At 53.6% G+C, this 57671-nt stretch carries 51 protein-coding genes and 1 riboswitch (1 of these 52 running past the window's edge); of the genes, 20 read left to right on the forward strand and 31 right to left on the reverse strand.

The genetic code is table 11. The features are described from left to right. Both NG42_RS14490 and NG42_RS14495 read left to right on the forward strand, forming a co-directional pair. The coding region (locus tag NG42_RS14490; protein ID WP_052900184.1) for an ATP-binding protein at positions 1-1678 on the forward strand (1678 nt) is incomplete at its 5' end. A gap of 264 nt (positions 1679-1942) precedes the next feature. Then, a complete protein-coding gene (locus NG42_RS14495) occupies positions 1943-2131 on the forward strand; it encodes a hypothetical protein (RefSeq protein ID WP_052900187.1) in 189 nt (62 codons plus the stop codon). A gap of 107 nt (positions 2132-2238) precedes the next feature. Here NG42_RS14495 and NG42_RS14500 read toward each other — a convergent pair whose 3' ends face one another. Next, positions 2239-2928, reverse strand: a complete 690-nt coding sequence (locus NG42_RS14500; RefSeq protein WP_052900189.1) for a LuxR C-terminal-related transcriptional regulator — start codon at positions 2926-2928, stop codon at positions 2239-2241. A 240-nt stretch (positions 2929-3168) separates the two neighbouring features. Between NG42_RS14500 and NG42_RS14505 the strand changes: the two genes are divergently transcribed. Next, entirely contained in the window at positions 3169-3444 is a 276-nt protein-coding gene (locus NG42_RS14505; protein ID WP_052900191.1) for a LysR family transcriptional regulator, read from the forward strand. Positions 3445-3448: 4 nt separating this feature from the next. Here the strand turns inward: NG42_RS14505 and NG42_RS14510 are convergent, their stop codons facing one another. From NG42_RS14510 to gspG, 12 genes are read right to left on the reverse strand one after another with little or no spacing between them, the layout of a single operon-like run. After that, a complete protein-coding gene (locus NG42_RS14510) occupies positions 3449-3946 on the reverse strand; it encodes a type II secretion system protein (RefSeq protein ID WP_156322258.1) in 498 nt (165 codons plus the stop codon). Further along, complete coding sequence (locus tag NG42_RS14515) at positions 3933-4301, reverse strand: type II secretion system protein (protein WP_052900195.1); 369 nt, start codon at positions 4299-4301, stop codon at positions 3933-3935. Before NG42_RS14515 ends, NG42_RS14510 begins: the two co-directional genes overlap by 14 nt. Continuing rightward, on the reverse strand, positions 4288-4767 hold the full coding sequence (locus NG42_RS14520) for a type II secretion system protein (protein ID WP_052900197.1): 480 nt from the start codon (positions 4765-4767) through the stop codon (positions 4288-4290). The genes NG42_RS14515 and NG42_RS14520 overlap by 14 nt, the downstream gene beginning before the upstream one ends. Further along, a complete protein-coding gene (locus NG42_RS14525; RefSeq protein WP_052900199.1) occupies positions 4764-6650 on the reverse strand; it encodes a secretin N-terminal domain-containing protein in 1887 nt (628 codons plus the stop codon). Before NG42_RS14525 ends, NG42_RS14520 begins: the two co-directional genes overlap by 4 nt. A gap of 2 nt (positions 6651-6652) precedes the next feature. Further along, positions 6653-7174 (reverse strand): hypothetical protein, encoded by a 522-nt coding sequence (locus tag NG42_RS14530; protein WP_052900201.1) that lies wholly within the window; start codon positions 7172-7174, stop codon positions 6653-6655. Then, positions 7171-7725: a hypothetical protein gene (locus tag NG42_RS14535; protein ID WP_052900203.1), complete on the reverse strand. Its 555-nt coding sequence runs from the start codon at positions 7723-7725 to the stop codon at positions 7171-7173. The genes NG42_RS14530 and NG42_RS14535 overlap by 4 nt, the downstream gene beginning before the upstream one ends. Beyond that, positions 7715-8206: a hypothetical protein gene (locus tag NG42_RS14540; protein ID WP_052900205.1), complete on the reverse strand. Its 492-nt coding sequence runs from the start codon at positions 8204-8206 to the stop codon at positions 7715-7717. Before NG42_RS14540 ends, NG42_RS14535 begins: the two co-directional genes overlap by 11 nt. Continuing rightward, positions 8199-8918 carry a hypothetical protein gene (locus tag NG42_RS14545; RefSeq protein ID WP_052900207.1) on the reverse strand — a complete coding sequence of 240 codons (720 nt, stop codon included), beginning with the start codon at positions 8916-8918 and terminating at the stop codon, positions 8199-8201. The genes NG42_RS14540 and NG42_RS14545 overlap by 8 nt, the downstream gene beginning before the upstream one ends. Next, the gene (locus NG42_RS14550) at positions 8899-10536 is read right to left on the reverse strand and encodes a GspE/PulE family protein (protein ID WP_052900208.1); all 1638 of its coding nucleotides are present in this window, start codon (positions 10534-10536) and stop codon (positions 8899-8901) included. Before NG42_RS14550 ends, NG42_RS14545 begins: the two co-directional genes overlap by 20 nt. Further along, positions 10536-11705, reverse strand: a complete 1170-nt coding sequence (locus NG42_RS14555) for a type II secretion system F family protein (RefSeq protein WP_052900209.1) — start codon at positions 11703-11705, stop codon at positions 10536-10538. Before NG42_RS14555 ends, NG42_RS14550 begins: the two co-directional genes overlap by 1 nt. A gap of 14 nt (positions 11706-11719) precedes the next feature. Next, positions 11720-12166, reverse strand: coding sequence for a transglycosylase SLT domain-containing protein (locus NG42_RS14560; protein ID WP_052900210.1), 447 nt, complete (start codon positions 12164-12166; stop codon positions 11720-11722). A 2-nt stretch (positions 12167-12168) separates the two neighbouring features. Further along, positions 12169-12633 (reverse strand): type II secretion system major pseudopilin GspG, encoded by a 465-nt coding sequence (gspG, locus tag NG42_RS14565; RefSeq protein ID WP_241488362.1) that lies wholly within the window; start codon positions 12631-12633, stop codon positions 12169-12171. A 275-nt stretch (positions 12634-12908) separates the two neighbouring features. On the opposite strand from gspG, the gene NG42_RS14570 reads away from it, so the two are divergent. From NG42_RS14570 to NG42_RS23770, 3 genes are all read left to right on the forward strand, one after another. Next, positions 12909-13670 carry a prepilin peptidase gene (locus NG42_RS14570; protein ID WP_052900211.1) on the forward strand — a complete coding sequence of 254 codons (762 nt, stop codon included), beginning with the start codon at positions 12909-12911 and terminating at the stop codon, positions 13668-13670. Positions 13671-13812: 142 nt separating this feature from the next. Further along, a complete protein-coding gene (locus tag NG42_RS14575; protein ID WP_053115869.1) occupies positions 13813-15774 on the forward strand; it encodes a glycosyl hydrolase family 18 protein in 1962 nt (653 codons plus the stop codon). A 156-nt stretch (positions 15775-15930) separates the two neighbouring features. Next, positions 15931-17721: a glycosyl hydrolase family 18 protein gene (locus NG42_RS23770; RefSeq protein ID WP_052900212.1), complete on the forward strand. Its 1791-nt coding sequence runs from the start codon at positions 15931-15933 to the stop codon at positions 17719-17721. A gap of 54 nt (positions 17722-17775) precedes the next feature. Here the strand turns inward: NG42_RS23770 and apaH are convergent, their stop codons facing one another. Genes apaH through lptD form a run of 6 tightly spaced genes read right to left on the reverse strand, consistent with a single transcriptional unit; the run spans position 17776 to position 24543 of the window. Further along, entirely contained in the window at positions 17776-18606 is an 831-nt protein-coding gene (gene apaH / locus NG42_RS14585; RefSeq protein WP_052900213.1) for a bis(5'-nucleosyl)-tetraphosphatase (symmetrical) ApaH, read from the reverse strand. A 12-nt stretch (positions 18607-18618) separates the two neighbouring features. Next, entirely contained in the window at positions 18619-18996 is a 378-nt protein-coding gene (gene apaG, locus NG42_RS14590; protein WP_052900214.1) for a Co2+/Mg2+ efflux protein ApaG, read from the reverse strand. A 3-nt stretch (positions 18997-18999) separates the two neighbouring features. Continuing rightward, positions 19000-19821, reverse strand: a complete 822-nt coding sequence (gene rsmA / locus NG42_RS14595; RefSeq protein WP_052900215.1) for a 16S rRNA (adenine(1518)-N(6)/adenine(1519)-N(6))-dimethyltransferase RsmA — start codon at positions 19819-19821, stop codon at positions 19000-19002. Further along, the gene (gene pdxA / locus NG42_RS14600) at positions 19814-20806 is read right to left on the reverse strand and encodes a 4-hydroxythreonine-4-phosphate dehydrogenase PdxA (RefSeq protein ID WP_052900217.1); all 993 of its coding nucleotides are present in this window, start codon (positions 20804-20806) and stop codon (positions 19814-19816) included. The genes rsmA and pdxA overlap by 8 nt, the downstream gene beginning before the upstream one ends. Continuing rightward, positions 20796-22091, reverse strand: coding sequence for a peptidylprolyl isomerase SurA (gene surA, locus NG42_RS14605; RefSeq protein ID WP_052900334.1), 1296 nt, complete (start codon positions 22089-22091; stop codon positions 20796-20798). The genes pdxA and surA overlap by 11 nt, the downstream gene beginning before the upstream one ends. A 52-nt stretch (positions 22092-22143) precedes the next feature. Continuing rightward, positions 22144-24543, reverse strand: a complete 2400-nt coding sequence (lptD, locus tag NG42_RS14610) for an LPS assembly protein LptD (protein ID WP_072133248.1) — start codon at positions 24541-24543, stop codon at positions 22144-22146. A gap of 148 nt (positions 24544-24691) precedes the next feature. On the opposite strand from lptD, the gene djlA reads away from it, so the two are divergent. Beyond that, positions 24692-25516: a co-chaperone DjlA gene (gene djlA / locus NG42_RS14615; RefSeq protein ID WP_052900219.1), complete on the forward strand. Its 825-nt coding sequence runs from the start codon at positions 24692-24694 to the stop codon at positions 25514-25516. Between the two features lie 83 nt (positions 25517-25599). Here the strand turns inward: djlA and rluA are convergent, their stop codons facing one another. The 3 genes from rluA to polB form a co-directional block, all read right to left on the reverse strand. Then, a complete protein-coding gene (rluA, locus tag NG42_RS14620; protein WP_052900335.1) occupies positions 25600-26253 on the reverse strand; it encodes a bifunctional tRNA pseudouridine(32) synthase/23S rRNA pseudouridine(746) synthase RluA in 654 nt (217 codons plus the stop codon). Positions 26254-26333: 80 nt separating this feature from the next. Further along, positions 26334-29240, reverse strand: a complete 2907-nt coding sequence (rapA, locus tag NG42_RS14625; protein WP_052900220.1) for an RNA polymerase-associated protein RapA — start codon at positions 29238-29240, stop codon at positions 26334-26336. A gap of 150 nt (positions 29241-29390) precedes the next feature. After that, positions 29391-31751: a DNA polymerase II gene (gene polB, locus NG42_RS14630; protein ID WP_052900221.1), complete on the reverse strand. Its 2361-nt coding sequence runs from the start codon at positions 31749-31751 to the stop codon at positions 29391-29393. A gap of 290 nt (positions 31752-32041) precedes the next feature. Between polB and NG42_RS14635 the strand changes: the two genes are divergently transcribed. The 6 genes from NG42_RS14635 to NG42_RS14660 all read left to right on the forward strand — a co-directional run bounded on the left by NG42_RS14635 (position 32042) and on the right by NG42_RS14660 (position 39728). Then, positions 32042-34171 carry a type VI secretion system Vgr family protein gene (locus NG42_RS14635; protein ID WP_052900222.1) on the forward strand — a complete coding sequence of 710 codons (2130 nt, stop codon included), beginning with the start codon at positions 32042-32044 and terminating at the stop codon, positions 34169-34171. 50 nt (positions 34172-34221) lie between these two features. After that, positions 34222-36747 carry a DUF2169 family type VI secretion system accessory protein gene (locus NG42_RS14640; RefSeq protein ID WP_052900223.1) on the forward strand — a complete coding sequence of 842 codons (2526 nt, stop codon included), beginning with the start codon at positions 34222-34224 and terminating at the stop codon, positions 36745-36747. Beyond that, positions 36744-37814: a pentapeptide repeat-containing protein gene (locus NG42_RS14645; RefSeq protein WP_052900225.1), complete on the forward strand. Its 1071-nt coding sequence runs from the start codon at positions 36744-36746 to the stop codon at positions 37812-37814. The genes NG42_RS14640 and NG42_RS14645 overlap by 4 nt, the downstream gene beginning before the upstream one ends. 15 nt (positions 37815-37829) lie before the next feature. After that, positions 37830-38438: a DUF3540 domain-containing protein gene (locus NG42_RS14650; RefSeq protein WP_052900226.1), complete on the forward strand. Its 609-nt coding sequence runs from the start codon at positions 37830-37832 to the stop codon at positions 38436-38438. A gap of 16 nt (positions 38439-38454) precedes the next feature. After that, on the forward strand, positions 38455-38847 hold the full coding sequence (locus NG42_RS14655; RefSeq protein ID WP_052900227.1) for a DUF4150 domain-containing protein: 393 nt from the start codon (positions 38455-38457) through the stop codon (positions 38845-38847). A gap of 113 nt (positions 38848-38960) precedes the next feature. Beyond that, positions 38961-39728 carry a DedA family protein gene (locus NG42_RS14660; protein WP_052900228.1) on the forward strand — a complete coding sequence of 256 codons (768 nt, stop codon included), beginning with the start codon at positions 38961-38963 and terminating at the stop codon, positions 39726-39728. 37 nt (positions 39729-39765) lie between these two features. On the opposite strand, the gene thiQ is transcribed toward NG42_RS14660, so the two are convergent. The 4 genes from thiQ to sgrR form a co-directional block, all read right to left on the reverse strand. After that, positions 39766-40467, reverse strand: a complete 702-nt coding sequence (thiQ, locus tag NG42_RS14665; RefSeq protein ID WP_052900229.1) for a thiamine ABC transporter ATP-binding protein ThiQ — start codon at positions 40465-40467, stop codon at positions 39766-39768. After that, on the reverse strand, positions 40451-42061 hold the full coding sequence (thiP, locus tag NG42_RS14670; RefSeq protein WP_052900231.1) for a thiamine/thiamine pyrophosphate ABC transporter permease ThiP: 1611 nt from the start codon (positions 42059-42061) through the stop codon (positions 40451-40453). Before thiP ends, thiQ begins: the two co-directional genes overlap by 17 nt. Beyond that, complete coding sequence (gene thiB / locus NG42_RS14675; protein WP_052900233.1) at positions 42037-43023, reverse strand: thiamine ABC transporter substrate binding subunit; 987 nt, start codon at positions 43021-43023, stop codon at positions 42037-42039. Before thiB ends, thiP begins: the two co-directional genes overlap by 25 nt. 43 nt (positions 43024-43066) lie before the next feature. Beyond that, positions 43067-43198, reverse strand: a riboswitch (TPP riboswitch). Positions 43199-43233: 35 nt separating this feature from the next. After that, on the reverse strand, positions 43234-44895 hold the full coding sequence (gene sgrR / locus NG42_RS14680; RefSeq protein WP_052900235.1) for an HTH-type transcriptional regulator SgrR: 1662 nt from the start codon (positions 44893-44895) through the stop codon (positions 43234-43236). Positions 44896-45139: 244 nt separating this feature from the next. Between sgrR and NG42_RS14685 the strand changes: the two genes are divergently transcribed. Continuing rightward, the gene (locus NG42_RS14685) at positions 45140-46318 is read left to right on the forward strand and encodes a sugar efflux transporter (protein WP_052900237.1); all 1179 of its coding nucleotides are present in this window, start codon (positions 45140-45142) and stop codon (positions 46316-46318) included. Positions 46319-46354: 36 nt separating this feature from the next. On the opposite strand, the gene leuD is transcribed toward NG42_RS14685, so the two are convergent. The 5 genes from leuD to leuL form a co-directional block, all read right to left on the reverse strand. Then, entirely contained in the window at positions 46355-46960 is a 606-nt protein-coding gene (gene leuD, locus NG42_RS14690) for a 3-isopropylmalate dehydratase small subunit (RefSeq protein ID WP_052900239.1), read from the reverse strand. 10 nt (positions 46961-46970) lie between these two features. Then, entirely contained in the window at positions 46971-48371 is a 1401-nt protein-coding gene (gene leuC, locus NG42_RS14695) for a 3-isopropylmalate dehydratase large subunit (RefSeq protein ID WP_052900241.1), read from the reverse strand. A 4-nt stretch (positions 48372-48375) separates the two neighbouring features. Then, positions 48376-49467 (reverse strand): 3-isopropylmalate dehydrogenase, encoded by a 1092-nt coding sequence (gene leuB, locus NG42_RS14700; RefSeq protein WP_052900243.1) that lies wholly within the window; start codon positions 49465-49467, stop codon positions 48376-48378. 2 nt (positions 49468-49469) lie between these two features. Then, entirely contained in the window at positions 49470-51038 is a 1569-nt protein-coding gene (gene leuA / locus NG42_RS14705; RefSeq protein ID WP_052900245.1) for a 2-isopropylmalate synthase, read from the reverse strand. A 92-nt stretch (positions 51039-51130) separates the two neighbouring features. After that, on the reverse strand, positions 51131-51214 hold the full coding sequence (leuL, locus tag NG42_RS23880; protein ID WP_156322154.1) for a leu operon leader peptide: 84 nt from the start codon (positions 51212-51214) through the stop codon (positions 51131-51133). 764 nt (positions 51215-51978) lie between these two features. On the opposite strand from leuL, the gene ilvI reads away from it, so the two are divergent. The 6 genes from ilvI to ftsL form a co-directional block, all read left to right on the forward strand. Beyond that, complete coding sequence (ilvI, locus tag NG42_RS14715) at positions 51979-53703, forward strand: acetolactate synthase 3 large subunit (RefSeq protein WP_052900249.1); 1725 nt, start codon at positions 51979-51981, stop codon at positions 53701-53703. 2 nt (positions 53704-53705) lie between these two features. After that, complete coding sequence (gene ilvN / locus NG42_RS14720) at positions 53706-54200, forward strand: acetolactate synthase small subunit (RefSeq protein WP_052900251.1); 495 nt, start codon at positions 53706-53708, stop codon at positions 54198-54200. Positions 54201-54439: 239 nt separating this feature from the next. Continuing rightward, positions 54440-55450 carry a catabolite repressor/activator gene (gene cra, locus NG42_RS14725; protein ID WP_052900253.1) on the forward strand — a complete coding sequence of 337 codons (1011 nt, stop codon included), beginning with the start codon at positions 54440-54442 and terminating at the stop codon, positions 55448-55450. 532 nt (positions 55451-55982) lie between these two features. Next, complete coding sequence (mraZ, locus tag NG42_RS14730; protein ID WP_052900255.1) at positions 55983-56441, forward strand: division/cell wall cluster transcriptional repressor MraZ; 459 nt, start codon at positions 55983-55985, stop codon at positions 56439-56441. A 2-nt stretch (positions 56442-56443) separates the two neighbouring features. Continuing rightward, complete coding sequence (gene rsmH / locus NG42_RS14735; protein ID WP_052900257.1) at positions 56444-57385, forward strand: 16S rRNA (cytosine(1402)-N(4))-methyltransferase RsmH; 942 nt, start codon at positions 56444-56446, stop codon at positions 57383-57385. Next, on the forward strand, positions 57382-57671 hold the 5' portion of the coding sequence (ftsL, locus tag NG42_RS14740) for a cell division protein FtsL (RefSeq protein ID WP_052900259.1). The gene runs 34 nt beyond the window's last position; 290 of the gene's 324 nt are visible here — the first part of the coding sequence; it begins with the start codon at positions 57382-57384; its stop codon lies beyond the right edge, outside the window. Before rsmH ends, ftsL begins: the two co-directional genes overlap by 4 nt.

Genomic DNA, 57671 nt, shown 5'->3' on the forward strand with positions numbered 1-57671 from the left:
GCGCTGTCTTTCTGGCGAGATGCCCCATTTTTCCGATCGCCGCGTGATATTGCAGGGCGAAGAGCGCGAAGGCTATCTGTGGTTTGAGGGATATCGTAATACCGAAGGCGCGATGCTGGGGGTGATGGGCGGCTGGTTTGATGTCACCGAGCGCAAAACGCTGGCGCGTGAACTTCGTCTGGCACGCGATAAAGCCGAGCAGGCCAGCTTTGAGAAATCTGAGTTTCTGGCAAGGATGAGCCACGAAATCCGTACGCCGCTGCATGCGATTATTGGCATTCTGGAACTGGCGGTAAAACAGCAGCGACAGAGTGATGATCCGTTGCATATTGCCTGGCAGGCGGCAGATTCCCTGCAGGGTATTATTGGCGATGTACTGGATTTTTCTAAAATCGAAGCGGGCAATATCGATATCACCCTTCAGCCCACCAGTCTGACGCAATTACTGGATAACTGTGCGGCGACGTTTCGTCTGCGAGCAGAAGAGAAGGGGCTGGAGCTGTTAACCGCTATCAGCATTCCGCACAGCGCGCTGCACTGGCTGGACAGTATCCGCCTGAGTCAGGTGGTCAATAACCTGTTGCTTAACGCGATAAAATTCACCGACCAGGGGCAGATACAGCTGCGAGCGGATATTCATTATCAGGCTAACCAGCCGCGCGATCGGGTGACCATTGAGATTGAGGACAGCGGCTGTGGTATTCCGCCGGATATGTATCAGGCTGTATTACAACCCTATGTCAGAGTCGAAACGGCACAGGGAGCGCCGGGTACCGGGCTGGGATTACCGATCTCGGCAAAACTGGTCGCTCTGATGGGCGGAACATTGCAGCTGCACGGCAGTGAAAGTGGCGGAGTCAGCGTGACGGTAGCGCTGTCGCTGCAAAGAGCCGCGGCAGTACCGTTACCGGAGCCTGCGCCGGTGGTTGCTGAAACCGCGGTGGAAGGGGAGTCGTTAAATATTCTGGTGGTGGACGATTTAGCGGTTAACTTACAGGTGCTGGCGTTACAGTTTGCCACTTCCGGGCATTATGTTGAGCTGGTAAGTAGCGGTAGCGAGGCTTTGCAGGAAGCGGAGCAGAACTACTATGACGTGGTGCTGACCGATTGCCAGATGCAGGGCATGGATGGCTACACCCTGACGCGTCATTTACGTCAACACCAGCAGCGTCATCAGATGCCACCCTATGCGATTGTTGGCTGTACGGCGAATGCCTTTGCCAGCGAGCGCGATCGCTGCCTCGAAGCGGGAATGGATGAGGTATTGATTAAACCGTTGTCGCAAATCGCTTTGCTGGACGGTATTGCACAAATCTGGCAGCGAATAAGCAGCACTAGCGCCACAGGCGATCAGTTTGCTGAGATACAGGCGCTGGCTCAGGCGGACTCTCAACAGGAACAAGCGTTGCTCTCCACCCTATTACAAGGAATGGAGCAGGATCTTGAGGGAATAATAAACTATCGTGATGGCGAAAATGTGTCGCAGATCGCCCATCATGCTCACCGTCTGCATGCATCATTTGCCTTATTACACTACTACCCGGGAATGCGCGTGTGCTTGCGTATAGAGAAGACGCAGCGTTTTGACCAGCAGACGATGGATGCTTTAGTCAAATACACGGCTGCCATAATCAGACTGGTTCAGCAGCGGCTGCAATATTTTCACGGCGAAAAGTAGAGATAGCGTTAAAGGAGATATATTACCGATAGTTTTTATTAAGCCGAACGCTTCTGTTTATATTGATAATCCAGGTTTTCCTTTTTTCTTAACAGGAATACTCTGGAAATGATATGTAAATTTGTATTACGCAATTTCTTAATCTACAGCAGAATTATCCTCTTGTTGACGACTGCTGATTAGCTGATGCTTAATGCGAATACATGAAGCCCAAGTCTTTTTATGCCTCTTTATTTCTCCTCTTGTATTAACGAGAACACTTCAATGAAAACTAAACTTATTGCATTAGCGGTGGTGATGTCATCGCTGTTTTCCGCTGCTGCATTCGCCGATGATGATCATCAGCACGACAGTGACGATAGCGCAGAAGTTTCAAAAAATTCTGACAAATCATCAGCAGAAAAAGCACACTCTTGTGATGGTGCAGCCGATGATGATGAGATGAATGATTAGTTTATTTAAACTGCGATAACGGAGATTACCGACGGGGGTCAATCCGATCGGTAACCTCAACTCGCGTTTTTGCACCGGTAAATTTTGACTCTTCGATAAGGTGCGCATTACAACCTGATATCAAACAGGCTGGATCGGCTTAACAGGAAATAGAGCTGACAGTCATTGTCCACGTCAAGTTTATCCATCGCTCTGAGCTTATGCGCACTCACAGTTTTAATGCTGAGGTTCATGCGTGCCGCAATCTTGGTCAGGCTCAAACCTTTGCACAGTAGCCGTAAAACCTCTAATTCTTTAGGGGTGATTTCATTGGTATTATTATGCGAGTTAAGCAAACTGCGCATCAGATCATTTTCCACATACACTTCGTTATTCAGTACGGTACTCATTACCCGTTCCAGAGTTCTGTCACAGATGTCCATACTGATATAACCTGAGATCCCGGCGGCCAGCATCATTCTTACCAGACTGGCGTGGCGGTGTGGTGACATGACCACAATCTTCAGCTTAGGATATTTATTGCGTAACCACTTCACCAGATTATAACCGTCCATTGATGCCAGTGGACTATTTTTGTTTTCATCGGTATGCAGTGAATAGCCTAATAACAGGATGTCGATATCGTTATTAGTTAACGTCGAAACCAGCTCCCCTGGTGTGGAAACATCATTAATAATGTTATAGCGGGAATACTCTTTTCCTGATGATAACTTCCTGCCAGTCATGTTATTAATCAGTGACTTAATGCCACTTCGAAACAGTTTGTGCTCATGGGCAATGGTGACGTTTAAATTCATAAAATATATCCCTGGTTTTTTTCGATAAAAAATTAAGTTGGCCGGATAGTAACCAGTAATCTTGCTTTCAGGGAGAAAATTCTTCTTGAATAAGGAAAACTCATGTTATTAGTATGATGTTGTTGCTGTGGATAATTCTGCATTTTCTGACTAGTCAGATTTTATTCTGGTAGGGGTTGCGCTTAAAATTCGTCTCGTTGTGGTTTCATAATATATTTCAAAACAATTCAGGTAAACGTGATGAGAGCGGGCTTTAAAAAAATTAATACTTTTCTAATGGTAGTCGAGACGGGCAGTTTTGAAGAAGCGGCAAAACGGCTCTATATTACTCCTTCTGCAGTATCTTTACGGTTAAGCTCACTGGAAAATGAAGTGGGCGAGAAACTGATATTACGCCGCCGCCCGTGTGTTCCGACGGCGAAAGGGGAAATATTTTATCAATATGCGCTGGCGCTGCGTGAGGTTAAACTGCAGCTGGATAACGCATTTAACAGTAAAGCGGCTGATGATAAGTAGGTTGTTACCGGCTATTGCAGGAAGCAGGTAGTGGCGCATTCAGATCATCGTCAACTTTGAATTTCCACCCGGTATAACTGCCCGCTTTTTTAAAGTCCTTATAGATTTGAGCAAATCCTTCTTTTTTAAGCGGTTTGCCTGCGCCTTTACTGTAAACTCCAGTCCAGCGCCCTTTATCATCATAAATCATTCCCCAATCGCTTTTCTGAGTGAAGGGATCCCGGTAGTGCTGTCGCAGCAAATAACGGGTGGGAGTGAAGCGCCGATCGCTAAGCAATTGCTGGAAACTAACCGGGAAACATTTATTCCCGGCGGGATTATCACGATATTGCTGTATAGCTTCACGAATCTGATCGCCGGCAAACAGCAGCTGCGCCTCGCGCTCCTGACGCCATTCCGTTTGCAGATGATCCTGGCTGCGCAGCAGCATCAGCGCCAGCACACTCAGCCAGGCCAGCAGCAGCAAATAGCTGAATCCAGCCTGATGATTACCAGCTGGCATAAGCGCTGCCATCCAGCGATTTCTTTTCGGAGCCGCTATGAACATCGATAATCTGACCATGCTCATCTTGTTTCGTCACCCAACTATTATTTTTATCGGTAATCGGATCGAGCGGAAGCTGGCGTAAATACCCCCTTTCTACCATATCCTCCAGCCTGGTCGGACTGTCGGCATTATCACGCCGAAACTGATCGATAGACAGGCGCAGGGTATTCAGATTGTGTTTCAGCACCACCTCTTTTGCCCGTTCAGTTTGCTGAAAGTAACGCGGTGCGACCAGTGTCATCAGTGTGGCGATAATCGCCATCACCACCAGCAGTTCAATCAGGGTAAAGCCCTTTTCACCATTGCGCATAAGGCACTCCGTTCAGTCCATAAGCCCGGCTGGATGAGGAGACATCGTAAACATCGATGCCGGGAGAAAAATTATCCGGCTCATTATTACTGCTGCGCACGCGCCAGGTTTCCTCGTCCTCTTTACCCTCACAATCACACATCGGATCGCGTGGCAGGCGGCGTAGAAAATAGATTTTGCGTTTATTCGGGGAGGTCTTATCAACAACCCCCTCGGTGAGTGCTTTCAGGTTTTTCGGATAGCCAGGCTCGTCGGCCTTTTTTTCAATCCGTCCTTCAATACCGGCGCGCTGGTAGTCATCCAGCGCCTGGCGTATTTGCCGCAGCGCTGACTGTAATTGCTCCTCTTTCTGCCGCTGTCCCTGTTTTTCGACCAGCGGCAGAGCGGCAGCCGCCAGCGTTGCCAGCAGACTCAGCGTCACCATCATCTCAATCAGGGTAAAACCCTGCTGCCCGCGAAGTTTCATCTTAGTGCGTCCGGCGCGTTATCAGATGCCGGATTCGGTGACGGTAATGCTGCGCCCTGTTCAGGGAAATGCGCTGGCGGCGCCAGCGGTGGAGCAATTCCGGCCTCTTTACCGAGCTGAATGCGGCCGGCGGCGCGCAGGCGCATATCCTGCTCCCCCGGTAGTTCTTCAGTTCCCACCGGAATGGCGCTGACATGGGCGCCCGGCAGGTCGATATTGCGCGCAATACGCGGTGTGATCAGCAGCACCACTTCGGTACGTTCGTTCTTCTTATCGGAGGTTCTGAACAGCGAGCCGATCAGCGGAATATCGCTTAACCACGGCAGGCCGCTTTTTTCATCTTTATTGTTCTGGCTGATCAATCCGGCCAGCATCTGGGTTTCACCATCGAGGCTGCTAAGGATGGTTTTTGCCATGCGGTTATTGGTGCTGTAATACTTCAGGCCGTCTTTGCTCTCCTGCGACTGACCGAGGCTGCTGAGCGTGAATTCCACGTCCATACTGATCTCACCGTCGAGGCTGATCTCCGGTGTAACCTGCAGTTTCAGGCCCACATCCTGATAATCCACTTTTTGATTGGTGACGCCATCATTGGTGGTATTGGTCAATACCGGCATTTTTTCGCCAATTTCGATCAGCGCTTTGGTATTGTTTTTGACATGAATACGCGGGTTAGCCAGCACTTTGGCGCTGTTGCGGACTTTACTGATGTCTATTTTGACACCGCGATTAGCCCCGATATTGATAAACATATTGTCGCGGTTAAAGCCATTTAGCGGGATATTATTGCTGGTATCGGCCGAGCCAAACGCAAGACCCACTTCGCTCGGATAGCGAATCCCCAGTTTCGTGGCATCAAGGCTGCTTATCTCCAGCACTTCCACTTCCAGTGTAACTTCCGCTTCCGGTCGATCCAGCGTCATCAGTAAGCGCTCAACCATTTCAATGTTTTCACGCGGGCTGCGCACCGTAATGGTATTGGTGCGTTCATCAACATGGATATCTTTCAGCTTAAGAATATTGCGCAGTGCAACATTGATATCTTTGGCTTTGGCGTAACCCAGGAAGAAGGTTTTCACCATAATCTCGCGATAGAGTTTTTCTTTGTTCTGACCGGCCGGATAAATCAGCATGGTATTGCTGTTCAACACTTTTTTGCGCAGTTGATTGGAGATCAGCATTAAGTTGATCGCATCTTCTGCGGTGGTGTTATTGGCGATAATGCTGGTGGTGATACTGCGTGACACATCATTATCAAAAATAAAGTTTACGCCGGTAACTTTTGAAATCGTCCCGAAGATCTCCATCAGATTATGCGAGCGAAAGTTAAGTGACACCGGCTTTTGCAATTCCGCGCTCATTCTTTGTGATGGCAGCGTGCTGGAAGAGAGTTTACGCAGCAGATGATCGCGCAGTGCGGTGCCTTGTGGCCAGCCGGGCTCTTCTTCCAGCACTTTCTGAATTTTTTCCAGTGCGGCTTGCGGATTCTCCGCCGCCAGCTTGCTGGCCTGTTGATACAGCATATCCAGAGAGCGATAGTTACTGATGCGACGCAGCCCCTGCTGAGCGCGCAGATTGCCGGGTTGATACTCCAGCGCGGTACGCCACAGGCGTGACGCTTCCTGGTAATTGTTCTCGCTGACGGCGCGTTCGGCCTGTTTGATATACAGTTCGACCAGCTGGTTACTTTCCCGTTGCTCACGGCTTTTCAGCGACAGATCGTCAGGATCGGCCTGACGTTGCTCTTTGATCTTATCCAGCGATTGGGTCAGCTGTTGCTGCTGATTGAGCACCGTGGCAGCATCTTGATTGTGAGTTTTTGAAGCGCAGCCTGCCAGCAGCAGCAACCCGATGACCACAGTGAGATTTTTTTTAATAAACATAATCAGAATTCTGGTTTGGATTTCATGTCATCCAGCGGCAAACGCTGGTCGTTTTGTAGCGGTAGCCAACGGAATGTCAGCGCATCAGCCGCGATTTCAGTGAGTTGCCAGTTATTATCCAGTTTGTCTCCGGGGCGGATGCTCTCTCTTAATTTGCACTGACGGCAGACGATCCAGCTTTCCTTGCCGTTGGTCAGCACCAGCAAGCGCTGGTTATTGTTCCACCAGGCACCGACTACCTTAAAAGGAAGCTGCGGTGCAGGGGGTTGTCTTGCCACCGGTGGTGCGGCGGGCTCGGGTACGCGCGCTGGCTTAACCGGTTCTCCCTGAAAGGGAAACAGATTTTCAGACGGGTTGCCGGGTGTGGCTGGCTGCGCGGGTGCTGCCGCTGCATGGCTCACCTCTGCGCTTTGGCGCACCGGTAACAGATTTTCTTCTTCCGGCTCGTCGCCATTCAGGGCGCTCCACAGACTGAGCACCGCGGTCAGCACCAGCATCACCTGTAAGTAACGCGGCAGTTTCATCGGCTTTCTCCGGTCAGCGTGACGCGCAGCGACATCGTCAGTTGTGTGCTGGCAGGAGAAGTACGCGCCATCGCCAGTGATTCGAACTGTAACGGCAGCGTGCCCGACATCTCACGTAATGCGGCTTGCAAACGCAGGTAGTCGCCGGTTAACGGAATATCCAAAATGAGTTGTTCACTCTGAGCATCGTTATCGTCCGAGACCAGCTGATAACGACTCTCCCGTGCTTCGAGACCGTTTTTTTTCAGGATGGCGAACAGCGCCTTGACCTGCTGATACTCTGTCACGCTCAGGGCGCTCAGCGCTTGCTCTTCCTCCGGCATGCTGATTGGCAGCGGCACCGCCAGCTGTTGATGAATCGATTGCAGGCGCAGGCTATTTGCCTGCAATTCCGGACGCAGCTGGGCGCATAAATACGTCAGCAGTACCAGCCACAATCCGGCGATTAACAACGGCAGCGGGCCGAGCATTTCATAACTCTGACAGGCCCACCAACGCAGTCGCGGCAGCAGCACTTTCATTGAGGGCAGAGCGCCAGTATTAAGACGCATGGGAATACTCCAGATTTAGCGTGGCGCGTATCTTCCATGGCTCGCTCAGGCTGGTTTCGGTCTGATGATGTTCCAGGCCGACTCTGGCACTGGTGTCTTGTAAGCGCGAGACAAAATCCAGCAGCGCATCCAGCGAATGAGCGACCACTTCCACTCGCACCCGCTGTTGGTTCGCATCCAGCTCCAGTGACAGCAAAGCGATATCGCTGCTCCACGCTTTGCCAATCAGCGCCAGCCCGGCCAGTTTTTCTGGTTCCTGCTGCTGCGGCTGGCTGGCGAAAGCCCGTTGCCTGGTGAGGATGGTCTCTGCCGCCTGACGATGTGCCTGCAATTTCTGCGTCTCTGCCGTCAGCTCTGTCATCAGACGGTTTTGCTGCTGATGGCTCAGCAAGATCCCCGTCAGAACCGGGACAATCAGCAGAATCAGCAGCGCCGTGTTAACCGGTATTGCCAGGCGCGATATAAATTGGTGGTTAGTCATCACGATTATTCTCTGGCGCTTCCCTGGTGCTGGCGGCGGCATGTGGCGTGCCGAGGCCGCTGTCTGCCACATAGCGTTCCAGTGGCGGTAATCCTGCCAGGCGGTTCGCCGTGTCCAGCTGTTGTAATCTGTCACCGTGCGGCAGGCGCAGCGTAAAGACGCTGTGCCAGCGATGCTGCCAGCGCAAGGCAAAGCTGCTTTCCTGCCCGCCAGTACTGGCAAACAGCGCGTTTTCCGGCAGGGTGCGGCCAAAGCGGCTCAGCAGGTTGCTGAACGGTGTGCTGCAACCGGTTAATCGCAGCCGATGCTGGCTGGCGAGCTGTTTCAGGCTGGCAAACAGGGTTTTCTTTAACAGCGCGGCAAAAGCGTCTTCACCAAAGCTGCTGCGCAGAAAACTGACCTTCATCCCCGCTTGTTCACCCTGTTGCTCGGCCAGTAATAATCGGGCGTACTGCCGCAGTTCACGCGGACGAGTGATACCCTGCGGCCACGGAACCAGCAGATAATTAATGTGTGGAGCATCAATAATAAACTCCAGCGAGTCGCGCCAGGCGGGTGCCGCAGGCAGCATGCTGAACAGGTGCTCCAGCTGAGCGGGCAGCGGCAAATCGGGCTGCCACGAACACTGGGCATGCAGCTCACTGCCCAGCCATAACTGGAGATGCTGTTGTTGAAGCTTGCAACACCAGTGATTAATGAAGGGAAATAACACGCCTGACCTCCTGTAGTGTGGTGAAGCCATGGCTGGCGGCTTCAATCGCGATCTGTTGCAACGGGACAAACCCCTCTTTCATCGCCACTTCACGCAGCTGGCGCAATGATGCGCGCGCCAGCAATGCTTCTTTCATCGCATCGCTGAAATGCAGCACTTCTGCCAGCGCCAGTCGCCCGTGGTAACCGCTGTGACGGCAATGCTCACAACCCACTCCGACGTGCCAGTTGGCGTGGCTCAGTTGCTGCTTTTCCAGCTGCCATAGCGCAATCTCTTCCGCTGTCGGCTGATGGGGCTGCTTACACTCCGGGCATACCTGACGTACCAGTCGCTGCGCCACCACACCATTCAGTGCGGTGATCAGGCTGGCTGGCTCTACCTGCATATAAAGGAAACGTTCCAGTACGCTGAACACGCTATTGGCGTGAACCGATGACAACACCACGTGTCCGGTCAGTGCCGCCTGTACCGCAATGCCTGCTGTTTCACCGTCACGGATCTCGCCGACGAGGATAATGTCGGGATCGTGGCGCAGAATGGCGCGCAAACCGCGGGCGAAATTCAGCCCTTTTTTATCGTTAACCGGAATTTGCAATACGCCTTCCAGCTGGTACTCCACCGGGTCTTCAATGGTGATGATTTTGCTTTCACCACTGTTCAGTTCGCTCAGCGCGGAATAAAGCGTGGTGGATTTACCACTGCCGGTCGGCCCGGTGACCAGCACCATGCCGTGAGGAATCTGCGTCAGCTTGCGGATCGCCGCTAATGTCTGGCTGTCGAATCCAAGGGTTTCCAGCCGCAATTTCTTATCGTGGGATTTATCCAGCACGCGTAAAACCGCATCCTCACCGTGAATACTCGGCATGATCGAAACGCGGAAATCGACGTTGCGCTGCTGAATATGCGCTTTAAAACGGCCATCCTGTGGAATTCGGCGTTCGGAAATATCCATGCAGCCGAGCACCTTCAGGCGTGAAATAACCTGTTCAGCATTCTGCGAACCGTTGCAGCGGGTAATGGCGTGCAGCACGCCATCAATCCGGTATTTCACCACCAGCCCATCGGGTACGCTTTCCAGATGAATATCACTGGCGCGGCTTTGCAGCGCGTCGTACAGCGTGGAATTGACTAGTTTGATCACCGGGCTCTGTTCTTCGGACAGGCTGATCAGGGAGATCTCCAGCGCCATCTCTTCTGTCTGGCCGTCAAAATCCTGCTGTTCAAGGTGATCTATCGTGCGCTGCTGACGCGACAGATTATCCAGCTGCTCATTCACCCAGCCCGGACGGCAGAGTGCGATGTGGTCGGTATAACGCTGCGCCCATTGACGCAGCGTCAGTGAAAACGGATCGGCCATCAGCAGCCAGCTTTTGCCGTCAATCAGTACCGGTAGCAGGCGGCGTGACAGCGCTTGCGGCAGCGAGATGCGGGAGAAATCCAGCTCGGCATCCGTCAGTTGCTGCTGTGATAACGGATGCAAGCCAAGTTCCGTGGCAAGTGCCGTCAGCTGCGCGGGCTGCTCTGTCAGCAACTGCTCCAGCCACTCGGCTCGTTGTTCCGGCGTCAGGGTTAACCACGACGAGAATGCACTGTAGGCAGGTTCGGGTAATTGAGTCATCAGGCTAATCCTCCGGCCATTTCAAAAATCGGCATATACAGCAGAAATACCACCAGCCCGACCAGCCCGCCGACGATCAGCATCAGCACCGGTTCGAATATCTTGCTGAAGGTTTCAATGGCGCGTTCCAGGTTTTCGTCATAAAACGCCGCGATGCGTTCGCACATGGCAGGCAACTCACCACTGCGCTCGCCGACCACTAACAACCTGCTGGCGACCGGGGTGGTCAGTCCCTGGGATTCCAGGCAGTGCGAAAGCGCTTTACCCGCCTGCACCTCCATCAGTGCCTGGCGTAGCCCCGGCTGATATGACGTCGGCAGCAGGCTGCTGGTCAGCCGCAATGCTTCCACGGCGGCCATTCCGCCCTGCAACAGCAGGCCAAGCGTGCGGTAAAAGCGCACCAGAATCGCCAGCTGGTATTGCTGTTTCAGCTGTGGCACCCGCATCAACTGGTTTAAAGCGGACTGACGCAGGGTTTTGCTGCGCAAGGCGGCGATCAGCAGCGCGACGCCGCCTACAGTCAGCATCAGTAATAACGCGCCATGTTTTTGCGTCAGCTGCCCCCACCAGACGATAAACTGCGCGCTGCCGGTCAGATCTTTCATCCCGGTAAACACCACAGCAAAGCGCGGGATGATAAAGCCGAGCAGAAAAAACAGGATCAGGCAGCCGACGCTGATCACCACGCAGGGATAGAGCAGGGTGCTGCGAATGCGTTTACGCAATGTCTCCATACGCTTTTCGTAATGAAGAAAACGCCCGAGCGCGATCGGTAACTGTCCGGTCTGTTCTGACGATGCCACGGTGCTGATCAGTAATGGCGGAAACAGCTGCGGCTGGGCAGCAAGCGCCTGAGAAAGCTGTTGACCGCGATAGAGTTCTTTCAGAATTTCACCTAAAACCCGGCGCTGTTCTGCATCACTGCTGCTTTCGCACAGCGCTTCAATTGCTTCGACGATCACCAGGCCCGCATCCAGCAGCGCGATTAACTCCTGGATAAACAGCGTCAGTGGAAAAGGGCGGGCGCGCTTCGCCAGTCGGCTGGCTTTGACGTCAAGTATCAGCGCACCGGGCGCCAGCTGAGCTTTGGCTTCCTCAGCGCTGCTGGCATAAATCTGCTCTGTGCTGCGGATGCCATTGCGCAATAACGTAATTTGATAGTTTTTCATGTTTTCTTACTGGCTTACGGCCGGTTTTGTTCTTTAAGCCGCGCATAGTGAGGCTGGACACGCAGCGCATAGCGCTGACGCAGATGTTCACGGGCAGGTGCGCCTCCTGCGTTATATGCGCCAACCGCGTCCCAGTTATAGCCGTAGCTACGCATAAAACCGGCCAGTACCCAGGCACCGGTCATTACACTCAGGCAAGGATCATCAAGCAGCTTACGTTCCGATATCTGGTAGTTGCGCAGCCTGGGCAGATGTCGACTGTTGATCTGCATCAGTCCGATGTCATAGCTGCCATCGCGATTCTGATTGCGCGCCGAGGCTTGCAAATTGGACTCAACGATGGCGATAGCCTGCAGCAGTTCCGGCTCAATGCCGTAACGCTTCCCGGCCTGATCCCAGCAGGTGGCATAAACCGGTAGCTGAACTAACCAGAGCAACAGCAAAAGTAGTGGAGTGCGCACAATCAGAATCCGTAACTCACCTGTTTACCGTCATTTCCGGTGGCGAGCAGTTCGACTTCATAAACCACATTTTTGTTACGGGTCGGGTTGTGCCATTGGTAAGGGTTGCCCCATGGATCGGCTGGTACTTCTTTACTCAGATAAGGGCCGTGCCAGTTCTTCACGCCGCTCGGGCGCTCGGTCAGCGCTTTCAGTCCCTGCGCTTCGCTTGGATATTGCCCGACATCAAGACGGTACTGACTCAGTGCCTGTGACAAGCTTTTCATCTGGCTGGTGGCGGTTTTATCTTTGGCCTGATCAACCTGCGAAAAAAGACGCGGGCCAACAAAGCCAGCCAGTAAGGCGATAATCATTAATACCACCAGTAATTCCAGCAGGGTAAAACCTTGCTGCTGGCGATAGCGTTTTAATAAAGATTTATTCATGATGTTTTCACCGTGGGCATATTTCAGACATTGCAAATTCATTCGATTATTCTTAAACACTTGCTGGTGAATTTATAGGCTATTGCTCTTTTTTTCATTGAGAATGTTGGTAGTCAGATCAAGAATATTCTTTATATGCTAATGGCCTTTATCTTCTGCCAGCGTTTGTATTATCGTTAGCGAAAATTAAGGTTTCGCTAAACAGTTTTCGGTAAATTAAAAAACATCATGTTTTATTAATAACGCTTTGTTTCTGATAAATAATCGGGTTCAACCTGTCTGGCGGTGTGTTAAATAAATAATAAATGAGATGATAAATGCAGATCGGTCTCGCACTACTGTTTGGTGCAGTTTTCGGAAGTTTTCTCAACGTGGTGATTTATCGCCTGCCGCTGATAATCGCAGGCGGTCACTGTTCTTTAAGCTTTCCTCCCTCTTCTTGCCCGGGTTGCCAGGCGCGCATCCGTTGGCGGCACAATATTCCTTTACTCGGCTGGTTAATCCTTCGCGGGCGCTGTGCCGATTGTCAGCAGTCGATTCACTGGCGCTATCCGCTGGTGGAAGCTGTGACGGCAGCCTTATTTGCAGTGATGGTCTGGCGCTACGGCATAACGCTATACACCGCAATGTTACTGGTGGGGATCTGTCTGATGATTGTCCTTGCGGGGATTGACTGGCAGACCATGCTGCTGCCGGACTGGCTGGTAGTGCCACTGTGGGGAATCGGGATGGCCGCTGCCGGATTTGGCATCAGTGCGGTCAGTTTGCGTCAGGCAGTTATCGCTTCGCTACTGGGCTATCTGCTGCCGTGGCTGTTGGATCGCGGATGTTACGTGCTGCGTGGACGAGCCGGAATGGGGCGGGGAGATATGAAGCTGTTTGCTGCGCTGGGCGCGTGGTTCGGCGTGGAAACCTTATGTCAGATTATGGTCTTTGCGCCTCTGCTGGCGATTGCTGCCGCCTTATTGCTGCTGCGGGTGAAGCCGGGGCAACCTTTTCCTTTTGGCCCTTATCCGATTGCCGTCGCGCTGATTTTTCTGGTTTTGGGGCTCCAGGATTATTCTTCTTTTAATTATTAATGAAATTATTTTATCGAGAACTATCTTGGTGCTGACGGGAAAGTTCCACCGCCTTACTGTCATGGCTCTTATATTTATCATTAATATCGGTCTATATCATGCTGCATATTTACCATCCTGAATATAACGAAAAATACGAGCCATGAAAAATAACATTATTAAACTAAGTCTATTGATTAGTGTGCTCCTGTCACCAGCACTTTCTGCTGCGCCTCCCGCCCAGGCGGTGATTGCTGATACGGATAACCTGACCGCATCCCTGACTGAAATTGATTATAATGCGCAGTCTTATCAACGTTTGGTCACGGTAAAAAACGCGGCCAGGATTACCGTTAAATGGAATGTCTGGGAGGGCGATGGCGGCACCAGCGCGAAAGTATTAGTGAATGATATTGTTCACTGGAGTGGAAGCAGTGCCGATCAACGCGCCACCTTTACCATCAGAAAAGGCGGGAAATATCAGTTACAGGTCGAGCTGTGTAATTCAGAAGGCTGTAGCTCCAGCAAAATTCAGCGGCTAATCGTTGCTGATACTGACGGCAGCCATCTGGAACCGATGGAGGTGGCGCTGCTGGAACACAATCAGCCTTACCAGAATCGTTCGGCTAAAGTCATTGCGGCTACCTTTACCGAATGGGGCGGCGATGATGGCTATTTCCCGGTGAGCAGCATTCCGGCGCAGAATCTGACTCATCTTCTTTATGCTGAAGTGCCGATTTGTGGTGGCGAGACAATTAATGCCACGCTGAAAAACCTCCAGCCACAGCGCTACGAGTCGCTGATGCTCAGCTGCGCCGGACGGCAGGATTTTAACGTCGCACTACTGGATCCTTACGCTGCGGCGCAGAACAGTGAAGGTATTAACGGCCAGGATAGCTATAAAGGCCATTTTGGTCAGCTGATGGCACTGAAAAGAGCGTATCCGCAACTGAAGATCCTGCCCTCAATTGGCGGCGCGACGCTCTCCGATCCCTTTTGGCAAATGGACGATCCTCAACGGCGTAAGGTGTTTGTCGATTCGGTAAAAGTGTTACTACAGACCTGGAAGTTTTTTGATGGGGTCAATATCGACTGGCAATATCCAGGCGGTGGCGGGGCGGATGCAAACTCCGGCAAGCCAACCGACGGGACAACCCTGCTCTCCCTGATGAAAGAGCTACGCGCCATGATGGACCAGTTATCCGTCCAGAGCGGCAAACAGTATCAGCTGACCGCAGCGGTTGGCGGCAGTGCCGAGCGTATTGCCAGGGTAAACTATGGCGAGGTTCAGCGCTATCTGGACAATATTTTCCTCAGTGGCGAAGCAAACGCCGCACTGAAAGAGCAGAAGCACCCCAGGCATCAGAGCGCACTGTATGACGAACGTCGGCCAGCCATCGACAGCAGCGTGCGTGCGCTGCTCGATCAAGGGGTAAACAGTCAAAAAATTGTGTTGGGCTTAGCCAGTTACGCCCGTGGCTGGCAGGGAGTCGACGGCATTCAGCAAAACGGCCCCTTTGGCGGACGGGCAGAAGGCCCGCTAAACGGCAGCAGAGAAGCGAGCATGATCAGCTACCGTAATCTGGTGCGGGACTATAGTGACAGCCACTGGCAAGCGGGCTACGACGACAAAGCTGAGGTGCCTTTTCTGTTCAGCAAATCGGCCAGAAAGCTGCTTAGCTATGACGATCCACGCTCGGTGAAAGCGAAGGGGCAGTATGTCTATACTCAGCGGCTGGGTGGCCTGTTTATCAGCGATATCAGCGCGGATAACGGTGATTTACTGAACGCCATGCATGAAGGGCTTGGTAATGGCGATAGCTCGCTGCTGCCTGAGAATCAGCCGCCAGTCGCCGATGCTGGCCTCACGCAGCATATTACCGGCGCCGAGCGGGTGACGCTGAATGGCTCACACTCCAGCGATCCGGAAGGGGGTTCCCTGAGCTGGCACTGGCAGCAGATATCCGGCCCGCCCGTTACGCTCGAAGATGCTGATCAGCCGCAGGCGCATATTAGTTTAGGGGCGATAGATCAGCAAACGGAATACATTTTCACCCTGACGGTAACTGACGATCATCATCACTCCTCGTCAGCAAAAGTGAAAATTATTGAGCATCCACTCTAATATCCGTTTGTTTTGGCTGATTTATTTATAACGAAAATTTAACTCCCGGATAATCAAAGAAAGTTCTGTAATTATGGCGGAAGGTGCTTATTTTTATAACAGGGTGAAAGGAATAGTTTATCCGGACAAATAGTCATTTATCTGGAGTATGCATTGATGAGATCCCTGTTTAGAAAAAATATGATAACTGCCAGCCTGTTAATGGCCGGGCTGTTATCCTGCTCAGCAAGTTTTGCTGCCGCCAATGATGCTGCATCTGCATTTCCTGATATTAGCGGCAAAAAAGTTCTGGTGGGTTTCTGGCATAACTGGGCTTCTAAATCTGATGGATATCAGCAGGGTACCGCTGCTGATGTTGAACTGACCAGCATTCCTGAAGAGTATAATGTCATTACCGTCGCTTTTATGGAAGGAAGCGGCATCCCGACCTTTAAACCACATAATATGACCGATGCGCAGTTCCGTCAGGCTGTCGCCACGCTGAATAGCCAGGGGCGCGCGGTATTGGTTTCGCTGGGGGGGGCTGAGGCACATATTGAGCTTAAAGCGGGTGATGCACAGAAATTTGCTGATGAAATTATTCGTCTGGTTGAAGTGTATGGTTTTGATGGCCTGGATATTGATCTGGAAGGCAACGCGATTAAGGCTGGTGCCAATCAGACGGAAATTCCTGCGGCGCTGAAAATCGTCAAGAATAAATATCCGCGCTTTATTATCAGCATGGCACCGGAATTCCCTTATTTACGTAATAACGGAGCCTATGCAGGATTGATCAATAGCCTCGAAGGCTATTATGACTTTATCTCCCCACAGTATTACAACCAGGGTGGCGATGGCGTTGGTGAAGGCAGCCAGTGGTATGGGCAAGACAGGGACGATATAAAGGCTGACTTCCTGTACTACCTCACGGATTCGCTGGTTCACGGCACGCGCGGTTTTATCAAGATTCCTGCCGATAAGTTTGTTATCGGTCTGCCGAGTAACCCGGATGCCGCAGCAACCGGTTATGTCCGTAACGAAGGCGATTTGCGTACTGCCTATGAGCGACTGATTTCGCAGGGTACACCGATTAAAGGGCTAATGACCTGGTCAATTAACTGGGATACCGGCCACAGCAGTGCGGGTAATGCCTACGGTTATGAGTTCGCTCATCGTTACGGCAAGCTGATTCACGAAGATTTCACCGGCGACCCGGATACTCAGGCTCCCACTCAGCCAGGTAAACCTGCGCTGACGGCCTCGTCTGGTCAGGTGGCAATGACATGGGCACCTTCCTCTGATAACGTCGGCGTTGCTCAGTACCAGATCTGGCGCAATGGTGAAGAGATTGGTCAGTCCACGGTGCCACAGTACAACGATAACCAGGTGAGCAACGGCAACACTTATGAGTATGTGATTATCGCCGTGGATAAAGCGGGTAATCTGTCACTGCCAGGTGAAGCGGCATCGGTCACTCTTGAGGAAAATGATACGCCATCTGACGATATTGAGCAGCCGACTGTTCCACAGGATCTGAACGGCGAAGCAACCGGACCGAACAGCGTGAACCTATCGTGGGAAGCTTCAAGCGATAATGTCGCGGTACGTCACTACAATATTTATCGTAATGGCGCGTTGCTGACTAAAGAGACGCAGACCAGCTTTACTGACAGCGGTCTGGCGGCAGGCACCACTTATCATTATCAGGTTGCTGCGGTGGATACCTCAGACAACATGTCAGATAAGAGTGACATGATTTCAGTCACTACCGCAGCGGGTGAGAATCCACAACCGGGCTATCCCGCCTATGTTGCCGGTACGGCTTATAAAGCAGGTGATAAGGTCAGTTCAGCTGGCGGCGTATATGAATGTAAACCATGGCCGTATACTGGCTGGTGTGCGGGGGCAGAATGGGCCTATGCACCGGGAACCGGCAGCAACTGGGCTGATGCCTGGGATAAGAAATAATTAGTTTTGACCGATAATAACGGAGGCCGTAGCAACGGTCTCCGTATTCACCGATTACTCTTCAGTCGCGCGTTCACGGTTTGACGGCTGGGTAAACAGCGAGCCATCTTCCCAGCGCAGCAGTGTCAGATTACCGCCCCAGCAGCAGCCGGTATCCAGTCCGATAATCCCCTGCGGTGTACCACGACCTTCTAACGACGCCCAGTGACCAAATATAATGGTGTAGTCGCGTGCCACGGGTCCCTCAATGGTGAACCAGGGCTTTAGCGGCGGCGGAGCCGATTCCGGTGAGTCTTTGCAGATCATATCCAGCTGACCGTTCGGGAAGCAGTAGCGCATCCGCGTCAGCGCGTTGGTGCTAAAGCGCAGGCGCGACAATCCGGTCAGTTCCGGCGTCCAGTTATTGGGCATATCGCCGTACATGGCATCGAGGAACAGCGGGTAACTGTCGCTGGAGAGCACCGCTTCAACTTCGCGCGCACACATCTTCGCCGTGGCGATATCCCACTGCGGCGTAATACCGGCATGTGCCATCACCAGCTTCTTTTCTTCATCAACCTGTAGCAGTGGCTGACGACGCAGCCAGTTAATCAGCTCGTCGGCATCGGCAGCTTCCAGCAACGGGGTGATACGATCTTTGGGTTTATTACGGCTGATACCGGCGTAAACCGCCAGCAGATGCAGATCGTGGTTGCCCAGTACCAGGCGCACACAGTCGCCAAGTGAGCGCACAAAGCGCAAGACTTCTAACGACGCCGGGCCACGTGCCACCAGGTCGCCGGTCAGCCACAGGGTATCTTGCTGTGGATCAAAGGCAATCTGTGCCAGCAGCGATTGCAGTTCGTCATAGCAACCGTGGATGTCGCCAATCAGGTAAATACTCATCGAGTCTGTTTCTTAATGAATATGGGTTTGAACGGCCAGCCGGAATACCGGAATATCGACGTGAAAGGTTTCACCCTGCTGATCGATCATTACGTAGTGGCCTTGCATGGTGCCCATCGGCGTTTCGAGAATTGCGCCGCTGGTATACTGAAATTCGTTGCCGGGCTCGATATAGGGTTGTTCACCGACCACACCTTCGCCCTGAACTTCAGTTTCCCGACCGTTACCGTTGGTAATCAACCAGTAGCGGCCAAGTAACTGCACAGGACTGTGCCCCAGATTGCGGATAGTAATGGTGTAAGCGAAAACGTAGCGCTGTTCATCAGGTGCTGATTGCGACTTAACGTAAACACTCTGCACCTGTACACAAACTCGGGGCGATTCAATCATGTGTTAGTTCTCCTGCGGCTGAGGATGCGCAGTTAACCAGTTAGCTAACTGGCAGTATTGTGCGACAGAAATATTTTCCGCACGCAGCGTGTTATCAATACCCAGCTCGTTCAGCACGTCAAGCGAGAACAGATGGCCGAGGCTGTTGCGCAGGGTTTTTCTGCGTTTGCCGAACGCTTCGGTGGTAATACGGCTCAGGGCGCGAATATCTTCCACCGGATTAGGCAGAGTAGTATGAGGCACCAGTCGCACCACCGCCGACTCGACTTTCGGTGCCGGCGTAAAGGACTCAGGCGGCACTTCCAGCACCGGAATGATATTACAGTAGTACTGTGCCATCACGCTCAGGCGGCCATAGGCTTTGCTGCCCGGACCGGCAACCAGACGGTTTACCACCTCTTTCTGCAACATAAAGTGCATATCCCGGATCGAACCAGTATAGCTGAAGAGATGGAACATCAGTGGGGTAGAGATGTTGTAAGGCAGGTTACCGAACACACGCAGTGGCTGGCCTTTCTGCTCTGCCAGTTCGGCAAAGTTAAAGGTCATCGCATCTTGCTGGAAAATGGTCAGTTTCGGGCCGAGAAACGGATGCGTTTGCAAACGTGCCGCCAGATCGCGGTCAAGCTCAATGACGGTCATGGCATCGAGACGATCGCCTACCGGCTCGGTCAGGGCGCCAAGGCCGGGGCCGATCTCCACCATCGCCTCGCCTTTCTGCGGATGGATGGCGGAAACAATGCTGTCGATAATGTACTGGTCGTTGAGGAAGTTCTGTCCAAAACGTTTGCGGGCAAAGTGGCCCTGGTGGACGCGATTATTCATTACTGCTCTTGATCATGGTAATGGCGAGATTAAGCGCCGTGATAAAGCTGCCCGCATCCGCCGTGCCCTGGCCCGCAAGTTCTAGCGCGGTACCGTGGTCAACAGAGGTACGGATAAATGGCAGGCCAAGGGTGATATTCACCGCGCGACCAAATCCCTGATATTTTAGCACCGGAAGTCCCTGATCGTGATACATCGCCAGCACCGCATCGGCATGTTGCAGATATTTCGGCTGGAATAGCGTATCCGCCGGCAGTGGGCCGGTCAGCTGTAACCCTTGCAGGCGCAGCTCATCGAGGGCCGGGATAATAGTATCAATCTCTTCGCGGCCCATATGGCCGCCTTCGCCGGCATGCGGATTAAGGCCGCAGACGAAGATATGTGGGTTGGCAATGCCAAACTTACTTTGCAGGTCGTGATGCAGAATGCCAATCACTTCGTGCAGACTGTCGCGGGTAATGGCGTCAGCGACATCTTTTAACGGCAGGTGGGTGGTCGCCAGTGCGACGCGTAACTCTTCCGTCGCCAGCATCATTACCACACGCTCACGCGCGGAACGTTCGGCGAAATATTCGGTATGACCACTGAAAGCAATACCGGCATCGTTGATCACCCCTTTATGAACCGGGCCGGTAATCAGCGCGGCAAACTCGCCGTTCAGACAACCGTCACAGGCATGCGCCAGGGTTTCCAGCACGTAGTGGCTGTTATCAACATTCAGCTGACCGATGGTCACCGGCTGGGGTGTCGCCACCGGTAATACCGTCAGCGTACCGGCACGTTGTGGCTGGGCAGTCTCACCCGGCTGATACTCACGCAGTTCCAGCGGTAAACCGAGCATGGCGGCGCGCTCAAGCAGCAGTGCTGGTGAGGCGCACACCACCAGTTCAACCGGCCAGTCGCGCTGCGCCAGCTGAACCGTCAGATCGGGACCAATCCCGGCAGGTTCGCCGGGAGTGATCGCCACACGCAGGTTACTGTGCATTCTGGTCGAGGATTTTCACGTAAGCGCTGGCACGTTGTTCTTGCATCCAGGTTTGTGCTTCTTCAGCAAACTTACGGTTAAACAGCAGGCGGTAAGCACGCTCTTTCTGCGCCGCGTCGGTTTTATCAACCTGACGAGTATCCAGCAGCTGAATCAAATGCCAGCCGAAAGAGGAGTGAACCGGTTGGCTGAGCTGACCTTTATTCAGTTTCAGCAACGCATCACGGAACGCCGGGTCGAAGACTTCTGCTGAAGTCCAGCCGAGATCGCCACCTTGATTAGCCGAGCCTGGGTCGTCAGACAGCTGTTTCGCTGCGCTGGCAAAATCGGTTTTACCGCTCTGAATATCCGCCGCAACCTGCTCCAGTTTCTGGCGCGCCTGCGCATCGGTCAGCACCGGCGATGGCTTCAGCAGAATGTGGCGGGCATGCACTTCGGTTACCGAAATGTTCTGGCTCTCGCCGCGCAGGTCATTCACTTTCAGAATGTGGAAACCGACGCCGGAACGAATCGGGCCAACAATATCGCCTTTTTTCGCCGTGCTCAGCGCCTGGGCAAACAGCGTAGGCAACTCTTCAATTTTGCCCCAGCCCATATTACCGCCTTTCAGCGCCTGGGAGTCAGCAGAGTAAGTCACCGCTAGCTTACCAAAGTCAGCGCCGCCTTTAATCTCACCCACCAGTTGTTTCGCCAGGTTTTCCTGATCGTCAACCTGTTGCTGAGTCGGATTTTCCGGCAGTGGCAGCAGAATGTGGCTGAGGTTCAGCTCCGTTCCGCGGTTATTCTGCGCACCGACCTGAGTGGCCAGAGTATCCACTTCCTGCGGCAGGATGGTGACGCGACGGCGCACTTCGTTATTACGCACTTCCGCGATCAGCATCTCTTTGCGAATCTGCTCGCGATAAGTGCCGTAGTTGACGCCATCATAGGCCAGACGACTACGCATCTGATCCATTGACATATGGTTCTGTGCCGCAATGTTACCAATCGCCTGATCAAGCTGTTGATCGGTGATCTGGACGCCCATCTGTTTGCCCATTTGCAGCAGAATATTATCCATAATCTGACGTTCAACAATCTGATGACGCAGAGTTTTATCGTCTGGCAACTGCTGCCCGGCCTGCTGCGCTTGCGCTTTGACCGACTGCATCATGCCGTTTACATCACTTTCTAAAACCACGCCGTTGTTTACCACCGCGGCGACTTTATCAACAACTTGTGGTGCTGCAAACGCGGTATTGGCTGCCAGCGCCACACCAAGGATCAGCGTTCTCCAGTTCTTCATACTTTTTCCATTCTTATCCGCACTGCGGGTTTGCATGCCAAACATTACAACATCAGAAAGCGCGCTGGTAAGGCAGAATACCCTGACGCAGCATTTGACCGGTTCCTAAGCCGTAGTTAGAGCTCAGGCCACGCAGTTCAATGTTGAACGAGATTTGGTTGTCATATTTACTGTTGTCGTTTTCCCAACCGTTGATTTTGCGTTCGTAACCCAGGCGAATAGCATAGCAGCAAGAACTGTACTGCAAGCCAACCAGCTGATCGGCAGGCTGTTGTGCTTTGGTGTCGTAGTAGTATGCACCCACTACGGACCAGGCATCAGCAATTGGCCAGCTTGCCGTCATACCAACCTGAGAAATACCATCTTTATAAATCGGGTTGGCCGAAATATTCTGTTGCAGCGCAGACGCAACATACTCCGGGCTACTGTAGCGATAGTTTAGCTGCACCATGCGGTCAGCATCCCGACGATACTCCAGTACCGCATTTCCCTGAGAAATATTATCCAGACGCGTATCGTACTGAATGCCGCCGCGGGTGCTCCAGCGATCGCTAATCTTCCAGTATGTATCACCGGCCCAGACCAGGCTGCCAGTGTCATCTTCATCGCTGACGGTGTTTAAACCGGTGCGGGAAGGGGTAAACGAGTAGATTTGACCCACGGAAACGTTAAAACGTTCAACCAGATCGTTATCAAAAATACGCGACGTCACACCGGTGGTCATCTGGTTAGCCGATGCGATGCGATCGAGGCCGCTATAGGTACGGTCGCGGAACAGGCCGGTGTAGTCAGATTGCAACAGTGTAGAGTCATACGCGTTGATATTGCTCTGATCACGATACGGGATATAAAGGAACTGCGCGCGCGGTTCCAGCGTCTGGGTATAACCTTCCGCCCAATTCATATCGCGGTCGAATACCAACTTACCGTCAACTTTAAACTGCGGCATCACGCGGTTAACCGACTCTTTCAGTTGATTATCGGCGTTGCCAGACAGTGAGTTGAAGTATTCAACATCATCCTGTTGATAGTGCGTTGCCAGCAGTTTCGCTTCGGTATTCAGGCTGCCCCAACCATTGGATAGCGGCAGATTGATGGTGGGCTCCACGTGCAAACGCGTGGCATCCGGGTAACGTTCGTTCACGTTAGTAAACTGCACCGCCTGCGCGTACAGATGGGTGTCAAACGGACCGACATCATTCTGATACCAGTTAAAATCAAACTGTGGCTGTGCGCGATAGACGTTTCGGGTGTTGTTAACCGGGAACACCTGGAAATCTTTACTGGAAATCGTCGCATTCCAGTTCTCTTCCGAGTAGCCAATGCTGAATTTCTGCGTCAGATAACCATCGGTAGACGAATAGTAAGGCGAATCGAGATCGTTGAAATAGTATGGATCGCTGACTTTCGAGAAGTCGGCATTGAAGCGCCAGTGCTGATCATAGACGCCCGCATGACGCCAGTAGAAGAACCAGCGATTGGAATCTTTGTCGTCGGTATTACCGCGCTCGGCCTGATCTTTATTGTACTGATTGTCCGAAGGAAGGTAATCAAACTGAATCAGACCGGTGCCGGCTACGGTGAGGTAGCGGAACTCATTCTGCCACTGCATACCACGCTTACTCATATAATGCGGCGTCAGCGTCGCATCAAAGTTTGGCGCGATATTCCAGTAGTAAGGCAGCATAAACTCGAAGCCGTTATTACTGCCGTACTTCGCATTCGGGATCAGGAAGCCGGAACGACGGCGGTCGCCGATTGGCAATTGCAGATAAGGGCTGTAGAACACCGGAACCGCACCGATTTTAAAGCGCGCGTTCCAGATTTCAGCCACTTCTTCTTCGCGGTCCTGAATCACTTCTGATCCCACCACGCTCCAGCTGTTATCGCCAGGCAGGCAGGAAGTGAAGGTGCCGTTTTCCAGAATTGTGTAACGGTTTTCACCGCGCAGTTTCATCTGATCGGCCTGACCACGCCCTTGACGACCGACCATCTGATAGTCGCCGTTCCAGACGTTAGTGTCTTTTGTATTCAGGTTTGACCAGGCTTTCGGACCTTTCAGGATGACCTGATCGTCGTCATAGTGCACATTACCCAGTGCGTCGACAGTGCGGGTTGGCTCGCTCTGGCCCGGCAGCATTTTCTGGTGAAGCTGGACTTCATCAGATTGCAGGCGGCGATTCCCTTGCTGAACATCCACATTACCGGTGAATACCGCATTGTCGGGATAGTTACCTTTAGCGTTATCAGCGTTAATCGTTACCGGCAATTGATCGGTGTTTCCCTGAACCACTGGCCGATTAAAACTTGGCACGCCAAGCATGCACTGCGACATTAAATCGTCGGCAAGCACCTGCTGACTGTATAGTGCTGAACCAATCAGGGTGGCCAGCAAAGTAGGTATACGTTTTTTCATACGCGGTATCGAGAATTCCGTGATAACAGGCATCATGCCGACAAACGGTCAGAGACTAACTTACTCAACTGCGTTGCGCTAGTGTTAATCCTGCTCGTTTACCCGCGTTGCCGTTAGGCTCTGAGATAAATGACAGGTATGATAATGCAATTTTTAGCCTTGAGCATGGCGAATTGAGGAGTATATGCGCTATTGGGGAAAAGTACTCGGCCTTGTGCTGGGTTTAATGTCAGGAGCGGGCTTTTGGGGCCTGGCAATTGGCCTGATTATTGGCCATATGATCGATAAGATTCGCGGTGCGCAAGGGCAGGGCTATTTTGCCAACCAACAAACGCGGCAGACATTATTTTTTCGCACCACCTTCCAGGTAATGGGGCATTTAACCAAATCTAAAGGGCGTGTAACGGATGCGGATATCCAGATGGCATCGCTGCTGATGGATCGCATGCAGTTGCATGGCCAGGCGCGTACCGCCGCCCAGCAGGCCTTTCGTGAAGGCAAGCAGGGGGAATATCCGCTGCGGACGAAACTGCGCGAACTGCGCAGCGCCTGTTTTGGCCGTTTTGATCTGATTAGGATGTTTCTGGAAATTCAGATTCAGGCTGCCTTTGCCGATGGCTCACTCCACCCGAATGAACGCCAGGTGTTGTATGTGATTGCCGAAGAACTGGGTATCTCACGCAGTCAGTTCGACCAGTTTCTGCGCATGATGGAAGGCGGCCAGCAGTTTGGCGGCGGCAATCAATCCTGGGGGGGCTCTTCGCAGGGCGGTTTTCAGCAGGCGCAGCGCGGGCCAACGCTGGAAGATGCCTGTAGCGTGCTGGGAGTGAAAAGCAGTGATGACAGCACCACCATTAAACGTGCCTATCGCAAACTGATGAGCGAACACCATCCCGATAAGCTGGTGGCCAAAGGGTTACCACCGGAAATGATGGAGATGGCGAAGCAGAAAGCGCAGGAGATTCAGGCAGCGTATGATTTGATCAAACGCGAAAAGAATTTCAAATAGTCGCAGAAGATAAAAAGGGTGGCGAAAACGCCACCCCTGCACCAAAAATCCCGTACGGACGGCGTTCTCGCCGCTCTGATAAATCAGAAATCTGCCGGCTGACGAAAGGTCATCGGTGTCTGATATTCGGGATGGGTAATGGTCAGCATTTCCGCATGCAACTGTAACCTTGGTGCCATCGCTTTGGCTTCATCGTGCGCATAAAAATTATCGCCAAGAATCGGATGACCTAACGCCAGCATATGCACGCGTAACTGATGCGAACGACCGGTAATCGGTTTTAAGCGGACGCGCGCGCTGTTATCACTGGCATAGTCCAGCACCTGGTATTCGGTCTGCGCCGCTTTGCCGGTTTCAAAACAGACTTTCTGCTTTGGCCGGTTCGGCCAGTCACAGATCAGTGGCAAATCAACCAGCCCTTCCTCTGGCTGTGGATGACCCCAGACGCGTGCCACATAGGTTTTCTGCGGCTCACGCTCACGGAATTGCCGTTTTAGCTCTCGCTCCGCGGCTTTATGCAGCGCCACGACAATCACCCCGCTGGTCGCCATATCCAGCCGGTGCACCGATTCAGCCTGCGGATAATCGCGTTGAATACGCGTCATCACACTGTCTTTATGTTCCTCAAGCCGGCCCGGTACCGACAGCAAACCGCTGGGTTTATTGACCACCACAATATGCTGATCCTGATACAGAATATGCAGCCAGGGATCTTGCGGAGGATTGTAGGGTTCCATCATAGTTTTAACCGCTCATTCAGACAGCACCTTCCCCCGCAAGCGGGGGAAGGCTGGGATGGGGCGCAGCCAACGGCGGATTACTGGTGGGTCACCACAATCAGACGCAGCGCATCAAGACGCCAGCCAGCATCGTTCAGACTGGCAAGGACCTTTTCGCGATTGTTTTCCAGCGCTTCAACTTCATCATTACGGATGTTCGGGTTGACGGCTTTCAGCGCTTCGAGACGTGACAGTTCAGCACTCAGTTTCTCGTCAGCTTCCTGACGCGCCGCATCGATCACTAAACGCGCTTCCGCTGCCGCCTGCTCTTCAGATAACTTCAGAATAGCATGCACATCCTGCTGTACCGCATTGACCAGCTTACTGCCGGTATGACGATTCACCGCGTTCAGCTGGCGGTTAAAGCTCTCAAACTCCACTTTACCGGCGAGGTTGGTGCCTTTGCGGTCAACCAGCATGCGAATCGGCGTCGGTGGCAGGAAGCGGGTCAGTTGCAGATGCTTCGGTGCCTGGGCTTCAACGACATAGATCATCTCGACCAGCAGTGTGCCAACCGGCAGCGCTTTGTTTTTCAGCAGCGACAGGGCACAACTGCCGGTGTCGCCGGAAAGGATCAGATCCAGACCGTTGCGAATAATCGGGTGTTCCCAGGTGACGTACTGCGCATCTTCACGTGACAGTGCCTGATTGCGATCAAAAGTGATGGTGCAGCCATCTTCCGGCAGGCCAGGGAAGTCAGGCACCAGCATATGATCCGATGGCGTCAGGACGATCAGGTTATCGCTGCGATCTTCCTGGTTGATACCGACGATATCAAACAGATTCAGTGCGAAGTTTACCAGATCGGTATCGCTGTCCTGCGCGCCAATCAATTCGGCCAGCGCCTGCGCTTTTTCACCTCCGTTGGAGTTCAGCTCCAGCAGACGGTCGCGACCCTGTTCCAGCTGCGACTTCAACGCGTCATGCTGGCTGCGGCACTGGGTTATAAATTCGTCCAGCCCTTCCGGATTTTCCGGCGCGGCCAGATACTCGATCAGCGGTTGATAAACGCTGTCATACACCGTACGACCTGTCGGGCAGGTATGTTCGAAGGCATCCAGCCCTTCGTGATACCAGCGCACCAGCACCGACTGCGCGGTTTTTTCCAGGTATGGCACCATAATCTGGATATCGTGAGCCTGGCCGATACGATCAAGACGACCAATACGCTGTTCCAGCAGATCCGGGTTAAACGGCAGGTCGAACATCACCAGGCGGCTGGCGAACTGGAAGTTACGGCCTTCGGAGCCGATTTCAGAACACAGCAGTACCTGAGCGCCGCCCTCTTCGGTGGCGAAATAAGCCGCTGCGCGGTCGCGTTCAATAATCGATAAGCCTTCGTGGAATACTGCCGCACGGATACCTTCGCGCTCACGCAGTACCTGCTCCAGTTGCAGCGCGGTGGCCGCTTTAGCACAGATCACCAGCACTTTTTCGTCACGGTTGCTGGTCAGGTAACCCATCAGCCATTCGACACGCGGATCGAAGTTCCACCAGGTCCCGGTGTCACCCTCGAACTCCTGATAAATCTGCTCCGGGTAGAGCATATCGCGCGCGCGTTCATCGGCAGATTTACGCGCACCCATAATACCGGAGACTTTGATCGCCGTCTGATACTGCAATGGCAGCGGCAGGCGGATCTGATGCATCTCACGTTTCGGAAAGCCTTTCACGCCGTTACGGGTATTACGGAACAGGACGCGGCTGGTGCCATGACGATCCATCAGCATGCTGATCAGCTCTTCACGCGCCTGCTGTTTGCCTTCACGGTCGCTGTTCGCCACCTGTAGCAATGGCTCGATATCCTGCTCGCCGACCAGATCGTTCAGCATATTCATCTCATCGCTGGAGATGCTTTTATCAGCCAGCAGCATCGCTACCGCATCGGCGATCGGACGGAAGTTTTTCTGTTCTTCAACAAACTGTTCAAAGTCGTGGAAACGATCCGGATCGAGCAGGCGCAGACGGGCGAAGTGGCTCTCCATTCCCAGCTGCTCTGGCGTCGCGGTTAACAGCAGCACGCCAGGAATGTGTTCGGCCAGCTGCTCAATCACCCGATATTCACGGCTTGGCTCGCCTTCGCTCCACGCCAGGTGATGCGCTTCATCGACAATCAGCAGATCCCACTCAGCATCCGCCATTTTTTCCAGACGTTGCTTGTTGCGGCGCACGAAATCCAGCGAGCAGATAACCAGCTGTTCGGTATCAAACGGGTTATCGCTGTCGAGCTGCGCTTCGGCATAGCGCGCATCGTCAAACAGCGCAAAACGCAGGTTGAAACGGCGCAGCATCTCGACCAGCCACTGATGTTGCAGGGTTTCTGGCACCACGATCAGCACGCGTTCCGCACGACCTGCCAGTAATTGCTGGTGAATAATCATGCCAGCTTCGATGGTTTTACCCAGGCCGACTTCATCCGCCAGCAGCACGCGAGGGGCGTGGCGACGACCAACATCATGGGCGATATGCAGCTGATGCGGGATCAGGTTGGTGCGCATGCCACGCAGCCCGCTGATCGCCAGGCGATACTGTTCACTGTGATATTTGCGCGCGCGGAAACGCAGCGCGAAGCGATCCATACGATCCAGCTGACCGGCAAACAGGCGATCCTGCGGCTTGCTGAACACCAGTTTGCTGTCCAGCATCACTTCACGCATCATCACGCCGCTTTCGTCGGTATCGAGGCGTCGACCGACATAAGCCATCAGGCCGTTTTCGCTGATGGCTTCTTCAACTTCCAGCTGCCAGCCCTCGTGGCTGGTTATGGTATCGCCCGGATTAAAAATGACGCGGGTTATCGGAGAATCATTTCTGGAATAGAGACGGTTTTCACCGGTGGCGGGAAACAGCACTGTCACCATACGTGCATCCAGTGCAACAACGGTTCCCAATCCCAGTTCGCTTTCCGTATCGCTGATCCAGCGTTGACCAAGTGTAAAAGGCATAGATAGTTGGCTCGATTCTCTTAAAAATTTTTTAGAACTCGCTCAAAGGCAATAGTATTGCGGCCGGACATGAATGTCTGGCGAAAGGTTCAGAGCGGTAGCGTTCAGGAAGGGCGCTATGGTACTGGAAGGTGGCGCGTTCGTCACCTGTCAAAACAGCCCTAACTGTCCTGTTATTAGTGTAGCAAAATCGTCCTGGACAAATGGCAGAATACCATCGGCCACTGGCTGAAGCTGGCGCGTGAGGTAATGATCGTAGTCGAGTGGCGTGATGCGCGCTTCCAGGGGTTCAGGGCCTGAGGTTGCCATCACGTAGCGAATATAGCCGCCGTTCTGGTACTGCAACGGTCGATCGGACTTCCGATTTTCTTCATCGGCCAGCCGCGCCGCCCGCACGTGCGGCGGGACATTGCGCTGATATTCGCTGAGTGGTCGACGTAAGCGCTTTTTAAACACCAGCTGGTCGTCCAGTTCGCCATCCAGCAGCTGACGCACGGTTTCGCGAATGAAATCCTGATAAGGCTGGCGCTGGAAAATCCGCTGATAAAGCTGTTGCTGAAACTGCTGCGCCAGCGGCGTCCAGTCGGTACGGACGGTTTCCAGCCCTTTAAATACCAGGCGCTGTTGCCCGCCGTCGTTAATCATGCCGGCATAGCGTTTTTTACTGCCCTGTTCCGCGCCGCGAATAGTGGGCATCAGGAAACGGTTAAAGTGGGTTTCATACTCCAGTTCCAGCGCGCTTTCGAGGCCATACTGCTGGCGAAGATGGTCGCGCCACCAGTTATTCACCACGTCTGTCAGCCGCTGACCAATCTCGTTCGCCTGTGCGTCATCATGCGGGGATTTCAGCCAGACAAAGGTTGAGTCGGTGTCGCCATAAATCACATCATAACCTTGCGCCTCAATCAGTTCGCGGGTTTGGCGCATAATTTCATGGCCGCGCAGGGTGATTGATGAGGCCAGCCGTGGATCGAAAAAGCGGCAGGCGCTGGTTCCCAGTACGCCATAAAAAGCGTTCATAATGATTTTGAGCGCCTGCGACAGCGGCTTGTTGCCCTGTTTTTTCGCCGCCTCACGGCCAAGCCAGATCTGGTTAACGATTTCCGGCAGGCAATGTTCCGTGCGCGAGAAGCGCGCCTCACGAAAACCGGGTACCGAGTGCGCATCGTCAGGCTGCGCCAGCCCGGTGACCAGCCCGACCGGATCGATCAGAAAAGTGCGGATAATCGACGGATACAGGCTTTTGTAATCCAGTACCAGTACCGAGTCATACAGGCCAGGACGCGAGTCCATCACATAGCCGCCCGGACTGGCTTCCGGCGCAATTTCACCGAGGTTCGGCGCAACAAAACCGGCGCGATGCATGCGTGGCAGATAGAGATGACCAAAGGCCGCAACCGACCCGCCGTGCCGATCGACCGCCAGCCCGTTTACCGTGGCGCGCTCAAGTAAAAACGGCATCAGTTCGGTATGCTGGAAAATCCGCGTGACCAGCTCACAATCTTTCAGGTTGTAATGGGCCAGCGCCGGTTTATCGTTGGCGAAACGCTGATTAATTTCCTCCATGCGCTGCCACGGATTATTGATCGCTTTACCTTCGCCCAGCAGTTCGCGTGAAACCGCTTCAAGGCTGAAGGAAGAGAAGTTCCAGAACGCCGATTTCAGCGCTTCAATGCCATCAATTACCAGCCGGCCGGTGGCCTGCGCGAAAAACACGCCAGGCTTAAAGCCATGTTCCCGCCACTCCAGCGCTTCATTGTTGCGGCCTAAGCGCAGCGGAATGCCGTAGCGGTCAGCATGTTTTTGTAACACGCGCAGATCGAACTGCACCACGTTCCAGCCAATCAGCACATCCGGATCGTGCTGCTGGAACCAGGCGTTAAGTTTCTCCAGTAGCTGAGGACGGCTGCTGACATACTCCAGATCAAAATCAAGCTGACTGGCATCGCCATTTTCTGGCCCCAGCATATACACCTGGCGCTGGCCGCAGCCTTCCAGACCGATGCAGTAAAGCTCACCGTGCTGGGTGGTTTCGATATCCAGCGATACCCATTTTAGCGGCGGGCGATAGTCGGGATGCGGTTTCAGACGGGCATTTTGCAGGCTGTTACCCACCGGCTGACCACTAAACCAGACCGGCGCGGTGATAAAGCGTTCCATTAAAAAGCGTTCTGGTGGACGGATATCGGCTTCATACACCGGCACCCGGTTTTCACGCAGCAGCTTTTCCAGCCGCTGTAGCTGGCGATACTGACGGCAGTAAAGCCCAAACACCAGGCGCAGGCGGAAGTCTTTCAGTTCCAGCGGCGCAATGCGGTAATGGCGCTCATTGGCTAACAGCTGCTGAACCTGTGACTGAAACTCAACGGGAATAAACGCCACCGATTCCTGTTGCGGCAGCACCAGCCGTTGCGGCCCGGCATCGGTTGCCAGCCACAGCACCACTTCCGTCCCTGCGGCGGTATCCCGCCAGTGGCGAGTAAGTAAAAAGCCTGCGCGCGCGTTGTCCACCGAAAACCCTTATTGCGTTAACTATAAGCAATAATAGCATGTTTATTTATACAGTGTCTCAGGCGTTGAACAGTAAGTTGATAATGATTCTTATTACAGTGTTAAATTATCACGGTATCTTCCCATCATGACTGGCAAGATTCTGAATCAGGTGTTAAACCTTACGGCGATTTCAGTTAAATAATTTAATTCAGGTCGACTGACATCACATTCCTGTATGCAGTTAAACCAGCGATGTGACTTTATTTTTCAGCCAGGCAGGCGCAGAGTTAATAAAAGGATCTTTTATCATGGAACGCCTAATCGTAGCCCATACTCCGCTGGCTGATGATCGGCTGCTGTTCAGCAAGCTGACAGGTAGTGAGCAGCTTTCCGGGTTGTATTGCTTTGAGGTTGAGCTATTAAGCGCCAGTAATGATATCGATATTAAAAGTTTATTAGGCCAGGCGATGACGGTGGCATTAAATACCCACAAAGAAACACCGCGATATTTAAATGGCTGTGTAACGCAAATAACGCTGGTCGGGCGTGAAACAACAGGTGAACGTTATTATGTCTGGCTTGCGGTGTTAAGGCCGGCATTATGGTATTTAACCCAGAATCGCGACTTCAGAATCTGGCAAGAAAAAAGCGTTCCAGAGATTATTACGGAATTACTGGCCGAACACCATATCCCTTTTGATAATCAGCTCAGCTGGCGCTACCGGCGCTGGAATTATTGTGTGCAGTATCAGGAGAGTGATTTTGATTTTATCAGCCGCCTGATGGAGCATGAGGGGATCTATTACTATTTTCATCATCAGTTGGGCAGCGAAGTGTTTGTTCTGGCTGATGCTCCCGAGGCGCATGGTTCGCTGCCGGGTTATGAAAAGCTGGCTTATCATCCTTGCGAAGAGCAGGTGGCGGAAGCGATCACCCGCTGGAGCGTGACGGATTCTATTACTCCCGCGTTATACAGCCACGATGACTACGATTATCGCCAGCCAGATGCGCGTTTACTGGAAGTGCGTCAGAATCCGCACTCTTTTGCCGCGGGTAAGGCGGAGGTGTTTGACTGGCCGGGAGGTTTTACCGACCGCGAACACGGCGAGTTTTATGCGCGGGTACGACAGCAGGAATTTGCCGCACGTCATCAGCAGATAAGCGGCAGTGCCAGCGCGCTCGGTATCGGCGCCGGATACAGGTTTAATTTTACCCAGGCACCGCGGCCGGTGGATGAGGGGGACTATCTCACCATCAGCGCCAGCTATAAGCTGGTGGCAAACGCTTATGCCAGTGGCAGTGATCAGGTTGCAGAACAGCGTATCAACTTTGTGGTGGTGCCCGCCGCAGTGAACTGGCGACCGGCACGCACTACGCGATGGCCCAAAACGCATGGGCCGCAAACCGCGGTGGTGGTCGGGCCGCGCGGTGAAACTCTCTGGACCGATCAATATGGTCGGGTAAAGCTGAAATTTCGTTGGGATCGCCACGGGCGCGATGATGAAACGGCGTCATGCTGGGTGCGGGTTTCCAGCTACCGGGCGGGCTGGAAGTATGGCGCGGTGCAGGTGCCACGCATTGGTGAAGAGGTGGTGGTGGATTTTATTAATGGCGATCCGGACCGGCCGATTATCACCGGCGGCGTTTACAATCAGCAGAATATGCCGCCGTGGGATCTGCCCAGCGCCGCCACCCGGATGGGCTTTATGTCGCGCAGCAGCGGTGGCACCATGGACAATGCCAGTTTTCTGTATCTCGACGATGCGCCAGGGCGTGAATCTTTTGCTATGCATGCCGAGCGCGATATGACGATTTCGGTCGAGAACAACCTGAATCTGCAAGTGGACAGCAATAGCCGATATCTTATTAAGGGCAATCGAAGCACAGAAGTTTTGGCTGATGATGATCTTACCATTGACGGCAATCGCCATATTTTTACTAAAGGCGGCTATTCTGAACAGGTGGTCGGGCCGGTAAGTCAGGTTTATCAGCAGGGGCTGTTAACCGAAATTAGCTCGGCAGGGAAAAAAGAAATTATCCATGGTGAAGTCAGCGTTTCTATTGAGGGCGGCTGGCAACAGAATGTTAGCGGCGGGGATATTGCGATCAGTTCGCCAAATAACATTCATCTTGAAAGTGACAGTAATATTGCGATCAATGCACCCAGCCTTACCTTTACCACCCGTGGGGAAGCCTGTACCCTTTCTGGTGTGAATATTGGTATCAATGGACTTGATATTAAAGTGAATGGCATGACGGCTGGCACGACGCTATCAAGTAATGAAGTGAAGGGCGTTGCCAGCAGTATTACCGGCTTCAATATGTCGAAAAGCGTGGTTTCGCTGCAAACCGATACGATAAAATACAGTGGTTCAGGCGTGAAGCTGGATTATTCCAGTCAAATATCGATATTCAGCATGCTGCATTTATATATGTAGTGAGCAGGTGAGGATTCTGTACGGCTTGTAGTGCGTTTAAGGATAATCGCATGAAAATAATTAAGCCTTTGCGTTTAAGTGTATTAAACCGGCCGTTTAGTCTGCGGGGAGAAAATCAGCTCGGAATTTCGGTTTTAGCGCTGGCAGATATGAGTGCCACACCGCAGTTACGACCGGAAGCGGAACTGTGGCAACTGGCTGCCAGTGAGTTATCCGCCAGCGGTGGCGTGCTGGACTTGGCGATGCCAAAAGCCTGTGCTGAATATCTGGCAACCGGCTATGCCTTTAGCCAGCATCAGGCAGATAAAACCCGCTGTGCGGTAAAAATCGAAGTCGGGATGCTGAGTAAGACACTGATGGTGTCCGGCGATCGCCACTGGCACAACGATAAACCGTCGCGGCCGCAGGCTTTCAGTCAGATGCGTCTCGACTGGAGCCGGGCTTTTGGTGGAAAAGGATTCGCTAACAATCCACAGGGGATAGGTTTTACGCCCGATAATATTGAAGGGCATGACTATTATCGCCTGCCAAATATTGAGCCGCTTCACCGGGGCATCCGTTCAGTGCGCGACAGGCCCGAGCCAGTCGGCTTCGGGCCGCTGGATATGACGTGGCCTCAGCGTTTTTCGCGCATTGGTAAACAGTACGATGCCAACTGGTTACACCATGATTTTCCGGGGTTCGCGCCGGATATGGACTGGCGATTGTTTAATGCCGCCAGCGAAGATCAGTGGTGGCCCGAGAATAACAGGTTGCCATCCGAGGCGGCGTGGCGCATCTGGAATATGCACCCGGAACAACCGTTACAGCAGGGACGATTGCCGCCGTGGCAGGCGCGCTGCTTTATTAATCGTCAGAGCGTGCAGCAACCGCAGTTCGTCGAGGTGCCGCTGCGTGCCACCACCCTGTGGTTCTTTCCGCATCTTGAGCAGATGCTGCTGATTTGGCAGGGCAGTATCCGTATCGCGGAGGATGATGGCGCGGATATATTGCAGATTCTGCCGGCGCTGGAAAAAACAGGCAGTGAGCGTTCACTTCAGCACTATCGTCAGGTGCTTGAGCAACGTCTGGATAAAGAGAAGGGCGCACTGTATGCCTTTCGGGAAAAAGACCTGCTGCCGGAAGAGGCCATCGGGCCATGGCTGGATACTGAGCTGCCGGTGCAGGAAAGTCCGGTATGTGCAAATTTGCGCAACCGTGAAACCCATCTGCGGCAGCAACAGGGTGCCCGGCTGGCTGAGTTGGGGCAGGACAGCAATCAACAGCTTCCCTTGCTGAGCAATGCGACCTTACCCGAACTGCATGAATTACCTGACTTTATTGAACAGCTTGAACAGCAGGCTGATCATCTCCGTGAGCAAGCGGCATGTCACAGTGAGCGCGCTCAGCGGGATAATGCGGCGTCCACCGCCTTACCGAGCGGGCCAGAAGCGCTTCATCAGATGCAGGCGTTGTTACATCGCCATGAGACGGCGTTAAGCGATAAGCAGCGTGCAGAAGCGATTGCCTCACTGCATCAGATCTATTTGATGTCGGTGCAGGCGCAGCCTGCGGCAAAACGCATCGAGGGCGAAACGGTGCAGATTCTGCGTAACCGTGCGTTAGCCACCATGGCGCTGAATGGTGACTTCAGTGGGCTGGATTTTACCGGCGCCGATCTTTCGCAGCTGGATCTTCGCGGTGCCAACTTTTCACGGGCGCTGCTGGAGAGTGTGGATTTCAGCCACAGCCAGCTGGACGGGGTTAACTTCAGCGAGGCGGTACTCGCCCGCGCTGAATTTAATCAGGCGTCGCTGTGTCATGCGGTATTCGATCATGCCTCGCTGGCCTTTGCCCACTGCAAACGCAGCGATTTCTCTGGGGCGCACTTCCTCAGTACCGTCTGGCATGAAACCGTGCTGGATAACTGTCGCTTCGACGGTGCCTCACTGAGCGAGATGGTGGTGCATAACGCGGTAATTTATCAGTCACGTTTTCAGCAGGCCGCGCTGGATAACATGCTGTTTTTAGGATTGTCGCTGGCGGAACCCGATTTCAGCGTGGCAAGCTTAACGAAAGTCAGTTTTGTGCAGTGCGATCTTGATAAGGCGGATTTCGCCGGGGCAATACTGACCGGGTGTTCATTGGTGGAGAGCCGGGCAGCACACAGCAACTTTCATCGGGCTTGTTTGCTGAGCTGCGCCATCACCGCTGAAAGCTATCTGCCAGGAGCCGATTTTACGCTGGCGACACTAACCGAATGTAATTTACGCCAGTTGCAGCTTGATCACGCCTGTTTTCACCAGGCGAGGCTGGTCAACAGCGATCTCAGTGAAGCCAGTTGTCAGCAGGCCGATATGAGCCGAAGTAATCTGGCGGGCAGTCTGTTTATTCGCACCAATTTTCGCGATGCCACGCTGGCGGACAGCAATCTGATCGGTGCCGTGTTGCAAAAGTGTCAGCTGGGCGGGGCCGATCTGCGCGGGGCGAATTTGTTTCGTACTGATTTATCGCAATCGCTGATCAATGATGCCACGCAGCTGACCGATGCCTTTATTTGTCGTACTAAAACCTTACCCAGGCGAGAGCGGCAATGAACGGCCTGACGGCTGAAATGCTGCAACAAAAAATCAAACGCGGCGAACCGGTTGAGCAGGTGTCGTTGCGCGGCGCCAATTTACGCGGGTTGGATTTAGCGGGCGGAATGTTACAGGGGGTGGATGTCAGCGGAGCTGATTTTACCGGCGCGAATTTGCATGAAACGGTGTTTACCGCCTGCCAGCTGGACGGTGCGTTGATGAGTGGGGCGCGTATCGAACAGACGGTGTTTAACCAGTGTGAGATGAACGCGGTGAAGTTGGCGCGGACTGAGCTAACGGAGACCATTTTTAATCACTGCCGGATAAACGATGCCTGTTTTAGCCACAGCCAGCAGGATAAAAACCAGTTTATCGCCTGTTCATTGCATCGCACGAGGTTCACCGGCGCACAACTGAGTCATTCAGCTTTTAATCACTGTTTGCTGGAGGGAGCGCAGATGGACAAGATGCGCTGCCTGCTGACCACCTTTTTCAGCATTGATTTACGCCACACCCGTTTTGCACGTAGCCGCTTTGAACGCGCGATATTTTTTGCCTGTAATCATCGTGAGCAGTGTTATGCGCAGCAGGTATTTATCGGCTGTCAGTTTTCTGACAATAAACTGGATGCAGTGGATTTTTCCCGTGCGCAGCTGACCCAGTGTAATTTCAGCGGCGCGTCGTTACAGGGAGCCAATCTGCAACGGGTGAATGCCGTGCAGGCGCTGTTTACCACAGCGGATCTTAGCGGTGCCCGCTGTCAGAACAGCATTTTTGATCAGGCTATTTTTGTTGGCGCACGGCTGGAGGGCAGCGATTTCAGCGGCAGCCGCTTTTATCAGGCGATTTTGCAGCAGGTAACCGCCGCAGCGGCAAACTTTGCCGGGTGCGACCTGACATGGGTCGATCTCAGCGGGGCAGATCTCAGCCACACCAATTTTCGCGGCGCGGTTTTTTTCAGAACGCGTTTCCATTCAGCCCGGCACACTGGGGCGCAATTTTCCGATCGTACTCATATTATCGAACACGATAGCGAATTATTAGCCGCAGAAGCCTGGAGCACACTTCGACAAAGTCGCAGTTAACAGAGGTTTTGTATTATGAATACGGCTAACCAGACTTATCCTGCCACACTGCTGTCGGCGCAGCAGTCGACCGGACGCGTGACCCACCTTTTTCCCGATGGCACACTGACCGTCGAATGTGCTGAGCGCGGCTGGCACTGCCGGCGTGCGGCCAGCTGCCTGCTGGTTCCGGCCGTCGGCGATGCGGTGCTGCTGGTGACGATTGAACAAGGCGTGTGGGTGCTGGCGATCCTCGATCGCAGCTCACCGCGCCAGACCGCCGAGCTGAGTACCGAGAGTGCTCTGCGTATTGTCAGTCAGGGCGAATTAAGCCTGAGCAGTAAGCAATTTCGTATCACGGCGGAAGAAGCGGATTGCCATATCCATGCGCTGAAATACAGCGGCGAGTCGCTCTCCGCCTGGGTGAACCTGACCAGCCTGGTGGGTAAGCGCTGTGAATCGGTCTGGCAAACAATCACCCAGATTAGTAATAACGTGTTTCGCAAAACCAGTCAGACCGAGCATCTGCGCGCCGGGCAGCTGGATATTAAAGCGGAAAATTATCTGCGGATGCATGCGCAAAATACGGTGATTACCGCCAAGGCCATCGCTAAAGTGGATGCTGGTCAGATCCATATGGGCTAAACGCCAGGGAGAGCCGATGTTTGCCAATTGCCAGTTAATGGGGGTTGATATAGCCCTGCCGGATGTCTGCCTGACACCTTTGCCAATGCCGGTTCCGGTGCCTTATCCCAATATTGCACTGGGGCCAACCGCCATCCCCAATGCGCTGAATATACTGTTTCTGGGGATGCCAGCGCATAATCTGGCGACGATTATCCCGCTAACCAACGGCGATAATGCCGGGATAAATATGGGGGTGGCATCGGGGACGGTGATGGGGCCATCGCGTCATCTGACCGCTTCGTTTACCGTGTTGCTGAAAGGCTCTCCGGCCACGCGCCTGACCAGTCTGAGCCTGCAAAACGCCACCAATATCGTCGGGATGCGTGCCGTGCCGAGCCAGTTTAAAGTGTTGATGATGGCACCTTAATTCCTTGGAGTGTTAAACCGGCGGCAACTGTCAATGTTCGCATACAAAACAAGCCTTGACGCTGCTGCAACGGGTCAGGACAATCCAACATCCTGAATACCGGATGGAAGCTTATGGAAGCCTGGCTGGAACATTTAATTACCCAATCGCTGGCGTGGTCGCTGGTCGCCGTTATGCTGGTGGCGTTTCTTGAATCACTGGCGTTGGTGGGCTTGTTATTGCCCGGAACGGTGCTGATGGCGACGCTGGGCGCGCTGATTGGTAGCGGCCAGATGGGGCTGTATCCGGCGTGGGGTGCCGGTATTATCGGCTGCCTGCTCGGTGACTGGCTCTCGTATTATATTGGCTGGCAGTTTAAAGGGCCGCTGCACCGCTGGTCTTTCCTGCAAAAGCATAAATCGATGCTGGATAAAACCGAGCATGCGCTGCACCAGCACAGTATGTTTACCATTCTGATCGGACGTTTTATCGGTCCAACCCGACCGTTGATTCCGATGGTGGCGGGAATGCTGGAGCTGCCGATCAGGAAGTTTATTCCACCGAATGTGATTGGCTGCCTGTTGTGGCCGCCGCTCTATTTTATGCCGGGCATTCTGGCCGGGGTGGCGATTGATGTGCCGCAAGACGCGCAAAGCGGCATGTTTAAATGGCTGCTGCTGGCGGTGGCGCTGCTGGTGTGGCTCGGCTTCTGGCTGTGCTGGCGCTGGCATCGGGCGGATAAGCAGAACGACTGGGCAACGCCAATTTTGCCGGTGACGCGTCTGCGCTGGCTGGCACCAATGGCTGCTGCCATCGGCATTGCCAGCTTTGTTGCCATTCAGCTTCACCCGATGATGCCGCTGTTCCGTCATCTGTTGTGGCAGGTATTTTTTGGCCATTAAGGCCGTGCTGCGGGCTGGCTTTACTGGCTGGCCCCGGCTATCGCCGCGTTACCCCTAAAATCTCCGCCGCCGCGGTGTCGCCATTCGCCAGCGCGGCGGTTGAGCCGTCCCAGTAAACCCGACCATCCACGATCAGCACGCTGCGTGCGGCAATCTGTTGCGCGTCTTCAAGGCTGTGCGACACCATCAGCAAGGTGATTTGCCGCTCACTGCACACCTCATCTACCAGCTTCAGCATCTCTTTACGCAGGGCGGGATCGAGGGCGGAAAAGGGCTCATCCAGCAGCAGTAACGGCTGTTGACGTACCAGACAGCGCGCCAGTGCCGCACGCTGGCGCTGACCGCCGGAGAGCTGAGCAGGCAGGCGGTCAAGATAGTCACTGAGGCTGACGCGCCGGGCGATATCGCTGATAGTCTGCCGCTGTTGTGCATTCAGCTTTAAGCCCGGATTCAGCCCCAGCCCGATATTTTGTGCCACGCTCAGATGCGGAAACAGATTGTTTTCCTGGAACAGCATCGACACCGGACGCTGTGCTGGCGCAGTGTGAGTATGGTCTGCACCGTTCAGCAGCAGTTCACCACTGTTAGCCGACAGAAAACCGGCAATCAGGCTGAGCAGGGTACTTTTACCCGCTCCGCTGGGGCCCAGAATCGCCAGCCGTTCACCGGCCTGCATTGTCAGAGAAAAACGCATCGGCAGATGGTTATAAAGATAAGTTAAATTATTCAGCGTTAGCATGACGACCCGGCAGCTTTTCAATAAGGGTAAACAGCAGGAAACAGAGCAGTAACAGCAGCAGTGCGGTTACCGCGCCCTGTTCACTGCGATACGAACCAATCTGCTGATAAAGCCAGAACGGCAGGGTGCGGAAATCTTCATTGCCAAACAGCGCCACCACGCCAAAATCACCTATCGATAATACACAGGCGAAGGCCAGCGCCTGTGCCAGCGGGCGTTTCAGCGCCTTCAGTTCGATCAGCCGCAGGCGATTCCAGCCACGAATATCCAGTGACAGGCAGAGTCGGTTATAGCGTTCGGCGATATCACGCAGCGGGTTTTCCAGCACTTTCATGGCATAGGGAATCGCCATCAGCGCATTAGTGAAAATCACCAGCGCGTCGGCCGACTGTGGCAAACCGACCGTGCTGTTCAGCAACAGGAAAAAGCCGGTCGCCAGCACAATACCCGGCATCGCCAGAATCAGCATACCGCTCAGCTCCAGCGCCTGACCTGCCAGCGCACGTTGACGCAGGCGCAACTCGCGGCTGGTCCACAGCAGCATGGTAGTCAGCACCACGCAAAGCAGCCCGGCAGCAATCGCAATACGTAGTGAAGTAAGGGTCGCCTGCCACAATGCCGGTTGCCGCAATACGCTGCTGAACCCCTGATTAATCCCGTCGACAACCACCGCCAGCAGTGGCGGCAGCAATAACATCAGCGCCAACAAAATTAACATCCCGTCGACGATTTTTGCCCGTCTGCTGTCTTGCGGATCGCGCCAGCCGCTTATTGCTGCGCTACCTGCCGGAATGGCTTTGCTCAGGCGTTGACTCAGCATCACCAGTCCCAGACAGCAGACCATTTGCAGCAGTGCCAGCAGTGCGGCGCGTCCGGGATCGTAGTCGTAACTCAGCGCCTGAAAGATCGCCAGCTCAATGGTGGTGGCTTGCGGGCCGCCGCCCAGCGATAACACCGTGGCAAAACTGGCGAAGCACAGCATAAAGATCAGCGCCGCCGCAGGCATGATTTGCCGACGCAGCCACGGCCACTCCACCAGTCGAAAATGGTGCCAGCCGCGCATGCCAAGCTGGGCAGCCAGCTGTCTTTGTTCGCCAGGGATCTGTTCCAGCGTCTGTAACAGCAGGCGCGTTGCCAGCGGAAGATTAAAGAACACATGCGCCAGCAGAATGCCCTGCAGGCCATAGGGGGAGAAACGGTAGTCAATGCCCAGCAGCTGACACAACTGCGCCAGCCAGCCTTCGCGGCCGTAGACACTGAGAATGCCGAATACTGCCACCAGTACCGGCAAGACCAGCGTCATGGCGCAGAGCCGCAACAGCGCGGCGCGTCCGGGGAAGCGGCGGCGATAAAGCGCTCTGGCCAGTGGAATCGCCGGGAGCACCGACAGCAGCGCCGATAACAACGCCTGCCAGAAGGAGAAGCCCAGCACATGCCAGAGATAGCTGTCCTGCGCAATGGCACGCCAGTCGGTTTGCGGGGCGTTAAACCACAGCGCGGCAAACGCCAGAATCGCCACGGCGACCAGCAGCATTGCGGCCAGGCCGCCGGGGATCATCCAGCCAGCGATTAACGGCTGACGGCGCGTTGCCATGCACTGATCCATTGCGCGCGTTGATCGGCGACTTGCTGTGGGCTGAATTCCAGCGAGGTTTTCGGGACGGTCAATGTGTCGAAGCCCGCCGGCAGCTTGATGTCGGTTACCGGATACATCCAGTTGCCGGTTGGAATCGCCTGCTGGAAGGGCTGGCTGACGATAAATTTCATAAAGCGTTGCGCCAGTTCCGGCTGCTTGCTGCTGGCCAGCTGTCCGGCCACTTCCACCTGCAGATAGTGACCTTCGGCGAAATCGGCGGCGGCGTACTGTGCTTTCTTCTCTTCAATCAGGTGATAAGCTGGTGAAGTGGTGTAGCTCAGCACCATATCCCCTTCGCCCTTCAGGAACAGGCCATAGGCTTCGCTCCAGCCTTTTGTAACGGTGACGGTTTTCTTCGCCAGTTTCTGCCACGCCTGCGGCGTATCATCGCCGAAGACTTTTTGCATCCACAGCAGCAGACCAAGGCCCGGCGTGCTGGTGCGCGGATCCTGATAGATCACTTTCCAGTTCTGATCGCTGTCGACCAGCTCTTTCAGGCTTTTCGGCGGGTTAGTCAGTTTGGTTTTATCGTAAACAAAGGCAAAGTAGCCGTAGTCATAAGGCACAAAAGTACTGTTTTGCCAGCCACCTGGCAGGGTCAGCTTGCTGGTATCAACATGGCTGTGGGTAAACAAGCCGGTCTTCTCTGCCGCCTGCAACAGGTTGTTATCGAGACCAAGGATCACGTCAGCTTTGCTGTTTTTCCCTTCCATCCGCAGACGGTTCAGCAGGGAAACGCCATCTTCCAGCGCGACGAATTTCAGCTGACAGTCGCAGTCGGCTTCGAAGGCTTTTTTGATTGCCGGACCTGGGCCCCAGTCAGCGGAGAACGAGTCATAGGTATAGACGGTCAGCGTCGGTTTGGCAGCAAATGCCGGTGCCGCTAACAGCAGTAACAAAGGCAGGGTCTTGTTTAACACGTTGCGCTCTCCAGAAAATGGATAAATGAGGCGCATGATCTGAGTGACAGGCAATCTCAAATCCCTACGCCGGTATGAGCCGGATCAGGTTCGACGGGTTTTTCTCAGCGGAAAAAATCGGTGGGTGACAATGCACTGGCACCACAAGGTTTTTTCCGCACCCCGTTGAGAACGGCCTATTCTATTGATTTACGGTCAGCAGTGAAAGACTCATGATTCGGGCGGGGCAAACCAGGCTGATTTAAAATCGAACCAGCCAAGAGTGTTCATCCGCACCCCGCGCATGCTGCGTTGACCTTCCAGCAGTAACCAGTGATGAAACAGCGGATGCAGGCTGTAACTGTCGACCAGCTGTTTACTCCAGTCGGCCAGCGATAACGACTGTTGCCGCCAGCGATCGGCATCCGCTTCCCAGTCGATCTGCACGCAGTGATGGATCAGCGGGATCTCATACAGTAAGGCAAACAGCGAAAACTCCAGCGGCAGGGTGAAATTGGCGCTGCCGAGCCAGATATCACTTTCGGCATCACCGCGATACCAGCTGTCGTAATCCACCTGTTGCGTAATCAGCTTTACGCCATGCGCGGCCAGTATCGGTTCCAGCGCATTCGCAATGCCCTGATGTTCGATATGATCGCTGTACCAGGTGAGGGTTAAACTTTCCAGCCCTGGCGGTTTTTCCGCCGGGGTCATATCGCGCCGGTGATGCCAGCGCGGCAGCAGGCCGTATGCCGGAAACCAATAACGCTGATAGCCAATCCCGGAGTTGTTTAACAGGGCTATCGGATTAAAGATATAGCTGACCCAGCGGCGTACTTGCTCGTTGCGCCCCTGCGGTGAGCGCTGGTCGAACAGCAGAAAGTAGCAGCCCTCTTCCAGCCGGCTCTCTTCCGATTTTTCATCCTGTTTTTTACCCTGTAGTTTTACGCCGGAGTAGACCAGCTCGTCGGTAATTTCCGGCAGTACCCAGATCGCCACTTCATCAATCAATGCGCGATAGCCAAAGTAGTCGTCAAAGGCCTGAATCTTTAGCTGAGACTGCTGATTGCGCACCACGGAATAGGGGCCAGTGCCTACCGGCTGGCGCGAAAAGTCGGGCAGGGTGGGCCATTCGCGCGGCAGGATCATTGCGCTGACATTGCCGAGTAACCATGGCAGCCAGTTATCCGGCTGACTGAGGTGGATATCCAGCGCCCAGGGCGTCGAGGACTCAATGCGGGTCAGATGGCTGAACAGCGGCTGACTGGTCAGGCGCGTCAGCGAGCTGATGACATCGGCCATTTCCAGCTCGCGGCCATGATGAAAGTGGATTGCCGGACGCAGGTAGAAGCGCCAGTGGGTGGCGGCGATCTGTTGCCAGTGATGGGCAATATCCGCTTCCAGTTCCCCGTTTTCCTCATTTATGCGCGTCAGGCTGCTGAAAATCTGTCGCGCAAGGTGAGTTTCTGAACGGCGCAATGGTGAGCCGGGCAATAAATTCAGCAACGAGCGGTAGTAAAGCACCCGCAAAATATGTTTCCCCTGACGAAAACTGCGCCCGAGGTGCGAGGTAATCATCTGCCGCACCTGGTTTTTGTCCCCGACCAGTTGCACCAGTTGGTCGATACGATCCTGCTCCAGCAGATCCTCGGCGCGCTGTTGTTGCAGCGCGAGGCCGGTATAGAGGAAGGTCAGCATCGAACGCTTGCCGCGTCCGGCTTCTGCCTGCCACTCCAGCCAGCCGTGAGCCTGCATCGCATTCAACAAATTACGCATATGACGGCGCGAACAGCTTAGCTGGTTAGCCAGCTCATTCAGCGTGGTCTCTTGCGACTGGCCATTACAGCTCTGCCACAGGCGAATAAATTGCTGCTGCAAACGGGGAGAGGACATAAAAGGGGAACTCCGCAGTAAAAGCCATCAGTTTTTTGTTTCCTGTATTATGGCAATAATAGCCACAGATGGAAGAGCGGGAGGCATCGCTAGTTGGATGGCGCACTTCTGTCCCATTCTGAGTATGGTGCTTTCACCTGCCAGCGGATTTATTGTCTGCTGGCTTTTTTCTTTTCGCTGTGGTTTCTTCTACGCTTCTTATTTGTCGTTTTTCCTCCTTTTTCCATCCAGGAATTATCAAGGTATGAAATCGCTGCTGACCCGTCGTCGTCGCATTAATCCGGTTTATGTCGCTTTTATGGCGGTCTCCTTTATGGTTGGCATCGCCGGTGCATTGCAGGCACCCACTCTGAGCCTGTTTCTCAGCCGCGAAGTGGAAGTGCGGCCATTCTGGGTTGGGCTGTTTTATACCGTAAATGCCATCGCCGGGATTGTGGTGAGCCTGTTACTGGCGAAGCGATCCGATAACCGTGGCGACCGGCGAATGTTGATCCTGTTCTGCTGCCTGATGGCGCTGCTGAATGCGCTGTTATTCGCTTTTAATCGTCACTATCTGACACTGATTACCGCCGGGGTATTCCTGTCGGCACTGGCCAGCGTGGCGATGCCGCAGATTTTTGCTCTGGCGCGAGAATATGCTGACAGTTCGGCACGCGAAGTGGTGATGTTCAGCTCGGTAATGCGCGCCCAGCTGTCGCTGGCGTGGGTGATTGGGCCGCCGCTCTCCTTTGCGCTGGCGCTGAATTACGGCTTTACCACCATGTTTATTGTGGCGGCAGCGCTGTTTGTGATCTGCCTGGCGCTGGTCTGGTTTGCCTTGCCGTCGGTGCCACGTGTCGAGCAGTCGCCGGAAGTGTTGCTGACGCAAATCAGCGCGTGGAAAGATAAAAACGTCCGCATGCTGTTTATCGCTTCAATGATGATGTGGACCTGTAACACTATGTATATCATTGATATGCCTCTGTATATCAGCAGCGTGCTGGGGTTGCCAGATCGGCTGGCGGGCTTACTGATGGGGACGGCAGCCGGGCTGGAAATTCCGGCGATGCTGCTGGCGGGGCACTATGTTAAGCGCTTTGGTAAGCGCAATATGATGCTGTTTGCCATCGCCTCGGGCGTGCTGTTTTATCTCGGACTGGTGCTGTTCCAGTCGCGCACCATGCTGATGGTAATTCAGATTTTTAATGCGGTGTTTATCGGCATTATTGCCGGCATCGGCATGCTCTACTTTCAGGATCTGATGCCTGGCCGTCCCGGTGCGGCTACCACGTTGTTTACCAACAGTATTTCTACCGGGGTGATTTTGGCGGGGATTCTGCAAGGCGCACTGGCGGAAACCTGGGGGCATTATTCGGTGTACTGGATGACGCTGGCGTTGTCGGTGGTGGCGTTGGGGCTGTCGATGCGGGTACGCGATGTTTGAACAACGGGCGTCGGGAACGACGCCCGTGCGATATTATTAATTCAAAAATGCCGGCTGTCTGGTTTCGTATTCACCAATTGCCGCATCATGCTGCAAAGTCAGGCCGATACTGTCGAGGCCGTTAATCATGCAGTGACGACGGAAGCTGTCGATCTCGAAGCTGTAGTGCCGATCGCCTGCAATCACTTCCTGCTTTTCCAGATCGACGGTGAAGGTGATGCCCGGTTCAGCGGCCACTTTCTTAAACAGCTCATCCACCTGCTCTTCGCTCAGTTTTACCGGCAACAGCTGGTTGTTAAATGAGTTGCCGTAAAAGATATCGGCAAAGCTGGGTGCGATCACCGCGTGGAAACCGAAATCGGTCAGTGCCCAGGGCGCATGTTCACGTGAAGAGCCACAGCCAAAGTTTTCACGCGCCAGCAGAATACTGGCACCGTTGAATTCCGGCTTATTCAGCACGAAGTCAGGGTTCGGCTGCTGACCGGCATCATCCAGATAACGCCAGTCGTTAAACAGATGCACGCCAAAACCGGTGCGCGTCACTTTTTGCAGAAACTGCTTAGGAATGATGGCGTCGGTATCGACATTCGCCGCGTCCAGTGGCGCGACAATCCCGCTATGCTGAGTAAATTTGGTAGCCATAATATTTTCCTTAATGCAGTTCGCGGATATCAGCGAAGTGACCGGTAACGGCCGCGGCCGCGGCCATCGCCGGGCTCAGCAGGTGCGTACGACCCCCGCGTCCCTGACGACCTTCAAAGTTACGGTTGCTGGTGGAAGCACAACGTTCGCCCGGATTCAGACGGTCATTGTTCATCGCCAGACACATTGAGCAACCTGGCAGACGCCATTCAAAACCGGCTTCGATAAAGATCTTATCCAGACCTTCCGCCTCCGCCTGCGCTTTAACCGGACCGGAACCCGGTACCACAATCGCCTGCACGCCAGCAGCGACTTTACGCCCTTTGGCGATTTCCGCGGCGGCACGCAGATCTTCAATACGTGAGTTAGTGCAGGAACCGATAAACACTTTATCGATGCTGACGTCGGTCATTTTGATGCCTGGCTGCAAATCCATATAGGCCAGCGCTTTTTCTGCCGAGGCGCGCTCAACCGGATCGCTGAAGGAAGCCGGATCGGGAATCAGCTCATTCACCGCCATCACCTGGCCAGGATTGGTTCCCCAGGTGACTTGCGGCGCGATATCCGCGGCGTTCAGCGTCACCACGCTGTCGAACTGCGCATTGCTGTCGGATTTCAGGCTGCGCCAGTAGTCGACGGCGGCGTCCCAGTTGGTCTCTTTCGGCGCGAACTGACGCCCTTTCAGATAGGCGAAGGTGATATCGTCCGGTGCAACCAGACCGGCTTTCGCGCCCATCTCAATCGCCATATTACACAGCGTCATACGGCCTTCCATGCTCAGCGCTTCAATCGCCGGGCCACAGAATTCCACCACATGACCGGTACCGCCGGCGCTGCCGGTTTTACCGATTATCGCCAGCACGATATCTTTCGCGGTAATGCCCGCAGCAGCCTTGCCGACTACTTCAATCTTCATGGTTTTGGCGCGACCCTGCTTCAGCGTCTGGGTCGCCAGCACGTGCTCAACTTCCGAGGTGCCAATACCAAACGCCAGCGAGCCGAACGCGCCGTGGGTGGCGGTATGGGAGTCGCCACACACAATCGTCATTCCTGGCAGTGTCATGCCCTGCTCAGGGCCAATCACGTGTACGATGCCCTGGAACGGATGGTTCAGGTCGTACAACTGCACGCCAAACTCGGCGCAGTTCTTGATCAGTTCCTGCATCTGGATGCGGGCCATCTCGCCAGAAGCATTGATATCTTTGGTCTGGGTCGAGACGTTATGGTCCATGGTGGCAAAGGTCTTTGACGGCTGACGGACTTTGCGTCCATGCGCGCGCAGACCATCGAACGCCTGTGGCGAAGTGACTTCGTGCACTAAATGGCGGTCGATATACAGCAGTGGCGTTTCGTTTGGGGCTTCGTGGACGACATGTGCATCAAATAACTTCTGGTATAATGTTTTGCTCATTTTATTATTTTTCCTCGGTGATGAACCGGGCGATCACTGAACCCATTTCATCGGTACTGATTGCCTGCCCGTCACCGGCTAAATCGCTGGTACGGAAACCTTCTTCCAGCGCACGGTTGATGGCGCGCTCAATAGCGTCTGCTGCCTCATCCGCATTAAGGCTGTAGCGCAGCAGCAGTGACAGCGAGAGAATTTGCGCGATTGGGTTGGCAATATTTTTACCGGCAATATCCGGCGCCGAGCCGCCAGCAGGTTCATACAGGCCAAAGCCTTGTTCGTTCAGGCTGGCCGAAGGCAGCATGCCCATGGAACCGGTGATCATTGCGCACTCATCCGACAGGATGTCACCAAACAGGTTAGAACAAAGCAGCACGTCAAACTGTGACGGATCTTTAATCAGCTGCATGGTGGCGTTATCAATGTACATATGGCTCAGTTGCACATCCGGGTACTCTTTGCCAATTTCGCTGACGATTTCGCGCCACATCACCGAGGTCTGCAAGACGTTGGCTTTATCGATGGAGGTCACTTTGCTGCGACGTTTACGCGCTGACTCGAAAGCGATGCGGGCAATACGTTCAATTTCAAAACGATGATAAATCTCGGTGTCGAAGGCGCGTTCGTGCATGCCGCTACCTTCGCGACCTTTCGGCTGGCCGAAATAGATGCCGCCGGTCAGTTCACGTACGCACAGGATATCAAAGCCGTTATCGGCGATATCGCGACGCAGCGGACAGAACGCTTCCAGACCTTTATACAGGCTGGCCGGACGCAGGTTGCTGAACAGTTTGAAATGCTTACGCAGCGGCAGTAATGCGCCGCGTTCAGGCTGTTCGGCCGGCGGTAAATGTTCCCATTTCGGGCCGCCAACGGAGCCAAACAGAATCGCGTCAGCCTGCTCGCAGCCGGCAACGGTGGCCGCTGGCAGCGGAGCGCCGTGACGGTCGATAGCAATACCGCCGACGTCGTATTCGCTGGTGGTGATGCGCATCGCAAAGCGCTGACGAATGGCGTCCAGAACCTTAGAAGCCTGCGCCATCACTTCCGGACCAATGCCGTCACCCGGCAATACAGCGATATGATAAGTTTTAGACATGTTCACACCGTTTCCTTTTGCTCTTTGTTCTTTGATTTGCGTTGTAATTCTTGCTCGACCTGACGTGCGCGCCAGATATTGTTCAATGCGTTAATCATCGCTTTAACCGAAGACTCAACGATATCAGTCGCCAGACCGATGCCGTGGAATTTGCGGCCATTGTAGTTAACCACGATATCCACCTGACCCAGTGCATCTTTGCCGTGGCCTTTGGCGGTCAGCTGATATTTCACCAGCTCGGTATCAAATTCTGTAACGCGATTGATTGCCTGATAGACCGCATCCACCGGGCCGTTACCGGTCGCGGCTTCGGATTTCTGCTCGTCACCGCAGCCCAGACGTACTGAGGCGGTCGCGGTGATGCTGGAGCCGGACTGCACGTTGAACTCTTGCAGCTGGAAATGTTCCGGCTCTTCATTCTGTTTGTTGATAAACGCCAGCGCTTCCAGGTCGTAATCGAACACCTGGCCTTTTTTATCCGCCAGTTTCAGGAAAGCGTCATACAACGCATCCAGGCTGTAGTCGGCTTCTTTATAGCCCATCTCTTCCATGCGGTGTTTCACTGCCGCGCGACCCGAACGTGAAGTCAGGTTCAGTTGCACTTTATGCAGTCCGATCGATTCCGGCGTCAGGATTTCGTAGTTTTCACGGTTTTTCAGCACGCCGTCCTGGTGAATACCGGAGGAGTGGGCGAAGGCGTTGGAACCGACCACCGCTTTGTTGGCCGGAATCGGCATATTGCAGATCTGGCTGACAATCTGGCTGGTGCGATAGATTTCCTGATGCTGAATGTTGGTATGCACATTCATCATCTGGCTGCGGGTTTTAATCGCCATAATCACTTCTTCCAGCGCACAGTTACCGGCGCGCTCGCCCAGACCGTTCAGCGTGCCTTCAACCTGACGCGCACCGGCCTGAATCGCCGCGATAGAGTTGCCGACCGCCATGCCTAAATCGTCGTGGGTATGTACTGACAGAATTGCTTTGTCGATGTTAGGAACGCGGGCAATCAGGGAAGAGATTATGTTGCTGTATTCATCCGGCAGGGTGTAGCCCACGGTGTCCGGGATATTAATCGTGGTGGCGCCGGCGTTAATCGCCGCTTCAACGACGCGACACAGATCGTCAATCGGCGTGCGGCCACCGTCTTCACAGGAGAACTCCACATCGTCAGTGTAGTTACGCGCCCGTTTTACCATGCGCACGGTGCGTTCAATCACTTCCGGCAGGGTGCTGCGCAGCTTAGTGGCGATATGCATTGGCGAGGTCGCCAGGAAGGTGTGGATACGGTAAGCATCGGCCACGCGCAGGGCTTCATAAGCGGCGTCGATATCTTTCTCTACGCAGCGAGCCAGCGCACAAACGCGGCTGTTTTTAATCTGACGCGCAATAGTCTGCACGGATTCGAAATCGCCAGGTGAGGAGACCGGGAAACCGACTTCCATGACATCCACGCCCATACGCTCCAGCGCCAGCGCGATTTGCAGTTTTTCTTTCACACTCAGGCTGGCCTGTAATGCCTGTTCGCCATCACGCAGAGTGGTATCGAAAATAATAACTTGTGAGCTCATCGTAATCGTCCTTCCTGAAGTCTGCCGTTTTTGCTACGAGCATAAAAAAACCCGCGCATCGGCGCGGGTTTTTTAAGTTTTGCGAGTCTGAATCAGTGATTGATTCCGCCCACAAGCCTACCGCGCAAATTGAATGCGTTTAGTAGTAGACCGAGTAGGCGGTTAGGACGAATCATTGAATCAAACCCCGTAATATTTGTGTTGCTAATATTGATACGTGGTTCAGCCTGCAATGTCAACCTTCTGCCTGAGATCAATTATAGATTGCGGCTGAACAGGCTGAGTAAAATATTCTGCGGTTATTTAGGTTGGCAGAGGAATGGCAAAGCATAAGAAAAGCTCAGGGATACATACCTCATAAAATCAAAGCCTTACCAGCTGATTTTGTTGGTTAACTTATTGATAAATAGCTGTTTAGACGCAGGTGTCGCTAAAATCATTTAACACCCTTTAGTGATTATTACTGGAGAATTGTAGCGCCGGTTAATCAATGGGTAGCAGATATAACTATAAATTCGCTTCCCTGTGAAAGGCTTGTCTCTGATTATCGATGAGTTAATTTTATTAAGAATGAGATCGCACTGTTAACACTATTTCTCGCAGCATAAACCGCTTTTGTTTGCTGACTCCTTTAGTGGAATTGTCGAGGCTATTCCCTTTCCTCCAGATGCTTAATTTCGACATTAACCGGAGCGCGAACGTTTGGTGTTTGCCTGCTAACTTTTTCGCGGTTATGGTAACCACACAACTCTAACGAGAAATCAGCAAGGGCCTCGCGACCCTGTACCTGGGTTGTGGAAATGATTTCCACCGCCTGAGAATAAAACACAAGGTTCTGACTTCCTCTGGCATCGTCTGTGCGACGCTTCACTTTGTTGCGCAGCATAAATGGCAAGTGATTGAGTCAAGGGAATCAGCACCTTAAGCCTGGAGGCAAAAAATGGAGATGTTGTCAGGAGCCGAGATGGTGGTCCGGTCGTTAATCGATCAGGGCGTAAAGCATGTGTTCGGTTATCCGGGCGGAGCGGTACTCGATATTTATGACGCTCTGCAAACGGTCGGCGGTGTTGACCATGTGCTGGTGCGCCATGAGCAGGGCGCGGTGCATATGGCCGATGGCTATGCACGTGCTACCGGTGAAGTCGGGGTGGTGCTGGTGACTTCCGGGCCTGGCGCGACCAATGCGATTACCGGGATTGCGACCGCCTATATGGATTCTATTCCGATGGTGGTGCTGTCGGGACAGGTTGCCTCGTCGCTGATTGGCTACGATGCATTCCAGGAGTGCGATATGGTCGGTATTTCGCGTCCTATCGTTAAACACAGCTTCCTGGTCAAACACACCGAAGATATTCCTGGCGCGATAAAAAAAGCTTTCTGGCTGGCGTCCACTGGCCGCCCTGGCCCGGTGGTCATCGATCTGCCGAAAGATATTCTTAATCCGGCCAATAAACTGCCTTACGCCTGGCCGGAATCGGTCAGTATGCGCTCCTATAATCCGAATACTCAGGGTCATAAAGGGCAGATTAAACGCGCGCTGCAAACGCTGTTAGCCGCGAAAAAGCCGGTGATTTATGCGGGTGGTGGCGTGATTAACTCAGCCTGTCACGATGAGCTGCGTGAGGTTGCCGAAAAACTGAATCTGCCGGTGACCACCTCTCTGATGGGGCTGGGCGCATTCCCGGCGACGCACCGCCAGTCGGTGGGCATGCTGGGCATGCACGGCACCTATGAAGCCAATATGACGATGCATAACTCAGATGTTATCTTCGCCGTTGGCGTGCGTTTCGACGACCGTACCACCAATAATCTGGCCAAATATTGTCCGAATGCCACGGTATTACATATTGATATCGACCCGACATCGATTTCAAAAACCGTTGCCGCAGACGTGCCGATTGTCGGTGATGCGAAACAGGTACTGGAGCAGATGCTGGAACTGCTGGCGCAATCCGACGCGACGCAGAATTTTGACAGCCTGCGCGACTGGTGGCAGAGCATCGATCAGTGGCGTTCACGCAAGTGCCTGGAGTTCGATCGCACCAGCGATAAGATCAAACCACAAGCGGTGATCGAGACGATTTGTCGTCTGACGCACGGCGAAGCGTATGTGACGTCCGACGTTGGCCAGCATCAGATGTTTGCCGCGCTTTACTATCAGTTTGATAAGCCGCGTCGCTGGATTAACTCCGGTGGTCTGGGCACCATGGGCTTTGGCCTGCCAGCTGCGCTGGGCGTGAAGTTAGCGCTGCCGAATGAAACCGTGGTCTGCGTCACCGGCGATGGCAGTATTCAGATGAATATTCAGGAGCTGTCCACCGCGCTGCAATATGGCATTCCGGTGCTGGTGCTGAACCTGAATAACCGCTACCTCGGTATGGTGAAGCAGTGGCAGGATATGATCTATTCCGGACGCCATTCGCAATCCTATATGGAATCGTTGCCTGATTTTGTGCGCCTGGCGGAAGCCTATGGTCACGTTGGCGTGGCGATTAACCATCCGCAAGAGCTGGAAGAGAAACTGACCCACGCGCTGGAAGAACTGGCGAAAGGGCGTCTGGTATTTGTTGATGTTAACGTCGACGGCACTGAGCACGTTTACCCGATGCATATTCGCGGTGGTGGTATGGACGAGATGTGGCTGAGCAAAACGGAGAGGACATAATTATGCGTCGCATTTTATCAGTATTGCTGGAGAACGAATCCGGCGCATTGTCCCGCGTGGTTGGCCTGTTTTCACAGCGCGGCTATAACATTGAAAGCCTGACGGTAGCGCCTACCGATGACCCGACGCTTTCACGTATGACGATTCAGACCGTCGGCGACGAGAAAGTGCTGGAGCAGATTGAGAAGCAGCTGCACAAACTGGTAGATGTGCTGCGCGTCAGCGAACTGTGCAAAGGCTCGCACGTTGAACGTGAAATCATGCTGGTGAAGATTCAGGCCAGCGGTTACGGCCGTGAAGAAGTGAAGCGCAGCGCAGAAATTTTCCGCGGGCAAATCATCGATGTTACGCCGACGCTTTACACGGTTCAGCTGGCGGGCACCAGTGACAAGCTTGACGCCTTCCTCAACACGGTGCGTGAAGTCGCCGAAATTGTAGAAATCGCGCGCTCGGGGATTGTTGGCGTGTCGCGTGGTGGCGATCGCATTATGCGCTGATTGACTGCTGTACAGTAGCGTATGAAGAATCAACCCGACTCCGGTCGGGTTTTTTATGGCTTACATAAATGTGGCTTAAGCATTCGGCGGAGAAAAACTTTTGTTAATCAGAGCCGCTAAGTCGATGAAAAGCGGTTGCTCACCACGGTTTTCTGCTGTTAGATGTAACAAATCTCTTATCCATGGCTACGATATGGCTATTAATGCAGCGGTCGTAGCGACTGAAGTGTGGGGTTATTGTGAAACTGGATGAAATTGCGCGCCTTGCCGGTGTGTCGCGCACGACGGCCAGCTATGTCATTAATGGCAAAGCCAGGCAGTATCGTGTCAGCGACAAAACCGTCGAAAAAGTCATGGCGGTGGTGCGTGAGCATAATTACCATCCCAATGCGGTAGCGGCGGGACTGCGTGCGGGACGCACGCGCTCAATAGGACTGGTTATTCCCGATCTGGAGAATACCAGCTACACGCGCATTGCCAACTACCTCGAACGGCAGGCACGTCAGCGCGGTTATCAGCTGCTGATCGCCTGTTCTGAAGATCTGCCGGAAAATGAGATGCGCTGTATCGAGCATCTGCTCCAGCGCCAGGTCGATGCGATTATCGTCTCTACCGCTTTGCCGCCAGAACATCCCTTTTATCAGCGCTGGATTAATGATCCGCTGCCGATTATTGCGCTGGATCGTGCGCTGGACCGCGAACATTTTACCAGCGTGGTCGGTGCCGATCAGGATGATGCCGAGATGCTGGCCGCTGAATTACGTAAGCTGCCGGTTAACAATGTGCTGTTTCTTGGCGCGCTGCCGGAACTTTCCGTAAGCTTTTTACGTGAGATGGGTTTCCGTCAGGCGTGGGAAGGCGACCCGCGTAATATCGACTTTATCTATGCCAACAGCTACGAACGTACCGCTGCGGCGGCACTGTTTGAAAACTATCTGCAAGACCATCCGATGCCTGATGCGCTGTTTACCACCTCGTTTGGTCTGTTGCAGGGTGTGATGGATGTGACGCTGAAACGTGAAGGGCGCTTGCCGATTGATTTGGCGATTGCCACCTTTGGCGACCATGAACTGCTCGATTTCCTTGAGTGTCCGGTGCTGGCGGTGGGGCAACGCCACCGTGACGTGGCGGAACGCGTACTGGAACTGGTGCTGGCCAGCCTCGACGAACCAAAAAAACCGAAACCGGGTTTAACTCGTATCCGGCGAAATTTGTTCCGCCGGGGTAAGTTAAATCGTAAGGTGACCTGAATCGAAGGCAGCGAAAGCTGCCTTTTTTACATCTATTAATATTTCGCCTGAAATTAAAAATTGGCTCAGGAATGTTCGTGGGATTTCAGAATGCTGGCAAAAGATTTACGTAAATTAAAGTAAGTATTGAAAATAACCAGCAAAGTCACTGAATTCCTCAACCGCCATAATCCGTTTTCCCGCTACTCTCAGGCGCCACGCGGCTACAGCCCTCTGTGCAAGCATTAAGAAATACCTTAAAATGCAAACCGGCTCGCAAAGTTTGCAAGTTAATTTATTCATGCCGAGACTGCTATTTTTTTGAGCATAATTAAATTTGATGTGAATTTTTTGTCATTATTCATCGGCTTATTTTTTTGTTTTGGTTCAGGCAGGCTTTATTTTCAACTTTCCTTCCTTTTCTTCCTCTCAGAAATAATGCCTTCAGGCTGGTGCTGCGGCTTGACAATGTTTTCCTTCGCTCCGTAAACTCTTTTCGTGGGAATTTGTGGTGTAAAGTGGTGATTAGGGGTAACTCGGGGGTGAGACTGGCATGTTCCGTGGGGCAACGTTAGTCAATCTCGACAGCAAAGGCCGGCTTGCCGTGCCAACGCGCTACCGCGAAACGCTGATCGGGGAATCACAGGGGCAAATGGTCTGCACCATTGACCTCCACCAGCCGTGCCTGCTGCTTTATACCTTACCCGAATGGGAAATCATTGAACAAAAGCTGTCTCGCTTGTCCAGCATGAACCCTGCCGAACGTCGCGTTCAGCGACTGTTACTGGGTCATGCCAGCGAGTGCCAGATGGATAATGCAGGTCGTTTACTGCTGGCGAACACCCTTCGTCAGCACGCGAACCTTACTAAAGAAGTGATGCTGGTTGGGCAGTTCAATAAGTTTGAGCTGTGGGATGAACAGACCTGGTATCAACAAGTCAAGGACGATATTGACGCTGAGCAGTCGACGCAGGAACCTTTATCTGATCGATTGCAGGATTTGTCGCTATAGCTATGCAGGATAATTTTAAACATACCACGGTGCTGTTAGATGAGGCGGTTAACGGTCTCAGCCTCAAGGATAACGGCATCTATATTGATGGCACGTTCGGGCGCGGAGGACATTCGCGCCTGATTCTTTCTCAACTGGGAGAGCAGGGTCGTCTCTACGCCATTGACCGTGATCCGCAAGCTATCGCAGCCGCTGCAGAAATAACCGATCCACGTTTTAACATCATTCATGGCCCGTTCTCTGCGTTGGCAGAGTATGTGGAAGCGCTGGGCTTAACCGGCAAGATTGACGGTATTTTACTCGACCTGGGCGTTTCATCGCCACAGCTTGATGATGCTGAGCGCGGATTTTCGTTTATGCGTGACGGGCCACTGGATATGCGTATGGACCCGACGCGCGGTCACTCCGCAGCCGAATGGTTGTTGCAGGCTGAAGAGAGCGATATCGCTTTTGTGCTGAAGACATTTGGTGAAGAGCGTTTTGCCAGGCGCATTGCCCGCGCCATCGTCGAACGTAACCGTGAACAGCCGATGACGCGCACCAAAGAGCTGGCCGATGTGATTTACGCGGCCACGCCGGTAAAAGACAAGTTCAAGCATCCGGCCACCCGCAGTTTCCAGGCGATTCGCATCTGGGTTAACAGCGAGCTGGAAGAGATTGAACTGGCGCTGAAAGGCGCGCTGATCGCACTGGCACCGTCCGGACGCTTATCGGTGATTAGTTTCCACTCGCTGGAAGACCGCATTGTTAAGCGCTTTATGCGTGAACAAAGCCGCGGTCCGCAGGTTCCGGCTGGTATTCCAATGACCGAAGCGCAATTGGCCAGTCTCGGTGGCCGTCAGCTGAAAGCGCTGGGCAAGATGATGCCAGGTGAAGCGGAAGTTGGCGAAAATCCACGCGCACGTAGCTCAGTGCTGCGTATTGCTGAAAGGACCGCAACGTGATTGGCAACGAGCGCCACAGTTTACCCGGAGTTATCGGCGGCGATCTGCTCCGTCACGGAAAGATTCCGTTAATCCTGGTGATTGCGGTGCTGGTTTCGGCGGTTCTGGTGGTGACCACAGCCCATAAGACCCGCCTGCTGACGGCGCAGCGTGAACAATTAGTGCTGGAACGGGATGCGCTGGATATTGAGTGGCGCAACCTGATTCTGGAAGAAAATGCCCTGGGCGATCATAGCCGGGTTGAGCGCACGTCCACCGAGAAGCTGCAGATGCAGCATGTCGATCC

Origin of the sequence: Winslowiella iniecta (genome assembly GCF_001267535.1) — a bacterium.
Lineage (GTDB): Bacteria > Pseudomonadota > Gammaproteobacteria > Enterobacterales > Enterobacteriaceae > Erwinia > Erwinia iniecta.

Excerpts from the sequence above, each read along its gene's own strand:
- NG42_RS14495 (WP_052900187.1), top strand. The coding sequence starts at position 1,943 with ATGAAAACTAAACTTATTGCATTAGCGGTGGTGATGTCATCGCTGTTT.
- NG42_RS14500 (WP_052900189.1), bottom strand. The coding sequence starts at position 2,928 with ATGAATTTAAACGTCACCATTGCCCATGAGCACAAACTGTTTCGAAGT.
- NG42_RS14505 (WP_052900191.1), top strand. The coding sequence starts at position 3,169 with ATGAGAGCGGGCTTTAAAAAAATTAATACTTTTCTAATGGTAGTCGAG.
- NG42_RS14510 (WP_156322258.1), bottom strand. The coding sequence starts at position 3,946 with ATGCCAGCTGGTAATCATCAGGCTGGATTCAGCTATTTGCTGCTGCTG.
- NG42_RS14515 (WP_052900195.1), bottom strand. The coding sequence starts at position 4,301 with ATGCGCAATGGTGAAAAGGGCTTTACCCTGATTGAACTGCTGGTGGTG.
- NG42_RS14520 (WP_052900197.1), bottom strand. The coding sequence starts at position 4,767 with ATGAAACTTCGCGGGCAGCAGGGTTTTACCCTGATTGAGATGATGGTG.
- NG42_RS14525 (WP_052900199.1), bottom strand. The coding sequence starts at position 6,650 with ATGTTTATTAAAAAAAATCTCACTGTGGTCATCGGGTTGCTGCTGCTG.
- NG42_RS14530 (WP_052900201.1), bottom strand. The coding sequence starts at position 7,174 with ATGAAACTGCCGCGTTACTTACAGGTGATGCTGGTGCTGACCGCGGTG.
- NG42_RS14535 (WP_052900203.1), bottom strand. The coding sequence starts at position 7,725 with ATGCGTCTTAATACTGGCGCTCTGCCCTCAATGAAAGTGCTGCTGCCG.
- NG42_RS14540 (WP_052900205.1), bottom strand. The coding sequence starts at position 8,206 with ATGACTAACCACCAATTTATATCGCGCCTGGCAATACCGGTTAACACG.
- NG42_RS14550 (WP_052900208.1), bottom strand. The coding sequence starts at position 10,536 with ATGACTCAATTACCCGAACCTGCCTACAGTGCATTCTCGTCGTGGTTA.
- NG42_RS14555 (WP_052900209.1), bottom strand. The coding sequence starts at position 11,705 with ATGAAAAACTATCAAATTACGTTATTGCGCAATGGCATCCGCAGCACA.
- gspG (WP_241488362.1), bottom strand. The coding sequence starts at position 12,633 with ATGAATTTGCAATGTCTGAAATATGCCCACGGTGAAAACATCATGAAT.
- NG42_RS14570 (WP_052900211.1), top strand. The coding sequence starts at position 12,909 with ATGCAGATCGGTCTCGCACTACTGTTTGGTGCAGTTTTCGGAAGTTTT.
- NG42_RS14575 (WP_053115869.1), top strand. The coding sequence starts at position 13,813 with ATGAAAAATAACATTATTAAACTAAGTCTATTGATTAGTGTGCTCCTG.
- NG42_RS23770 (WP_052900212.1), top strand. The coding sequence starts at position 15,931 with ATGAGATCCCTGTTTAGAAAAAATATGATAACTGCCAGCCTGTTAATG.
- apaH (WP_052900213.1), bottom strand. The coding sequence starts at position 18,606 with ATGAGTATTTACCTGATTGGCGACATCCACGGTTGCTATGACGAACTG.
- apaG (WP_052900214.1), bottom strand. The coding sequence starts at position 18,996 with ATGATTGAATCGCCCCGAGTTTGTGTACAGGTGCAGAGTGTTTACGTT.
- rsmA (WP_052900215.1), bottom strand. The coding sequence starts at position 19,821 with ATGAATAATCGCGTCCACCAGGGCCACTTTGCCCGCAAACGTTTTGGA.
- pdxA (WP_052900217.1), bottom strand. The coding sequence starts at position 20,806 with ATGCACAGTAACCTGCGTGTGGCGATCACTCCCGGCGAACCTGCCGGG.
- surA (WP_052900334.1), bottom strand. The coding sequence starts at position 22,091 with ATGAAGAACTGGAGAACGCTGATCCTTGGTGTGGCGCTGGCAGCCAAT.
- lptD (WP_072133248.1), bottom strand. The coding sequence starts at position 24,543 with ATGATGCCTGTTATCACGGAATTCTCGATACCGCGTATGAAAAAACGT.
- djlA (WP_052900219.1), top strand. The coding sequence starts at position 24,692 with ATGCGCTATTGGGGAAAAGTACTCGGCCTTGTGCTGGGTTTAATGTCA.
- rluA (WP_052900335.1), bottom strand. The coding sequence starts at position 26,253 with ATGGAACCCTACAATCCTCCGCAAGATCCCTGGCTGCATATTCTGTAT.
- rapA (WP_052900220.1), bottom strand. The coding sequence starts at position 29,240 with ATGCCTTTTACACTTGGTCAACGCTGGATCAGCGATACGGAAAGCGAA.
- NG42_RS14635 (WP_052900222.1), top strand. The coding sequence starts at position 32,042 with ATGGAACGCCTAATCGTAGCCCATACTCCGCTGGCTGATGATCGGCTG.
- NG42_RS14640 (WP_052900223.1), top strand. The coding sequence starts at position 34,222 with ATGAAAATAATTAAGCCTTTGCGTTTAAGTGTATTAAACCGGCCGTTT.
- NG42_RS14645 (WP_052900225.1), top strand. The coding sequence starts at position 36,744 with ATGAACGGCCTGACGGCTGAAATGCTGCAACAAAAAATCAAACGCGGC.
- NG42_RS14650 (WP_052900226.1), top strand. The coding sequence starts at position 37,830 with ATGAATACGGCTAACCAGACTTATCCTGCCACACTGCTGTCGGCGCAG.
- NG42_RS14655 (WP_052900227.1), top strand. The coding sequence starts at position 38,455 with ATGTTTGCCAATTGCCAGTTAATGGGGGTTGATATAGCCCTGCCGGAT.
- NG42_RS14660 (WP_052900228.1), top strand. The coding sequence starts at position 38,961 with ATGGAAGCCTGGCTGGAACATTTAATTACCCAATCGCTGGCGTGGTCG.
- thiQ (WP_052900229.1), bottom strand. The coding sequence starts at position 40,467 with ATGCTAACGCTGAATAATTTAACTTATCTTTATAACCATCTGCCGATG.
- thiP (WP_052900231.1), bottom strand. The coding sequence starts at position 42,061 with ATGGCAACGCGCCGTCAGCCGTTAATCGCTGGCTGGATGATCCCCGGC.
- sgrR (WP_052900235.1), bottom strand. The coding sequence starts at position 44,895 with ATGTCCTCTCCCCGTTTGCAGCAGCAATTTATTCGCCTGTGGCAGAGC.
- NG42_RS14685 (WP_052900237.1), top strand. The coding sequence starts at position 45,140 with ATGAAATCGCTGCTGACCCGTCGTCGTCGCATTAATCCGGTTTATGTC.
- leuD (WP_052900239.1), bottom strand. The coding sequence starts at position 46,960 with ATGGCTACCAAATTTACTCAGCATAGCGGGATTGTCGCGCCACTGGAC.
- leuC (WP_052900241.1), bottom strand. The coding sequence starts at position 48,371 with ATGAGCAAAACATTATACCAGAAGTTATTTGATGCACATGTCGTCCAC.
- leuB (WP_052900243.1), bottom strand. The coding sequence starts at position 49,467 with ATGTCTAAAACTTATCATATCGCTGTATTGCCGGGTGACGGCATTGGT.
- leuA (WP_052900245.1), bottom strand. The coding sequence starts at position 51,038 with ATGAGCTCACAAGTTATTATTTTCGATACCACTCTGCGTGATGGCGAA.
- leuL (WP_156322154.1), bottom strand. The coding sequence starts at position 51,214 with ATGATTCGTCCTAACCGCCTACTCGGTCTACTACTAAACGCATTCAAT.
- ilvI (WP_052900249.1), top strand. The coding sequence starts at position 51,979 with ATGGAGATGTTGTCAGGAGCCGAGATGGTGGTCCGGTCGTTAATCGAT.
- ilvN (WP_052900251.1), top strand. The coding sequence starts at position 53,706 with ATGCGTCGCATTTTATCAGTATTGCTGGAGAACGAATCCGGCGCATTG.
- mraZ (WP_052900255.1), top strand. The coding sequence starts at position 55,983 with ATGTTCCGTGGGGCAACGTTAGTCAATCTCGACAGCAAAGGCCGGCTT.
- rsmH (WP_052900257.1), top strand. The coding sequence starts at position 56,444 with ATGCAGGATAATTTTAAACATACCACGGTGCTGTTAGATGAGGCGGTT.